Here is a 44457-nt window from a genome sequence, read left to right as displayed (position 1 = left end):
AGGCGGCGGACGACGCGACGGACGCGATCCATGCACCGGAAGTCCCGCGCATCGCGTCGGCAGAAGAAGCACTCGCCGGCGCCCATGTCCCGACGCTGGACCCTGCCACCATGAACGGTGCCGAGATCCGCGCCGTGCTCGGCGCGGGGGAGCATTGCGAGTTTCGCTATACCAGCGCGGGCAAGCCTGTTCTGGCCTTTGCGCCCGGCCGGGATGGCAGCGCTACGAAGGGCGTGGTGAAGCTGAACGGGCACCTGGTGGCGCTGCAGGCGGCATCGACCACCGACGAAGTGGTGCTTTCGGCCGAGCCGATCCGCATGACCCTGGGCCCGGCGGGGGGCCAGCCCGCCGACGGTCAACTGCATGAAGTGAACTCGGTATTTCAGGTGGGCGACGCCTTGAAAGTGGGCTATCGCGGGTATTATCGCTGCGTCGACAAGCCGTAGCTATTTGCTGGGCAGTGACTGCTTGCAGCGATTCCGCGGTATGTGACGGTCGGCTCTACAAACCTGAGGCGGTGGCCGAGGCGACTGAGTCGCTCGATTGTGTGCCGACTGCCGGCAGGCTGGACCATGGAGGCGACATCTCTTTATATGCCGTAGCGCCCTTATCGAGCAGCGGCGAGATATCACCTACCGCCTTCTTCGCCACAACAGAGCCGACAAGACTGCTCCTCAAATAGGTCGCGCTTGTGCTCGGACTGGCCGTTGAGATCGTCGCCTGTGAGAGTAGGCAGGAACTTCGCGTCAATGTGGTTCGACGCGAACGCGTCGGCGCATTGTCCGAGATCGTGATCGTCGAGCCAGGCGCGAATATCCGTGGCCTTCCTCTAATCCATGACATAGGCGCATAACCAGCAACGCCTAGTCCCTCACGGCGCGACACCGCAACCGGCCAGCCACGAGGGCATCGCCTGTGCTCAATTGGCTGCGACATCATGCTCCAATCGGGCCATTATCCAATGGGCAAAGGCGAGCCGGATGTACGCCAAATGAGATCGGCCGGAACGACCGCTATGGGTCAGGCGGCGCGTCCGCACCGGACGTCGGCCCTCATGCCACTTGCGGCGGTCGGAGTGGCCAGGTGCCCGGCAGAGTCAAGCGTAGCGGCCCGTGCTTAGAGCGCCAGGGAAGGCCCTCGGCCAGAGCGGCGGCGGCGCCTTCAGCTGCCGCGCGTCCTGCTGTGAACCTCGGCGGCCGGCCGACTCGGTCCGAGCTTCCGGCCTCGACACCGTATGCTCTGGGAACGCCGACGAAAGCATAACACCGCGGGTCGGCTGCTCAGACGGATTGGGCGCGGTCATCGGCACACCCTCCGGGGGCAAAGGCGACTAAAGCCGCCGACGGACGCAAGAGATGGCGTCAATCGGCGGCCATCAACTTGGGGGCGACTCTTGGCCGTTCAAGCGGCGACGGCGACGGAAGCTTGGCGCGGGCAATATGACCGGCTCTTTGCTGCACCGAAGACGGATAGCTTGCGGGTCCAGTGAAGGGGGCGTCGTCGCTGCCCCACGCCTCTTGAAATTCTGATCACCGCCACCAACTGAAAACGCCGCCGAGGGGCTGGGGCAGCTTGGCCCGGCTCCCGCGGCGCGGGGTGCCCGCCCCTGGGCGGCGGGCCGTCCTGACCACGTTGCTCCGAGGAGGATATGGCCGTGACACGTATTGGTGCGCTGCGATCCCTGGTTTCCCTGAGCAAGCCGCGCCCCTGGTCTTAGCCGGCGCCTGCGCAACTCGACCATCAGGCATCATGGACATGCAGGAGGTCCTCGACCTTCTGGGCCGGGCGACGCGTGCGATGCTCATCTCCGGCCTCGCGTTCTATCTGCTGATGCACGCGACAGCCACCATCAGCCACTTCGCGGCACCGCCATGAGCGAGGGCATCGCGCCGGGTGGCCGCGCAGCGGTGCGCGGCGCGGGCCCCTATTGGCTGATCGCCGCTGCGACCGCCGCAGCGCTCATCGCCTGGACGCCGGCACTTTGGGCTCCGCCCGTTTGGGTCACACTTGTTGCAGGCCCGCCGGTACCGGACCGTCCTGACCATGGCGCCGCGTCATCACGAGGACACTTGCCATGCTGACATTTGCCGAGCGATATGCGGCCGGGGAAGTTGGCGCGGTCGGACCCGCCGCGCCGCTGGTCCCGGCCAACAGCAACGTGCCGCCGCCACAGGCCTTCGGCCGGTCGGTATTTCCGGCCGATGCCGAGGCGCGCATTTCATCTTGGCACCGGCTTGCCGCCGGCGGCCGGCGTAACGCCCGCAGAGGTTGGCGCCTGACTTTCGCGCCGCGCGGCCGGCGCCATATCGAACCGCTGATGGGATGGACCGCGAGCAACGACACGCTGGATCAGGTCGAACTGACCTTCCCGACGCTCGAGGCCGCGATCGCCTATGCGGAACGCCAGGGCCTCCGCTATGCGGTCGAAGGCGAGGACGAGGCGACCGGCGCCACGACGGTTCAGCGAACCCAGAGCCTGGCCGAGCACGCCTTTGCCGACATTCTTTCAGCGCATCTTGCTGCCGCCTGGCTTGAGATGAGGTATGGCGGTGTGCCGGCGGTAGACGAGCCTCAGCCGGACCCGGAGCAGCAAGGGGAATGCAAGGCAATGATCGTCGCGCTCGGTCAGGCACCGGTCCCCCGATCCGCGGCCAGCGGCTGACACGGAAGACGATCGCCTCTGACTTGTTGCCGCGCGCCCCTTAGGCAACCCGGCCCGGCAGCGCGCACCAATGGCCTACGGGCCATGGGCGTCCGAAGCTTTCAGGCCGCTGGGGGATGTGCGGCATGGCTCCGCCGCACGATTCGCGATGCCGCCGTCCCTGACGCGGACCGATATTGTCCGGCGCTATTGACGTCATATATGTGCGTTCGAGGAATCTGCATTTCTCGCGGGGCCGTGACAGCTGATGCTCGCCGCCGAGTTTCGGATGAGGGTGGCATGAAGTTCCTCGGTAAGCCATGCGATCCCAATCAACTGCTTGGCGCTCTTGCTGAGCTCGGCCTCGCCCCCTCCTCGCGAACGCCCGAACGGTAGGCGGAGTAGCGCATGCGGTCTCTCATTGCCGAAGGGAGCAAGAGCGCTGCTAAGAGCGACAGCCGAGCCGCTTTGAGGCGCGCGTGATGGCCGCAACGACGCCCCTAGCTCCCTTCGAGGCATGTCTCGAAGCAAACGAACAGAGAGCGGGGGCGGACGCCGCTTCCGCCAAAAATAGCTGATCCCCTGGCCCGACTTGGAATAGCGCCCTGCTTACCCCGTTCCGTCCCTGATGCCTGATGTCCGCCGCGGTGCGCTTCGTCCACTCTGCGGGCCATTGCGCCCATCAGAACACCCAAGGCGAACGTAGAGGGCGCATCCGTCAACGTAGGCTAAGGACCGGTCGCTCCGTTCAGCGGGCGAGGATGACCGTCGCCGCCAGCGGAAGCGCCAGCGGGGCGAGGCGCTGCGTGGCGGTCATGCCGGTGCGCCCTTCGCCGCCTCCAGCACCAGCGATCAGAACGTCAGGCCGAGGGAAAAGAAAAAGCGCCAGCTTCGGTCGCCCTCTTCGATCACATCGCGGTTCAGCGGCTTGGCGGCTTCCAAGGTCACCTGCAGGCGCTCGAGCAGCCTGAACCGCGTGCCCAAGCCGGCGGAGGACAGCGCGTTGCGGAACGTGCCGCTGCCCGACACCCTGTCCCAGCTCACGCCATGATCGTAGAAGGCGAAGAGCTGCAGGCCGCTGACCGCCTCGGCGACCGTCAGGTCGTATTGCAGCTCCAGCGCGGCGGCGACGCCCTGCTCGCCGACCACCTCGGAGCTGTCATAGGCGCGGCCATAGATGCCGCCGCCGAGCCGGAACTCCTCGCCCGACAGCAGCGAATCGCCGCTCACCTGGCCGTAGAACCAGCCCTGCAGGTTGAGCGGCCCGTAGATCTTCTGGCGCCGGACCATCTCGAGCACCAGCTTGGTGAATTGCGGATCGCCGCCCAGGCGGGACAGACGCGCGTCGCCCTTGTCGGATGCCCCGGGAAGGCCGAGGCCCTGCGACAGCGTCGCATAGACGGCATTGCTGCCGCCCCAGCCATCGTCAAAGAAGAGCCGCGCGCCGAGCCGCAGCGCCCAGGTGCGGTCCTGGAACACGCGGTCGCCGGCGGCATCCTGGCTGGTGTCGCGGTATTCCAGCAGCGCGCCGAGATACAGCGACAGCGCGCGGCTGCGGCGCAGCGGATAGCCGAAGGCCACCGCGACGCGATTCTCCTCGCTGTCGAGATCGAGTGACTTCAGCCGGCCGCCGGTCGCGATGGCGCTGCGCCAGGCATCCATGGTCAGGGTGAAGCCGTCGTCGCCGAGCGGCAGCTGGGCCCTGACTTCGCCGAAGCGCAGCTCTGAGGGGGTCGCCGGCACGGTGATGCCGCGCAGCATGATCGCCTCGTTGGCATCGAACAGCGAGTTGAGATACAGCGTCGCCTCGCCGACATGACGGCCGATGGTGGCGGTGCCGCGGTTGTCGAAGCCGAGGAAGAGCTCGGCCGGATCGCGCTCGACCCGCAACAGCAATTCATGCGCCGCCGCCATCTCGCCGATCGGCGCGACGCCGGCGGAGACGCTCATGCCCGGCAGGTCGGCCAGCAACAGCAGGTAGCGCTCCAAGGTTGCGAGGGTGAGCGGCCGTTCCGACCGGATCCGCTCGGCATAGGCCTTGAGCAGCCCGGCGCCGCCGGGCGCGCCCTCGAACACGACCCGCTCGACATAGCCCTCCAGCACCTGGACGCGCAGGATGCCGAGCGAGACGTCCTGCACCGGGGCGACGGCGCGCGACAATACGTAGCCGGCCGCGCGGTATTTCTCGGTGATGGCATCGAGCAGCGCGGTAATGCCGTCGCGCCGAATGCTGGTGCCCAGCAGCAGCTCGTATAGCGGCACGAAGGTCTCGGGCGGAAATATCGTCGCGCCCTCGATCACCACGCCGGCGAGCACGAAGGCCGGCCCGATATCGGGCGCCACCTCCGGCGGCGGCGCCACGCTGGTCGGCGGCGGCGCGCCGGCCGGCCGCGGCAACGGTTGAATGCGCTCATCGATCCGCGCCGGCTCGCCGGCGCGGCCGGGTTGCTGCTGCGCCTGTGCCGGCGGCACCGAAAGGATCGCGATCGCCCCGAGCATGGCGGGGACAAGGGAACGCCCGGGCAGGCGGGCGCAATTGCCGGGCCGGGAGCTTGTTGCGCCTCTCATCCCGCTAACCAACTTTCCACACCGCATCTTAATCAGGTGCGAGCAGGGTCGGGAACATCGCCGGCAAATATCGGAGAATTTTATGCACGCTTCCCGCTTGGTTATCGCGGCCGCTCTGTGGTCGGCGATCGGGTTGGCTGTGCCAGGCACCGCCGCGGCGGCGGATTGGACCGCGCAGACGGCCACCGGGCCGGCGACCGTGCAGATGCCGGGCGCGCCCGCCAAACCGCTGGTGACCGGAGTAACCATCCCCGCCGGCGCCGAGATCAAGACCGGCAGCGATGCACGGGTGGTGCTCGGCCGCGACAACGACCGCGTGACGATCTCGCCCGACAGCGCACTCAAGGTTGAGCAGAGCGCGCGTCCGGGGCTGGCCGACCGGCTGCTGCAGACGCTCGGCACCGCGCTGTTCCAGGTGGAGAAGAATCCGGCCCGCCAGTTCGAGGTCCGCACGCCGTATCTCGCCGCGGTGGTCAAGGGCACGACATTCACCGTGTCGGTGAACGGCGGCGGCGCCGCCATCCATGTCACCGACGGAGCGGTGCAGCTCGGTCGCCTCGACGGCAGCGGGACCGCCGTGCTGGTCCGCCCGGGGCAGACCGGCTCGATCTCGAGCAAGCCCGGTGCGGAGGTGGAGCTACTACAGCGGAAGGGCGCCGCCGACACCGCGCCGCAGCCGGCGGCGAAGGCAGCGCAAGAGGCAGGGCAAGGCGGCGATGCCAATGCGTCCGCGGCGGCGGAGAAGCGGGCCAATGGCGGCGGCGCCGTCGGCCAGCCGATCCAGCCGACCCCGGCCGACATGCGCAAGACCACGGAGGGCTTGGTCGGCAACGCCACGGCCACCGGCGCGAACGGCGCGGTGGAGTTCCGCGCCTCGCCCGGCAACGGGAATGATGCCGGCTCCGCCAAGGGCGCCGGCGACCTCGCCGTCCAGCCGGGCCCGGCCGGACAGTTCGGCAACCGGGCTACCGGTGCGGGCGGCGGCGGCGAGGGCCGCTCCGGCCTTGCCGATCCGATCCGCGCGTCGACCATCGCTATCGGCGAACGGCGCAACAATCCCGCCGGCGGCAACAGCGGCAACGGCAATGCCGGCGGCAACGGCAATGGCGGCGGCAACGGCAATGGCGGCAACGGCAACTAGCGCGCGTGCGGCCGCGGATGGGGCATGAGTTGAGTGGCAGCCGGTGAGGCCGACAGAGCCGCCCAGAGCATAGCCCGCCGGCGGTGGGAGCATTCCCCGGTCGAGCGCCTGCCGCTCCGACGGTGGGCGCAGGGACTGCTGTTCGCGCTGCTCTCCCTTGCCTATGCGGCCGGGCTGTTCGAGCGCCTGGAATTCACGTTGATGGATCTGCGTTTCGAGATGCATCAGCGGCCCGCCAGCGACGAGCTTGTCCTGGTCGAGATCGACACCAGGAGCCTGCGCGAGCTGGCGGTGTGGCCGTGGCCGCGCGAGTGGCATGCCGAGGCGATCGACGCTCTGTTCGCCGCCGGGGCGCGGCGCGTCGCCTTCGATATCGATTTCAGCGCGCGATCCAACCGCGCCGCGGACACGCGGCTCGCCACGGCGATCCGGGCCGCCGAGGGGCGCGTCATCCTGCCGGTATTCCATCAGCGCCACTCGGCAGATTCGGATGACCTTGTACTCACGGCGCCATTGCCGGAATTCGCGCTGCCGGCGCGGCTCGCGAGCGTGACAGTCCGCCCCGAGCTCGACAGCCGGGTGCGGCGCATGGCGACCACGCTCGAAGCTGCCGGCGAGACCTTGCCGAGCTTGTCGGCGACGCTCGCCGATATCGGCGGGCAGAGGCCGGCAGGGAATTACTACATCGACTATGGAATCGCCGCCGCCGACATTCCTCGCTTGTCGTATGTCGACGTCCTGAACCGCAAGGAGGCGCTCGCCGGGCTGGTTGCCGGCAAGTCGGTTCTGATCGGTGCGACGGCGGTCGAGCTTGGCGACCAGTTGGCGGCGCCGGTGCATCTGACGCTGCCCGGCTCGGTTCTCCTGGCATTGGGCGCCGAGACTTTGGCGCAAGGCCGCGCCCTGCAGAGAACCGGCGCCGTGCCGACCCTTGCGGTGGCTGCCGCGCTGGCGCTTCTGCTGGGTCCCTGCTTCGGCCGATGGCATTGGATCCGCGGCCTGGCGACGGTGGCCGGCATCCAGATTGTCGCGATCGCGACGGGCCACGTCGCCTACGTGGCGCTGGCGGTCAGCCTCGACGTTGTGCCGTGGCTGGCCATGCCGCTGCTGTCCTATGTGCTGGCGGTCATCGCCCTGATTGAAATCCAGGCCCGCCGCATCCTGAAGCAACGCGTGATCGAGGCGCGGCACAACGTGATGATGAACGCGATTGTCGGCAGCAGCTTCGATGCCATCGTGACGGCCGACAACGCGGGCAGAATCACGCACTTCAACGCGGCCGCGGAACGGCTGTTCGGCCTGAGCGCCGCGCAGGCGATCGACCGCCATGTCGACACGCTGCTGCAGCTACCCGACGGAGGCCAGCTGCAGACGCTGCTGGCCGACGGCGCCAGCCTGTCGACACCGATCGAAGTATCCGGCCTGCGCCGCGACAAGACGGTATTCGCCGGCGAGCTTGCCTTGCGCCGGGCGACATTGCAGCGCCACCGCGACCTGTCCGTGCAAGGTCCGGACTTCGACGATGCCGCCTTCTGGCTTCTGACGGTGCGTGACATCACGACTCGGAAGGCCGCCGAGATCGCGCAAGCCGAGGCGACGACAGCCGCGGAAGCCGCCAACCGCGCCAAAACGGAATTCCTCGCGACGATGAGCCACGAGCTGCGCACGCCGCTCAACGCGATTCTGGGCTTCTCGCACATCATTCGCGAGGAGCTGATAGGGTCCGTTGGCAATCCACGCTACAAGGAATATGCGGCGGACATAAACGACAGCGGCACCCACCTGCTGGAGATCATCAACGACATCCTGGATACCGCCAGAATCGAAGCCGGAAAGCTCAAGATCCACGAGGAGCCGATCGAGCTGCCGGAATTGCTGGCCGCGGCGCTCCGCATGGCGAGCGCGCGCCCGGAAGGCAGAACCGGTACGGTTCCGGTTCGTTTGACGGTGGATGGCGCAACGCCAACTCTCTCGGCCGATCGACGCCTGCTCAAGCAGATCCTGGTCAACCTGGTGTCGAACGCACTCAAGTTCACCCAGTCCGGCGAAATCGTGGTCAGCGCAGGCTTGGCCGCAGACGGCTGGCTCGAGGTAGCCGTTCAGGATACCGGGATCGGCATTGCCGAGGCCGACATTCCCAAAGTGCTGCAGCCGTTTCAGCAGGTCGACAGCTCGCACGCCCGCAGATATCAGGGCACCGGCCTGGGCCTCAGTCTCGTGCGGTCGATGATGGAGTTGCATGACGGCGAGCTGCGCATCGATAGCAAGCCTGGCGTGGGCACGAAAGTGATGTGCCGCTTCCCGCCGGGCCGGTTGATCCCGGCCGGCGCCGCCCATTCCACCGCAGCCAAGGCTGCCGCCGCCTGAATCGCCGGTGGAACGGCGCGACAGATTGGCGTCAGGGACGGCGCCGCGCCATGGCGCTCCCCCAGCGCCCGCTTGCCGATGAGCATAGGGAGGAGGGAGTGAGCATGAACACCTATCGCCTTGTGCGCCGAGATGGCGACGGTGAATGTTATTGGCTTCAGGCTCAGAACGCAGCTGATGCCCGGCGCCTGGTGGCGCTTAACGTCCCCGGTGCCGAAAGGGCACAGAACCCGGCGCTGTTCGACTGTGCCCCGGACGAAACCAGGTTGCCGCCCCCCGGCCTTATCCAGCGCCTGCTTCGTGGGCCGGTTGCGATCAAGGGAGCGTGAATGGATGCCTAAGGGGCGGTGGCCGGAAACGCCGGCCGGCCGGGCGGCTTCTCCTCCAAATCCCGCCGTCCGGCCGTTTTTATGCAACCTTCCTTGGACATCTGCGTTTCTGCAGCGCTGATGAGGGCTGGTGAGGAGGGGGCACCATGCGCTGGACGTTGTTGCAGCGGGGACCTGACCGCAATCCCGATACCGTGCTCGTCGCGCTTTTCGTTGCCATGTGGTGCAGCGCGATTGTTGCCGTGCTCCTGCTCGACTAGACGAGATCAGCACCCGTTCGCCGCACACAGCGCCGCCGACACTACTGAAGCTAACGAGCAACGGCCGCCTGCCGATACAAGGCGCGCGGCGGCGGCTATCCCTTCGCCTTCTCTTCGCAGCCGCGGCTCGCCAGGAGGCGCATTATCGCCTCCCAGACCAGACGCCGATGCTCGGCGTCCTCGTAGAACGACAAGGCCTCCGAGATTTCGGAATCTTTCTGCCCATGTTGCGCTGTGGGCAATTCGAAGGTCGGCTCGAATGGCTTATCGTCGGGCATGGACCGACGTTGGCGCAACGGCGCAGCGCCGCGGTTGCGCTACATCAAACCTAGGCCGAACGCGCTAGCCGCAGGTTTCAGCAGGCGATGGCGGGAGACCGCTCAGCCGTCGACGCCGCCGCGGCAGCTGCGGTGCTGTTCGCCTGAATGTGAGACCAGTCTTCCCGATCCCAGGCTAAAGCCATGCCAGCAAGCTCGGTCTTGCCTTCGACAAGGAACGAGCGCACCAGCCGACCGGTAGCGGAGCCGATCCAGTTCGCGGCACGTGGGGCGACCTGGTTGGAACGACGTGCCATGCGCGACACCAGGATGGTGCACACGCGCTGCCCGACTGAGTCGCCAATCGGGAGGAGAAGCCGCGACACCTCCTGCGCCGACCCGTTCGGCTGCACGTATTCACCGCAGGTGAACATCGGTATCTTGACGGCGCATACCATCATATAGGCGGTACAGATCTCGATGCCGTAGCGCTTCGGCACCACGTGCGCACCGACGATCGTGCCGGTGAAATCGCGCCCGAAATCGGATGCCACCTGGCGGCCGATCTGGCGATACATGAACTGCCCATCGGGCAGCAGCTCGATCAAGCTGAGATGGGCTGCGATCGCATTCAGAGGTGACGCGTCGATATCAATCGCTAGGGACAAGGGGGCGTTGCCGCGGGCGGCATCCCAACCAGTATACGCTTGTAGATGAATGTCGGAGGCGCTCGCCATAAGATGCATCATTTATGTGCATTGCCAAAGATTTGTTAACGCGTGGAGAAAGTGCAACAGTAGCCCAAGCCGTCTGAGAGAATGCCGAGCCGCTGCAGGTCAGAGAGTGGAGACGGCGCCCGGCCAGTCGCCAGGTCCGGAGCGCTTCACCTAAATTGCGGCGATGAGCGCCTGCAGTGTTGCAATGTAACGTCCTTGGCTTGCGCCCGCGTTAACGGCCTGATGTGCTCTCCCTTGCGGACCGCGAGCACGCCAATGACTCGCCGAGCGGTCCCGCTTGAGACCGTGGGGCCTTTCTCGCGAAAGTTGATCCAAATCAGGAATGTCCGCCTGGCGCGGGCGCACAGTACCTACAGAAGGCATAGCGGGAATTGGACGTTTCATGCGCGATCCCGAGACCTCCGCGGCACCAGCGGGGCTTGCATGTCGGACAGGTCGGCTCGGCTATTTGATCGACTTTCAGTGCGGCATCGTGCGTCTCACCGGAACCGGCGCGTTGGCGTTGTCGGACTTTGTCCGGGTTCATGCCGAGTTGCGGCTGCGTCGTGACGCTGATCGTCTCACTGGGCATGGCGGGATAAGATCGATCGGGATACCCGGTGGACATGTGCTCGTGGGCGCGCAAGGTCTGGCCGGTCGAGTTCAGCGTATCCGCGAGCAAGAGCAGGCCTTTCAGCGGATGGTCCAGCGCGTTGCGGCCGTCCTCGCGCCGAGGTGGCAGCGTAGAGGAAGGCCGCGTCGCCTTCGAACTTGGCGAGGCGAAAGGCTGGGCGCAGGCGGCGGCCCACCGTGTCCATGAGATCGGCGATGATGTCGTGGGCGTAGTCGAACACGACACCGGCAAACGTGCTCGAAACCTTGGGCTACCAGCTACGGCTGACGAGCTTGATGGCTCGGAGAAAGCGGGAACCACTGCTCTCAAGTTCCGTCGCCGCCAGCCGGAGATTCTGCGCCAGTTGATCGAGGCGAGATCCGGACTCGGCCATCGCGGAGAGCGCGGATGGTGACGGGGGTGCCTCTGTCTGTCGCGCGGAGGCCGCGGCGATATCTGTCGTGATCTCGACCAGCCGCTCAAGCTCCGTCCTGTAGTCCTTCAGTATCGCAAGAGCGCTTCCGACACCGCTGTTGAACTGTCGAGTGAGCGCGGGATGCAGATGGACGTTTGACGCGCCACCGGTGAGGCGGTCAGGATTTTCGCTGACCGAGGATGCCGGGAAACTCGACATCGGGGCATCATGGACCACGCTTGGTCTCCTTCGATGAAGGCTGAACGATGGCCCTTCGGCCGGCAGCGCTCGAAGGCAGGACCCGGAAACCTGCCTTCCGGTCCGCCGCCTTGCTCTGGTCACGCCGCCCGCACGTCTTGGAGAAACTGCTGAATCTGCTGCCGGAGCGTGGCCGACACCTTCTCGAGGTCGGCAGCGGAGCCGCGCAGTTCGTTGGCCGCGGCGCCGGACTCGGTGGCGGCCGCGGAAACGTCACCGATACTGCGCGAGACCTCCTGGGTGCCGCTCGCGGCCTCCTGGACGTTGCGGGCAATCTCGCCGGTGGCGGCGCCCTGCTCCTCCACCGCCGAGGCGATCGAGGCCGAGATCGAGCTGATCTCCGCGATCGTCTTGACGATGCCTTGGATGGCACCGACCGAGACGGTCGTCGCCTCCTGGATGGAGGTGATCTGCTGGCTGATCTCGCCGGTGGCCTTGGCCGTCTGGTTGGCTAGCGCCTTGACCTCGGAGGCGACGACCGCGAAGCCCTTGCCGGCCTCGCCGGCGCGCGCGGCCTCGATCGTGGCGTTGAGCGCGAGGAGGTTCGTCTGGCTCGCAATGTCGGCGATCAGCTTGACCACGTCGCCGATGCGCCGTGCGGCTTCCGCAAGCTGCCCGACGGTGCGGTCGGTGTTCTGTGCGGCGGTCACCGCCTCGCTTGCGACGGTGGTCGATTGGTTGACTTGGCGGCTGATCTCCCGGATTGAGCTCGAAAGCTCCTCGGAAGCCGAAGCGACCGTCTGAACGTTCGCCGTCGCCTGCTCGGCCGCGGCAGCGACGGTAGTGGCCTGCTTCGTCGTCCGGTCGGCGTTGCCCACCATGGTGTCCGCTGTGGAGCGGAGCTGCGTGGCGGCGGCCACCATGGTGCCCGTGGCCTGTTCGGCTCCCTCCTCGAAGCTCGCGATGATCTCGCCGATGCGATTGGCGCGGGCTTCACGTGCCTTGGCTTCGGCCAACACGCGCTCTTGCTCCGCTTGCTCCATCTCGCGGCGCTTCACGTCGGCGGCGGCGGCCTCCATGGTGCGCGTTTCCATCGATTGCCGCGCGTTGTTGATGACCTCCGCACCGCGACGGAAGTCGCCGAGGATGCCGCGAACCAGGAAGGCACGATAGAACTTGCCCTCGCTCGCATATTGGAGCGAGGCGCCTGATTCGCGCACGAAGGCGTCGGTCAGGTCGAGCAGCCGGTTGATCGAGATCAGCACGGCGCCCTGCTCACCGAATTTCTCCGTTTCGACGATACGTGCCTGGAGGTCGCCCTTGGCGGCCTTGGCGCAGACGTCGCCGGCGGCGGCGATAACCTCACGATAGGCGGCGAGCTCGCTCTCGGCCCGCTCCATCCTTGAGCGCAGGTCATTTCCCGCGCCCGAAGCATTGCGCTTGAACATGTGAACCCCTCTCCGTCCTGTCGTTGTGCGACGCGGCTAGCGTTATGCCGCCTTCAGCGTCGAGAAGATGAAGCGGTCGTATTCCGTGTTCTGAACCCGCAGCATTTCGGCAAGCATCTGCTCCGCGGCGGCGAGACCATCCTTGCGGTTCGCGGACCGACCCTCCTCGATCAGGAGCTTTTGATAGATCGGCTCGATGGTCGCGAGGGCGGATCGATCGGGCACGCGCCGATTCGAGTGAAATCCGATGATGCGGCCGGCGGCGTCGAAGCTCGGTGTCACATGGGCGAGGACCCAATAATGATCGCCGTTCTTCGCCATGTTCTTCACGTAGGCGAAGATTTCCTCGCCCTTCTGGATCGTGTCCCACAGCAGCTTGAAGACGGTCCGCGGCATTTCTGGATGCCGGACGATGCTGTGCGGCTGTCCGATCAGCTCGCTCTCCGTGTACAAACCGACCTTGCAGAAAACGTCGTTCACGTAGAGCAGGCGACCGCTGGTGTCCGTCTTGCTCACGATGATCTCATCCTCGCCGAACGTGCGCTCGCGACCCGTCGGCTCCACCGCGTACTTGGTCATGTTTCCCTCCTCCGCGACGCCTTTGCGAATCCCCGCTGTCCGGCAGGTGGCCGCAACGATCCATCGCATCTCGCGAGAAGATATAATGAGGACTCCACATTAAAATTTGCTTACCATGTAAACGGACTTTCCTCTTCCCCCACTGGCCGCTGACGGAGATGTCCGCTGACGGAGATGTCCGCGGACGGAGATGTCCGCGGACGGAGTCAACGGAGCTTGTCGGGCACCCGAACGCCAGCCCGTCTGCTCAGGGCTTCGCGCAGCGGTGCCTAATCTTCCACGATCTCGACGATGGTTCCGGCTCTGTGGCTCGCGGTGACCGACTTCCAGTATTCGCGCGTGTAGGCCGAGAGCGCGAGGTCCATGTCGAGTGAGACGACTCGTGTGAAGGCGGCCAGGACGCGGGGCACGAGGCGGGATGGCACCGCATCGCACACGAGGCGGATCAGCTCACAGTGAAAGAAATTGTACCCCGCGATATAGAGGTAGGGCGGTATTGCCTGGACGTAGTGCACCTCTCCAACCTTGATGGCACCGCTGACGTAGTCGTCATCGAAGGTGGACGAGAAGAGGCGGAGCCAATGCGCCTTCTGGCGAACTTTCAGGCGCTCCACCACACCCGGATCGCCGAAAATGTGCCGACCCTCGGGGAGCGAAAACATGTGCGCGTAGAAGCGCTCGATGATGTGGTCGAGCCCCGCCACCAGGATCGGGAGGAAGCGCTGCATCTCTGCCCGGGCATCGTCGTCGATGCCCAGAAGCCTCAATCTCGCCCCGATACGCGGCACACCCCGCATTGATTGCTCCTCACTCTTGCTCTTGACGTTGCGTGGATTGATTCCCGCTCGCGGCCTGCGGGGCACGCTCGCGAAGAAGCCGCGCCAACCGCGCCGCGAGGTCGCTCACACGGAACGGCTTGGGCAGCAGCGTTTCCTCCGTGATCAGCTCCTCGCCGACTTCGGTGTGCTTGCCGACGAAACCGGAGGTGAAGAGGAGCAGCAGATCCGGGCGGATCGTCTTCGCCTCGCGGGCGAGATCGATGCCCGAGCGCCCGCCCGGAAGCATCACATCGCTGAACAGGAGGGCGATGTCCGGACGCGCACGCAGTGCCGCGGCGCCTTCGTCGGCGGTCGCGGCCTCGACGGTTTCAAAGCCGAGCTCCTGCAGGGCCGACACCGAAAAGCGCCGCAGTGCCGGATCGTCCTCCACGACGAGGATGACGCGCCCTGCACCGATCAGGCTGCGCTCGTCCGACCCGCACGCGCATTCGCCGCAGACGCATTCGGCCTGCCCTCCGGCAGCGGCGCGAGGCAGCAGCAGGTGTACCGCCGTGCCGCGCCCCGGCGCGCTCTCGATGCGCACGTCGCCGCCCGACTGACGAACGAAGCCGTAGACCATGCTCAGCCCCAGGCCAGTGCCGGCGCCCACCTCCTTCGTCGTGAAGAAGGGCTCGAAGGCGCGCCCGAGCACGGCGGGGTCCATGCCGATCCCGTCGTCGGCGACCATGATCTGTACATAGTCGCCGGGCGGAAGGTCGGATACCTGGTCGGCAGGCACGGCGTCCAACGACCGATTGAGGGTCGTGATCCCTATCGTGCCGCCGGACGGCATCGCATCGCGCGCATTCATGGCGAGGTTCATGAGCGCGCTTTCCAACTGCACTCGATCGGCCCGGCAATGCCAGGTGTCCGGCGCGAGATCCAGCGTCATGCGGATGCTCTCGCCGAGAGATCGTGCGGCAAAGGCGGCCAGCTCTTCCACCAGGTGGTTGGTGTCGATGTCGGTCGGCTGAAGTGACTGGCGGCGAGAGAAGCTCAGGAGTCTCTGGACGAGCGCCGCGGCCCGTTGCGTTCCCGCGATGGCGCGCTCGATCAGCTCCCGCGGCCGGGGCATGTTCTGCACATCGCGGATCGCCAGATCGAGATTGCCGATGATAACGCCGAGGAAGTTGTTGAAGTCGTGCGCGATCCCACCGGTGAGCTGGCCGATCGTCTCCATGCGCTGGGATTGCCGCAGCTGCTCTTCCATCTGGCTCCGCTCAGTCACGTCGGCGACCACGGTGAAAAACCCTGCAAGGCGACCGTCTTCGAGCCGGTGCGGCACGTACTGGACTTCGACATGTCGCGTGCGGCCCCCCGGATAGGTCAGCGTATCCTCGAACCGGACGAATTCGCCGGCGAGGCCGCGCCGCACGTAGTTGTGCACGCGGGCGTAGGCCTCGGGCAGCAGAACATCGCTCACCTTGCTGCCGATGATGTCGCTGACCGGCTTTCCATACCACAGGGACGCCGTGCGATTGGCGAAGCGGTACCGCTCATCGCGATCGACGTAGGTCAGAATCATCGGCAGGTTGTCGGCGACGAGGCGGAGTTCCTGCTCGCTGCGCCGCAGCGCCTCTGCCGCATCGCGCAGGCGCGCCTCCGCGTCACGGCGCCGCGAGATGTCGTAAATCCCCGTGATGACCGCTGGCACGCCATCGAGCTCGGTGAGCGCCGCGGAGAGCATCAGCCAGACAGGCGTACCGTCAATGCGTCGGCATTGCAGCTCGGTCTCGGCAACGTGCCCGTGGATCCGCAGTGTGTCGATCAATTCGAGCCAGTCGTGGGCATCGTGATAGAGGTCCGTCGTCCTGCGGCCGATCAACGCCGCGGCAGAACTGCCGTGCATGCGCGCGAGAGCCTCGTTGACGTAAAGGATCTCAGTGTTGTCGAGCCGGGAGACGCAGAGCCCAAACGGTGTGGCCGCCGCCAGCATGCGGAACCGCGTTTCGCTCGCCTCCAGGCGTTCCTGCTGGCGGCGTCGCTCGGTGATGTCGCGCATGGCGCCGACGAAGCTGCGGGTGCCGTTGTTGCGGATTTCCCCGATCGTGAGCTCGATGGGCAAGGTGGTGCCGTCCTTGCGCCGGGCGATCAGCTCCCGCGCCCGCACTCCCATGATGCGGCTCTCGCCTGTCCTAAGGTATCGCTCGATGTAGCTGGGGTGCCGCGAGCGGTCGGGATCCGCGGCGATCACCGCGATGTCCTGGCCGACGATCTCCGCCTCCCGCCAGCCCAGCGCCTGCTCGGCGGCCGCGTTGAACGATGTTACGCGGCCCCGCTCATCGATGGTGATCACCATGTCGGCGATATTGTCGAGGATGCCACGCAGATGTCGCTCACGTTGGACCAGTGCGGCAGTGCGCTCGTCCACCCGGCGCTCCAGTTCGGTATTGACCCGGGCCAGGTTCTCGGTGGCGATGACCTCCGCGGTGACGTCGATCAGAATTCCCAGGAAGTAGAGTACGCGGCCGCCCTGATCGCGGATCGGGCTGACGCGCAGGTCGTTCCAGAACAGGGCACCGTCCTTGCGGTAGTTGAGCAGGCGGACGGCACAGGGCCGTACCTCCTGGATCGCGCGCCTGACCTCGTCGAGGGCGCGGGCGTCGGTGCCGTTGCCATGGAGAAAGCGGGCGTTCCTGCCCTGGACCTCTTCGGGCGCATAGCCGGTGATCGTGGAGAACGCCCGATTGACGTAGATGATCGGAAGGTCGGGTCGCGCGGCATCAACGAGAACCACGCCGACGGATGCGGCGTTCATCGCCTGGCCGAGCAATTCGCGGACGTTTTCGGTGAAGGTTGCGACGGGGCCTTCACCTCGGAGGGCGTAGAACCACAGAGCCGCCATCAACGTACAACACACGGCGAGCAGGAGGGGGCCGGCCACCATCACGCGCGCACCGAGGATTCCCTCGGTCCCTTCCCTGGAGCCGAACCAGACGGTGCCGGCAAAAACGAGCCACCCGACGCAGGTCAGCGCCAGGGCAATGCCCGCGAAGCGCCGCTGACAGTGACGCTGGGCCGTCAGAACCCGAAACACCTCGGTCGCCAACAAAGCTCTTCCCTCCCCGCGGCCGTGCGCAGCAGCGCGCCGGACCTATCGATTTTCTTGGAACGCCCCCTCAAGCGATCAACAACCGCCGCACGCATCAGCCACCTTCCTGATGCCGCCATCACGAAACTCATGATGAGGACTCCACATTGTCGGAAGATAGTGAGGAGTCCTGATTAAAAGTTTACCAACGATCTTATCAATGAAGTGCGCGTGTATGGATTGTTCGGGATGCGGCCGTCACCGCGCCCTCAGCGCACCAGTGCCCGCTGAACGGCGTCGCGCAACTCGGCGATGCGAAATGGTTTGTGCAATACCTCCACCGCGCCCAGAGCACGCGAGGCGGAGAGCGAGATGGCCGCGGGAAACGACGCGCCACCTCCGGACATCGCGATCACAGGCACGGTCGCGCCGGCTTCCCGGATCGCCCGGATGACTTCAAGGCCGTCGGCCCCCGGCATCAGCACGTCAGTGATCACCAGGTCGAATTGATGGGCGCGATAGGCAGTCAAACCTTCAACACCATCGGCCGTCACCGTCACGTCATATCCGTCATCAATCAATGCTTCGGTCACCAGTCGTCGGTGTTCGGAACTATCGTCGATGATGAGGATCTTCGCGTTCATCGGCCGCGCAGTCCGCATTTGAAAGGTTGACGTCTTTTCCATTCTTTACTAAAAACATGTTCCTCGCAACATCGGCGCCGATTTGCGCGGCGGCGGTCAGCGCCGGGTCGTCGAGCATGGCGAACGCCTCGGCAAGTGCCTGCAGGGGATCGCGCTGGAGCATGTCGCGTCCCCTGGGCGTGAGGGCGAGGACCACGCCGCGGCCGTCGCTCTCATCGCGCTCCTTTGTGACGAGCCGCTTGCGCACCAGCGCGGCAATGGTCTGCGAGGCGGTGCTTGCCGAGACCATCTGGAACCGGGCGAACGCCTTGACGGAGCGCGAGCTGTCGGACGCCGAGTGAAGGTAGCGAAGCGCGTTCCATTGGGCCGGGTTGAGGCCCAGCGTGAAGGATGATGTATGAATCGAGCGGACAATATGCTCAAACAATTCCGCCACGGCTGCAGCAGAACTTTGCTTCTGCCGCATGGAGCGCGACGAATGAACGCTCCTAACTGAAGTCAAAACGCCCCTCCGCAGCGCGCATGACGATCATCCGAATGGCAAAATTTGAGCACGGGAAGACGCAATTCACGCTACCAGCCAGATTTCAAACCGACAACCATGTCCCGACTAAGGGTTTTGAATCTCAATTCACCGCACGACGTCTCTCCACCTCATTGTTTCACGCCCGATGGTGCGGGCCGATCCCCGCCAGACATGGCACATCGCCTTCGTCTGGGATGGTAGTCGGGTTCCGGAGTGATTCTCTTCGCAGGGAATTGTGCCGGCGAGGCCCGGGATTTGGTAGTGTCTCAGTTTGAGTGCGGCCCGCGCTGAATGTCGTTCGACAACGTGCGCCATCGTCCCCATATTTCCGACATGGCGAAGCACCCCAAACGCCCGCGCGATCCGAACCAGCTTGCGAAGCTGATTGTCGGCATTGCGAGCGGCAATGAGGCTGATGCGCCGCCCCCGAAGGCAAGCGCAGCGGCCGAGCTTGGGCGTAGGAGCGTCGCATCAAACCCGTGAATGACGGCTGGTGGCTGTTCGGCGCCGCCGGTCCCCCATTGAAAAGTAAGGGGATTTTCGAATTTCTCTCTCAGTTCGGCGCTGACGGTTTCAGCCATCAATCGCCCGCCGAGAAAGCATGGCAGTGCATTGCCACGTGGCGATAGGCCGAGCGCACGGCCCATACCGGTTTGGCTGATAACAGCCGTCTTCTCTGCGTCGTCGAGGACGTAGCACTCAACGTCGATGCCAAACTCTTCGTTGAAGCTGCCCTTGACCGCGACAACCAGAAGCGCACGGCCTACAGCCTCCGCCACACCTATATCTGCCTCCGCCTGATGGAGGGGGCCAACATCTACCAAATCGCCAAGAACTGCCGCACCAGCGTCGAGATGATCGAGAAGCACTACGCCGCCCACATCAAGAACCGGCTCGACACCACGCTCATCAACATCCGCAAACCCAAGCCCGCGCCGAAGAGGTCAGAAGCCGTCACCCCCGCAAAAGCGGCGCCGGGCACGGAGCCGCCATCCGAGGACAGAGCCGCCTGAAGCACGGCGCGACATTGGCTCAAGCAACCGAGTGAGCTGCGCCGGGCGAGCTCAACCGCCTTAGCATTCCCGCAAGGACTCTTCGCGCATACCCTCGGATATCCGACTATCGTGACCTTGCCGCAACAGCCATCAGACGCTCGATTCCCACGGGCTCCTCCGATTGAAACGGAATCAGGGCCACGCGCTTTGCGAGATCATCCTTGACCTTCCCGATCTGAGCGATCTCCGCAACCGCGCATGCACGCAGAAGCGGATCTTGCGGCTGCGCGGCGGCCAGGCTGCCGTTGATCACCCAGGCGAACGGTTCAATCTGCGCGCGGCGGAGATCTTCTTGCAGTGCAGCGGCTTCGAGGACGGGGGGTGTCTCGGCCAGGGTGACGATCAGGATCTTCGTGTACCCCGGATCCTGCAGTAGCATCAGCGGCGTGCGGATCCTGGTTCCCGGTGTCGATTGCTGTGTCAATTGGCGATGGTAGCTTCCGGCCGTGTCGAGCAGCAGCAAGGTGTGACCGGTCGGCGCCGTGTCGATCACGACGAACTCCTTCCGCGCGCCGATCACGATGCGAGAGAATGCCTGGAAGACGGCGACCTCTTCGTAGCAGGGAGACTTCAGCTCTTCCTCGAGCAGCGCGAGCTTGTCGGCCGACATGGACGGCCGGGCGCCCTCCAGCATGCGGGACCGATAGCGCTCGACCTCTTGCTTCGGATCGATGTAGCTGACCCGGAGTCCCGGCACCTCGGGGCCGAGCGTCTCCCTGATGTGCTGCGCCGGGTCCGTCGTCGTCAGATGGACCGGACGTCCCTGCCTCGCCAACGCGATGGCGATGGCCGCGGCCACGGTTGTCTTGCCGACACCGCCCTTGCCCATCACCATGACAAGCCCGTGATCGGCACGTCCAAGCTCCTCAACTAGCGCGGCGAGATCAGGCACGTCCGGCTTGGGAGGCTGCGGCCCGGTTTCCTCCTCGCCCACCGCGCCAGGGCGGCCGAGCAGCAATCGCAGTGCCTCGATCCCGACGATGTTCCGACCCAGGAGAGGAATATCGATCCGCGCCAGACCGGTAAGTTGTGCGGGCATTCGCGCGATTGCCGCTGCGCCCCGGGCCTCAACCGCTTGGGCGAGCGGATCGCTCGGGTCAGCCGCTCTGAACACGCCGTTCAGAACCAACAGCTGGTTCTTCATTCCCAGACCGTTCAGCTCGGAGCTGGTCCGCGCTGCCTCCATCAGCGCAACTCGATCGGGCCGAGCCACCAGAACGATGGCCGTGAGCGCCGGATCCGAGAGAGCGCCGACCGCGCGCGCGTATCACTCGCGCTGCGTCTTCAAGCCGGTGAGCGGCCCGAGGCAGGAGACCTCACCCGGCGCAGTCTCCAGAAGCCCGCTCCAGGCCGCCGGCAGTTCGAGAAGGCGCAGAGTGTGGCCGGTCGGCGCGGTGTCGAAGATGATGTGGTCGAAGCGCTCCGCCCCGGCGGGATCGCTCACCAGCAGGGCAAATTCGTCGAAGGCGGCAACCTCGACCGTACACGCACCCGAAAGACGCTCTTCCAGCATCCTGATCTCGTCAGCCGGGAGCTGCCCCCGGTGCGGCGCCACCGTCCGCTCCCTGTAATCCCGTGCAGCCTGTTCCGGGTTGATGTTCATCGCTTCGAGAGTGGGAACCCCGGCGACGCCGGTCGGCGCGTTGCCGAGCGGGGCTTCCAGCACGGCGTCCAGATTGGAGGCAGGATCGGTGCTGACGATCAGCACGCAGCGCCCAAGATCGGCCAGACGGACGGCGCTGGCGCAGGCAAGCGAGGTCTTGCCGACGCCGCCCCTTCCGGTGAACAAGAGATGCCGCGGCGCCGCCCGCAAGAACGCTTCGAGCGTTACGCGGGGCCAGGCATCGTTCATGCCGCCGCCGAACCGCCCGCGGCGCCGCCGCTGAACTGCTCATAGGCCCGCAACGCATCCGCGCCGTACACGGCAGCGGGCCCGCCACCCATGTAGAGGGCGAGCGCGACCGTCTCGGCCACCTCCGCGCGGCTGGCGCCGTGCTGATGCGCCATCTTGGTGTGGTAGGCGACGCAGCCGTCGCAATGCACCGCGATCCCGATGGCGAGCGCCATCAGCTCCTTCGTCTTGGTGTCGATGGCATGGCTGGCGGTCGCCGCTACAGACAAGGCCCCGAAGGCCTTGGTGGCATCCGGGGTTCCCTGCCGAATCAGGCCAACGCCGGCCGCAACGTCGTTGGCGATCTGGGCGAAGTCCTTGCTCATGGTCCGCTCCGCTTGACGGCCATCAGTTGAGAGCTTCGAGGGCCAGCGCGATGCCCTGGCCGCCGCCGATGCAGAGCGTGACGATGCCCCGCCTCACGCCATCACGCTTCATCGAATGCAGCAGGCGCGTGGTCAGCACCGCGCCGGACGCGCCGATCGGATGCCCATGCGCGATCGCACCGCCTTCGACATTCACGATGTCGGCCGCGAAGCCGAGCTCGCGATGCACGGCGATGGCGATCGCCGCGAATGCCTCGTTGATCTCGACCCGCTCGATGTCTGCGATAGTCCAGCCAGCCCGGTCGAGTGCCTGCTTCACCGCCGACACCGGCCCGATGCCGAACATGCCGGGCTCCACCGCGCCGACGCCAAAGGCGACCAGGCGCGCCATCGGCTGCAGGCTCTTGCTCTCGGCGAAGGCGCGATCAGCCACGATCATCGCCGCGGCGCCGCTGTTCAGCCCCGGCGCATTGCCCGCCGTGATGGTCCCGTCCTTGCGGAAGGCCGGCTTCAGCTTGGCGAGGGAGGCGAGCGTCGTGTCGGGACGGTTGTGCTCGTCCTTGGCGAACGGCTCCGGCCCCTTGCGTCCCTTGATCTCGACCGGAATGATCTCGGCCACGAACTTGCCGGCGGCCTGTGCGTCCGAGAAGCGCTTCTGCGACCGCTCCGCCCAGCGGTCCTGCTCCTCGCGGCTGATCTGGTAGCGCGTCGCCAGATCTTCCGTGTGCCAGCCGGAATGTTGGTCGGAGAAGGCATCGTTCAATCCGTCGCGCAGCATCGAATCGTAGATCTGTGCATCGCCCATCTGGTAACCCCAGCGCCCGCCGCCCATCAGGTAGGGCGCAGCGTCCATGTTCTCCATGCCGCCCGCGATGGCCGCCTTGGCCTGCCCAAGCCAGACCTCCTGCGCGGCCGACGCGATCGCTTGTGCGCCCGAGCCGCAGACCCGGTTGACGGTCATGGCCGGCACCTCGACCGGCACGCCACCGCGGATGGCCGCCTGCCGCGCCGGATTCATCTTGTTTCCGGCCTGGATGACATTACCCATGACGATCGTGTCTACGTCCGACGCGGTGAGTTTCGAGCGATCGAGCACCGCCTTCACGGCAGTGGCGCCGAGCTCTGTTGCCGACGTGGCCTTGAGGCTGCCGCCATAGGTGCCGATCGCGGTCCGCACGGGATGGCAAAGGACGACTTCCGGTCTGGTCATCGGTCATCTCCTGGGCTGGTCACGAAGGTCACACCCAGGATCGACATGGCGCATTGATCGAGATCAGCGAGGTCGCCTCAAGGCATTCATCGGGCGGTATCCGGCGTCAGCCGTGAGCTCGATCTCTGGGGCTGTCCGCTCGGCGTCACGCTCGACTTCAGCCGAACCGGCAAGCCGACCGACAACGCCTTCATCGAACCGCTGATCGGCAAGTTCCGCGCCGAGTGCCAGTGTCACCACCCGTTTCCGGGATTGACACTCGCATTGCGCACGCGGGAGTTGGCCGGGTCTCGGACATCGATTCCTCGCTTGCTTCGATCTTAGTATCGGCAGCGGTACTCTCGTCGGTAAACATAACCAGAGCGCCCGCGAGCAATGATCACGACAATTTTCGTAAAATCCTAGATATCGTTTAGTCCAATTCAGCTGCTTGTCAGTCCGGATGCCCCGAGCATTCCACTAGTAATCTTTTCTTAACTCGCATACTGGAAAAATTCGCATATCAGTTGACAAAAATGATGCCGATCATTTTGGAGGAGATCCCCATGCTGCCGCTCGGGCTCGCACACTTATTGCGGAACAGCTCTCTGGTATGCGGGCGACTACGTATCGCCAATCGGGCGCCGTATCGGCAGCAGATCGGCACTCGTCCTCCAATGGCGAGCGAGCCGGCGTTGGCGGCCATCGAGCAAACCATTGTCGCGGGGTTGGGTGCCCAAGACCTCCAGATGAGGCTCGCGGGGCCAACATGGTTGTTCTTCTTCCCGACGCTCGACAAGGCGTCGGCACGGGCGCGTTGCACCCAGCTTGCGGAGAAAGTGCGCCAGCGCCTTTCGATGGACGACATCCGCTGGGGCGACTCGAAGGTGGAATGTGTCGTCATCGAAGCTGACCTCAAGCTGCTGGCAGCGGCCGGCGATCCGGCGACGCTGATTCAGACGATGCTTGACGAAGCTGGCCGAGAAGCGCTTGCCGGCCAAGCATCCGGATTGGCCGAGACAGTAGCCGAAGCGCTTGCTCGCGAGGACCAATGCACGGCGCAGGCCGTACGACATGCGTCGCAACAACGGACGTCGGAACGGCCCCCTGAGGGGGTTCTTGGCGACATTGAATTCCGCTTTCTACCGGTCTGGAACGCGTCACATGGCGTCATCGCGACGCATGGCTGCGAAGCGTTCCGGGCGGAGGCGGCCGATCTCGTGCTGCGCGGCTACGACACGCTCACGCAGGGCGAGGATTCAGCGCTCGTCGGCGACCTCGATCTCGCAACGTTCGCGCGGGCCCGTGAAGCTGTAAGCGCACTTCTACGCGCCAACGATCCCGGCATCATCAGTTTCCCCGTTCATTGGCGGACGCTCGAGCGGCTCGAACCTCGCCGACACCTCACGGCGGCCCTTGAGCAAAGTTCGCCGGAGGAACGCAAGCTGCTTGCAGCGCAGCTCACCGGACTGTCGGAGGGCACACCCGTACATCGCATACAGGAGGGCGTGAATTTTCTGCAGCGACACACGCGAGCCGTCTTTGTTCGCCTTCCGCCAAGCTTCATCCGCTTCGACGAGCTGCGCGGCAGTGGCGCCTACGGTGTCGTTTGCGACATCAGGTCGAGGGGAAGCGAGCTCGCTGAGCACATGAAGGAGCTTCGCCGCTTCGGTTATCAAGCGAAACGCGCCGGCTTGAAGCTCGTGGCGGCTGGCCTCGGAGATGTTGCCGCAGTCCATGCCGCGATTGAAGCCGGCTTCCTCAACTTGCAGGGCGATGCGATCAGTCCGGCCACTGACGAACCGCACGGAGCACGCCCCTTTGCTCTACCGGACTTGATCGCAACGGGGCTGCAGTTGGGTGCCGCTTGATCGGAAGTGTAGGAGAGCGCGCGAAGCTAGGAGCTTGACCACATCATGATCGCCCTTCGCGACATTCTGTGCCGACGTGACGGAAATATCGCCGTCGAAGTGGCGCTGGCGACACCAGTGCTGCTGATAGCCCTCGCCGGCACATTCGACTATGGGCGCGCCGTGCTGACAGATATGCGCCTCAAGGCGGCCGTACGAGCGGGGCTCGAATATGCGCAGATCAATCCAGACGACGCCGCCAATATCGTGGCCGTCGTGCGGACCGCGGCCGGCGACGCCACCCTGCCGGTGACGAGCGCGCAAGTGTGTCAGTGTGCCGATGGGACGACACTTGAGTGCACGTCGACCTGCAGTAGCGGTCTCGCGCCGGGCGCCTACATTGTCGTGAGCGCGCAGCAATCGTTCACACCTGTCTTTTCCGCGATGACGCGGCTCGTTGGCGATAGCGTGAGGGCACAAGGGAGCATCCGCGCCAAATGATCCAACGACTTCTCGGAAGATTGGCCGCTGATACGCGAGGACAAGCTCTTGTCGAGTTCGCCCTCGCCGGACCCTTTCTTATGCTCTTCCTGATTGGTCTGGTCGAAGTTGGCCGCATGCTGTGGCTCAGTCACACGCTGCAATACGCGGTCGACGAAACCGGGCGCTACGCGATGATCAATCGCACTGGCAACGCCAGCACGCTGACCGCCTATCTCACCGACAAGCTCGGCTCCAGCGAGAACGTGCACATCGAAGTAGCACAGAGCACTGCTTCAGGCGTCACCTACGTCAGCATCTCGGCCCACCAGCCATTTAGGTTCGCGGCAGGCCTGTTCGGCACCTCGGACAGCACGGTTGCCGGCAGCACCAGCGTGCCGCTGCTCCCCACGAACTGACACCTGCCGTTTTCGCATACCTTCGACCAGCAGCGACCGGCCATGTCCAATGAGGAGACGGCTGGCTAAGCACGACATTCGCTTGAATATAGCAATGACAAAATCGTTTTGGTTTCAGGTAAACGACGCGATACATTCCTATGTTTACTAAACATTTATTGAAATGATATGTATTTCAGAATAATTATCCACGATTTATCTTTCAATTATCTGCTCATTTTGTCACAATGCTCACACTGGAAGCGCACCCTTACGAAGAGGATCTTCGATGGCGACCCAGCCCTCCGCCTTCTCTAGAGGTCGTAACTATCTGCGGCAGTTGATTTGGCGGCTGCGTTACGACCAGCGCGGCACTGGTGTGATCGGTTTTGGGCTTGCCCTGCCGGCAATTGTGGGCGCGGCGGGGATCGGGGTCGAAGTCGGCTTCTGGTACATGCAGAAGCGCGATCTTCAGGTTGCCGCCGATGCCAGCGCCGTCGCCGGTGCCTTCGAACTGGCGCGCAGCAACGAATCAGAGGTCGGTACCGCGGCCACCGCGCAGGCGGCCAAGAACGGCGTCACCGCCGGCAGCGGAACGACCATTTCTGTCGTGCCGAGCACGTCAGGCCTGACTGGCTCCGTCACGGTCCAGGTCACCAAGCAACTGCCCCGAATGTTCTCCGCCATCTTCGCAGAGGGCCTGGTGAGCATCGCCGCGCGGGCAACGGCGAGCGTCGAGATCACGGGGGACGCCTGTGCCCTGGCGCTCGACGAGACGGCGTCGCAGGCACTGCTCATCCAGGGCTCCAGCACTGTCGAGATGCCGACCTGCACCTTGGCGGCGAATTCACGCCACGCCACCGCGGTGAGCATTTCCGGCAGCGCATCGCTTGCCGCCGACTCGCTCTGGTCTGCCGGCGGCATCGAGACCGGTGGTTCCGCCAATCTCACGCTGCCCGGCGGCAAGCTTGATCATATGTGGACCGTCGCAGATCCGTACGCGGCCCTGACGATCCCTGCCTTCGGCGCCTGCGATTTCCACAACAAGAACTACAGCAACACTACGACGACGATTGGACCTGCTGTGTATTGCGGGGGGGTGGCCTTCGGCGCCAACTCGAACGTCACGCTCGAGCCCGGCACCTACTATGTGGTCAATGGCGATCTGACGATGAACGCCCAGTCGGTGGTGCGCTGCAATTGCAGTGGCGAGCAGGGCATAACGTTCGTACTGACCACCAATGCTGCCGCGAGCCAGATCGGCCGGGTCGTCATCAACGGCGGCGCGGACGTGCAGCTCACCGCCCCATCCGACCCGAACGATCCCTTTGTCGGCGTGCTGATCTACCAGGATCGGCGGGCGACCAGCACGGCGGTAAACAAGCTGAATGGCGGCTCGACGATGACGCTGACCGGCGCCATCTACACCCCGGCCCAGGCCTCCGAATGGTCTGGCAACAATGGTTCGGCGTCATCCAATTGCACCCGGATCATCGCCAAGACGGTCAGCTTCATCGGCAATTCGGAACTCAACAACTCCGGATGCGAGGCGATGGGCGTGAAGCCGATCGAGGTGACGCGCGTGCGGGTTACCGCTTAGGCTGCTGCAGAGTTCCGCGACCCCACTGCAGCCAGCTTTGAAAGCTAAGCAGTTGGCAACTCGCCGCGTGCCGTGGGGCTCGTCCAGAAACGGCAGTCGCCTGGACGTCAAGCTCGCAAGTTCGTGTGCACCGAGTATCGGCAGAAACACCGGGAGCTTCTGCCTCGTCGGAACTTCCCTCGCGGCCAGCTCACACTTTGCGCGCGAGGAAGGGGTAGCCGTAGACCTCGAAGCGCTTGGCGTTGCGTTCGCCCGACGCGCCGGCGAAGGTGTCGACCGGCGGGCCGATGACGATCTCGGCAAAACCCGCTTCCTCCAGCATCTGTCGCCAGCCTGCGCACGGCAGGCCACCGGCAATTCAGGCCGTCCAGAGATCGATGTTGCGGATTGCCGCCTCGGGCACCGGCTGGCCGTTGGCAATGTCGGAGAACTGCAGATGACCTCCGGGGCGCAGGACACGCCGGATCTCGGCGAACACCTGGCGCTTGTCGGCGCACAGATTGATCACGCCGTTGCTGATGACCACGTCGGCCCATCCGTCCTCGACCGGCAACCGCTCGGCCAGTCCCGCGCGGAACTCCACGTTGGCCATGTCCATTGCAGCCGCGGTGCGTCGCGACTTCTCGAGCATCTCCGCCGTCATGTCGACACCGACGACGCGGCCCGAAGGGCCCACCTGGCCCGCGGCGATGAAGCAGTCGAAGCCGGCACCCGAGCCGATATCAACCACCTTCTCGCCCGCGGCGAGCCAGCGCAGGGAGAAGGGATTGGCGACGCCGGCGAAGGACTCGACCGCTTCATCCGGCAGCGCTGCGACAACTGAAGTGTCATAGCCCAGCCGGTCGGCGAGAAACCGGCCGGTGTGGAAATGGTAGCTGTCGTTCGGCCGCAGCGCGACGTCGCGGTACTTGCTGCTCACTTCGGCACGAAGTCGTTCCGCGTTGACCTGGGTGTCGGTTTCCATGCTGGTCCTCCATTCCGGGAGTGGTCGTGGGTCGCCATGATCAGGGCAGGCCGGCTTTCCTCAACCCCTCGAGATAGGCCTCCAACTGCTCCGGCCGCTTCAGGTAGAACAGGTGCTCCCTGGCGAAGTCGACCGAAAATCCAGGCTTGATTCGCAGCAGATCGGCGACGGTGCGATCGAGCTGCGCCCGATCACCGAGATGGCCGAGCGCGGCGACTAGATGCGCCGTCGCCCAGTACTGGGCATTCGGCACCTGCACCGCTCGGCGCGCCCAGCCCACTGCCTCTTCGTACTCGCCACGGAAGATATGGGCGAGGGAGCGGTAGGAATAGAAGGCCCAGCGGAAGGGATCGTGCGGGCTCAGCCGGATTGCAATATCGAACTGGGCGAGTGCCTCGTCGAGGCGCCCCTCGTAGGTGAGCGAGTCGCCCAGTCCGCAATAAGTCACTGCGAGGCAAGGGTTGAGCTTGACGGCGTGCTCGAGTGACGCGAGCGCCATGTCATATTCCTGGCGCGCCAGATGGACACGGCCCAGGGTGAAGAAGCCACCAGCGTCCTGATCGTCGAGTTCGACGGCCAGCCTTGCCGCGGTCAGTGCTTCATTCATCGCCGCCGCATTCGACGGCGCGTCGAAGTAGACCATGCTGAGGATGATGGCATAGGCGAGCCGCGCATGCGCCCCGGCGAATGTGGGGTCGAGCCGGACGGATTCCCGCAGCAGCTCCTGGCTCCTCCGGTTGCCCTCCGGCGTGAACCTGTAGAACTCGGCGCAGCCAAGTTGGTAGAGGTCCCAGGCGCCGAGATTCTTCCGCGGCTTCCGTTCGGCCTTGCGCTGCTCGCTCAGGCCCAGCTCCGCCTCGAGCTGCCCCGCCACCAGCTCGGAGATCTCATCCTGCAGGTCGAAGATGTCGGCCGTGCCACTGTCGAAACGCTCCGACCAGACGCTATGTTCGGTCTCCGCGTCGACCATCTGGATGGTGACGCGGAACCGGTCACCCGCCTTGCGCACGCTGCCGGTCACCAGATAGTCCGCATCGAGCTTGCTGCCGATCGAGCGGATACTCTCGGCGGAATTGCGGAAGGCAAAGGCCGGATTGCGGGCGATGACCGTCAACCAGCGGTTCTTCGAGAGCGCCGTGATGATGTCCTCGGTAATCCCGTCGGCGAGATAGTCTTCGGAAGCGTCGCGGTTGAGATTCGCGAAGGGCAGCACGGCGACAGAGGGTCGCCGGCGGACTTCACCCAAAGCCTCCTCGACGCGATCCTTCGTCTGTGCCGCGGGCTGGGCCGCCAATGGTGCGCTCCGTACATCCGGGATGAAGCGGAAGCCGCGGCCATGCACGGTGGCGATCATGCGCTGCGAAGCGCCGTCGTCACCGAGCGCCCGACGCGCGGCCTTGATCTGGCCGCTGAGCGCCGCGTCGGAGACGATGCGGTCGCCCCAGATTGCCGCGAACACTTCGTCCCTGGTCACCGTCCGGTCGCGATTGTGCGCAAGGAACACCAGCAGATCGAAGACCTGGGGCTCGACCGGAACCGGAGTCCCCGACTTGCGCAGCTGATGGCGCGCCAGGTCGAGTTCGAAGGCATCGAAGCACAGGATGCTGGCACCGCCCGCGTCGAGATCGAAGTCCACGCGATAGGCGTCGATCGGCCGGCTGATGTTCTTGACCGCCTGCGCGCCAATCGACACCAGCCGCACGGCGACGTTGGTGCCGATATGATCATGAACCTGCCGCGACAGCACGATGCCGCCGGCCGGGGCGATACGCTCGAGGCGGGCCGCGACATTGACGCCGTCGCCGTAGATGTCGTCGCCCTCCATGATCACGTCCCCGAGGTGCAACCCCATGCGCAGCAGCAAACGGTGGCCCTCGGGCGACCGGGCGTTGAGCTCGGCCAGTTCCTTCTGAATATCGACCGCGCATTGCAGGCCGCCGACCACACTGGCGAAAGTGGCGAGCGTGCCGTCGCCCATCAGCTTGATGATGCGCCCGGCATGCCGGGCGATGGCAGGGTCGATGTGGCGGGCGCGGATCTCCTTCAGCCGGTCGAGCGTGCCGGTCTCGTCGCGCTCCATCAGGCGGCTGTAGCCGACGACATCCATGGCGAGAATCGTCGTGAGCTTCCGGTCCATGGCCTCCTCCGCAGCTTGACGCAAGCCGCCACCTCTGCCTGCCCGGGCTGCAGGCATAATGTTAGAAGAACATCGATCCATACGTCACCAAACGCAGGTTGCAGAGCGCTCGGAGAGGCGCCCGCGTGACCGCGCTCACCCGTCCTCGAGGTGGGCGAACAGCGCGGTGGAGATGTAGCGCTCGGCACTGTCGGGTAGCAGCGTGACAACCGTTCGGCCCTTCATCTCGGGACGCTTGGCGACTCGCAGGGCGCAGGCAAGCGCGGCTCCGGAGGATATGCCGGCGGGGATACCCTCGAGCAGTGCGAGGCGGCGGGCGGTTTCGATCGCCTCCTCGTTGCTGACCAGCAGGACCTCGTCAATCACCCTGGTGTTCAGCACCTCCGGCACGAAGCCGGCGCCGATGCCCTGGATCATGTGCGGCGAATGCGTGCCGCCGGAAAGCACGGGACTCTTCTCCGGTTCAACCGCGACGATCCGCAGTTCCGGATTGCGCGCCTTCAGTGTCTCGCCGACGCCGGTCAAGGTGCCGCCGGTGCCCACGCCGAGCACGATCGCGTCGACAACGCCGTTGGTGTCGACCCAGATCTCCTCGGCGGTGGTTCGGCGATGGATGTCGGGATTGGCAGGGTGGCCGAACTGCCAGGGCATCACCGCCTTCTCCGTCCGGGCGATGATCTCCTTCGCCTTCTCGATCGCGCCGCCGATGCCCTTCTCGCGCGGCGTCAATATCAGCTCGGCCCCAAGGAAGCGCATCAGCTTGCGCCGTTCGATCGAAAAGCTGTCCGGCATGGTCAGGATGCAGCGATAGCCCTTCGCGGCGCAGGCGAAGGCGAGACCGATTCCGGTATTGCCGGAAGTCGGCTCGACGATGACGCTGCCTTGGCCGATGACGCCCTTGGCCTCCATCGCATCCAGCATCGAGATGGCAATGCGGTCCTTCACGCTGGCGAGCGGGTTGAAGAATTCCAGCTTGGCCAGAATCTCGGCCTGGCAACCAGCCTCCAAAGCCAGCCCGCCGATGCGGACCATCGGCGTGTTGCCGATCGTCTCCAGGATGCTGCCATAGACACGGCGTCGGCCAGGCTTGTCGAAAGTCAGCCGCATGGATTGCTGAACGCTCACGAGTGCCTCCTTGGCGGACGCCTGAAGCCGGAGGTGACGATCCGCTGACCCGGACAATGCGCCGGGCCGCAGTCACTCGCTTGGCGGCTACCTGGAGAATTCTTGGGGAATTGCTGAGGACGGGACAGAAGGTGAACAATGTCGCTATCGAAAACCTGATCCGGGGTGATGTAGTCGCCATGCATCGGTAGGCTCCGCGCGATGTTGAGCCTTGCCACCTGATCCGCGACAACGGTGGCGTTTATCCGATCGTGCCGAGGATCGGGAAGCGGTCGAGCAACCAATACGAGAACACCGAGAGCTGCCCGGTGATCATGGCTATGCCCATCAGGACCATGACGGCGCCGGCAAGCATCTGCAGGGCGCGTCCGACCCGGCCGATGGCCTTCAGGCGCGCGACAAGGGCGTCAGTGAACAGTGCCGCAAGCAGGAACGGAAGGCCGAGACCGAGCGAATAGACGGCCAGCAGCGCGACTCCGCTGGTGACAGTCGCCGAGGCGGCGCCAACAGTGAGGATGCTGCCGAGGATCGGCCCGATACACGGGGTCCAGCCGAAGGCGAAGGCGAGCCCGAGAATGTAGGCCGATGCTGGACGGCCGCCGGGCACCGCGGCATCGAAGCGAAAGTCGCGCATCATCCAGACCGGGCGGAAAAGGCCGATGAGAAACAGGCCGAACAGAATGACGATGACGCCGCTCGCGATATTGAGCTCGTAGCGGTAGGCAAGAAGAAGCTGGCCGAGCGCGGTCGCGCTGGCGCCAAGAACTACGAAGACAGTGGAGAAGCCCAGCACGAAGCACAGGCTGAGGCCCACCGCTGGAAGGCGGACAGCGATCGCGACGCCATCCGCCGTTACGACCGATACGCGACCAGCGACATAGGACACGTAGCCCGGAACCAGCGGCAGCACGCAAGGCGACAGGAACGAGATCACGCCGGCCGCGAAGGCCGTCAGCACGCCGATATTCGAGATCTCCAGCATTGCCGTCAGTGGATCCTTGTCACAGTGCGCTGCCGCATCACCGTGCCTCCCTGGCCTTGCGAATCAGCGCCTGCAGTGTCTTCAGATCAGCCGCGCCGCGCAGCGTCTCGCTGCCGATTACGAAACCGGGCGTGCCGTTGATCCGCAGTGCCGCGGCAAGCGCCAGGTTGCGGTCAATCGCTGCCTGCAGGTCCGCATGCTGCATGTCCGCCTTCAGGCGCTCGGTGTCGAGCCCGACCTTGCTCGCGGCCGCGAACACCGCTTCCTCGTTCACCGTCCCGCGAGCCTGCATCAGGGCCTGATGAAACGTGGCATAGCGCTCCTGGCGATGGGCGGCCAGCGCCGCCTTGGCCGCGAACATCGAATTCGGTCCGAGGATTGGAAATTCCTTGTAGACGATCCGGAGCTGCCCGTCAGCGGCCGCTGCTTCCGCGACGACCGCGGCGACCTGCCGGCAGTACGGGCAGTTGTAGTCGAAGAACTCGACGAGGGTGACGTCACCTTGCGGATTGCCGCCGACAGGGCTTGCTGCGTCGCGGAACAGCTCATCGGCGCGCGCGGCAATAACGCCTCCGACCTCGTCCTGCGCCGCGGCACGCCGGCGCGCATCGAGGCGCTGCATCGCTGCAACGATGACCTCGGGGTTGTCGAGGAGATAGGCTCGGATCCGGCGCTCGAAATCATCCGCTGGAACTTCGGCAGCAGGCGGCTCCTGAGGAGCGCGGAAGCCAGGGTCCAGCGCAAACCAGATTCCCACGGCGCCGAGCAGGACGACCGTGACCCCGGTCCAGCCGACGATCAGTCTCCGGTTCATAGGACACCTTCGTTCATCTTCGACCCTCGGAGCGTTTGGCGCCGCGCCCACCACAAGGCGGCGCAGGGAATGAAAATCCACTGAGCGAGAGGCGAGATGCCGGTGCCGACCAGAGGCAGCGTGGGCATCAGCTCGGCATAGTTCCAGCCGCCGCGGACTTCGGTGTTAAGCCACTCGCTGAATACCGTGTAGAGGACGCCGCCGAGAACGGTCGCCGCGCCGACCACATAAAACCGTGAGGCCGGCCAACAACTGTTTCCGAAAAGCATCGTGGCGCCGAGGAGCGCCGTGCTCGCGATCAGAAGATCTCCAGCCGTGCAATGAGCGACGGCAAAGCCGATCTCCCCGGCGCTGCCTTGGTACCAGATTGTGTAGAGCGGCAGCTGTGCAAGCTCCCAGGCGAGATGGCCGAGTGCGCTCGCGACTGCATACCTGCGGAGCGCCCCAAGCCAGAGGCCCTCCGGTGCACGTTTGCTGCCGGCGGGAGCGCCTGAGCGCCATATCGTCCCGAGGGGCTCCTGCCGCATCAAAAGAGGTTCCGGAGCCTATCCCACCAGCTCTTCGCCTCGTGCCCGTGCGGACGCTGGGCATCATTGACCAGAGCGTTCGTGAACACGACGAAGTTGACCGGCGCGAATTTCAAACCGTGGAAGTTCGCGCGCCAGTGGCCTTCCCTGTCGATCACATGGGTGACGATCCCGTGCAGCTGCAGGCCGTCGTCGGTCACTTTGAACTTGTGGCCAAAGGCCTCGGCAAGACGCCGCGTCGTGTCCTCCGGTTGATCGGGTGTCGTCGTCAGGAACATCCAGTTGGCGGGATCCAATCCATGCGCAGGGCCGTAGTCCCGCATGACGTCTGCGGCGTCGTTTTTGGGGTCGGTGGTGACCGTGATGAAGCTGACCTGGTCCTTCATGGGCGTCTGGTTCACCAGAGTCTGCAGCTCGGCAATGCGCTCGGCGTGCAGTGGGCAGACATCCGGGCAGCGGGTATATATGAAGTGCAAGACAACCACCTGACCGCGGAGGTCCATCAGCCCGACGCCACGGCCGTCGGCCGTCTGCAGCGTGAAATCGGGCGCCGGCTTATCGATTGGCTGGAAGTACTTCTCTTTGTCTCCCAGCATGGTCTCGACGTCGTTCAGCGAATGGGCCGAGGCCGCCGGAACAGTCGCTGTCGACAGGGCGAGCGCCAGCACCCAGCCGATGGCGGATCGTAAGTTGGTTTCCACAGCGTGAGCTCCGTTAGGCGAAGCGGGCGCGGACCGGGACCGATCCACGCCGGCTCCCAATCTCAGCCCTTTTTGTCCGGGGCGGTCGGCGCGCTGTCGCGCCATTGGTCATTCGGCTTGTTGGTGCCGCTCCCCGCCCCCTGCATCATCTCGACGCAATGATCCATCATCGCCTGGCTCATCTTGCCGCTGCCCATCATCTTCCCGCCCATCATGCCCCCGCCCATCATTCCTTCGCCCATCGTTGGGCGATCGTGCTGCTGTTTGCCATCGGCTTCGCCGGCATGGAGGGCAGGAATGAGAGCTGCGACGGCAGCCAGGAAGCCGGCCGTCAGAAGGGCTATCATCGAACTACGCATGGGTCGTACTCCTTTCATCGCTATGCTGAGGTTGTGCCCCGGGCATGGTCATCGCAGCGTCGTCGGGGCCCCACTCAGGGCGCTCCGATCCAATGGATAGAGGCTCCGGTGCCGCCGGCGCGGGCTCGTCCGGCTCCGGATTGGACCTGTTGCCGGATGCGCTTTCTGGTGCCCCTGAGCAGGATCGGTTCCCCATCCTGGTCATGCAGAGCCCCAGGGCGCACATCGCGACACAGGGCAGGGCGGTGAGGAGCAGGGGTGCGATGCCGGCTGCCACGAGCCAGCTCCAATTGAACGCGAGCACGGCAGCGAGCGCCGTTCCTGCCAGCAAGAGCAAGCCGCGCCGGCCGCCAAGATAATAGCGGCCGGCGTTGAGCAGATCTTGGCTCAGGGAGCTTTCTCTGATCGGAGCGCCTTCTGACGCATTCATGGGGTGGTCTCCGGTTCTGTATAACTGCGCTGGGCCGACGCCTCTCCGTCACGCGCGAGGTTGCGGCACGACGCGCAGATAGGGTTTCAATGTCTTCCAGCCGCCAGGGAACTTCTGCTTGGCCTGGTCGTCGGAGAGCGAGGGCACGATGATCACGTCGTCGCCCTGCTTCCAGTTCACCGGTGTCGCGACCTGGTGCTTGGCGGTCAGCTGGCAGGAATCGAGCAACCGCAGGACTTCGTCGAAGTTCCGCCCCGTGCTCATGGGATAGACGATCATCGCCTTGACCTTCTTGTCCGGTCCGACGACGAACACGGCGCGCACGGTCGCATTGTCGGCGGCCGTCCGGCCCTGCGACGTCGCGCCGGCGTCACTGGGGAGCATGTTGTAGAGCTTCGCGACCTTCAGCTCCGGATCGCCGATCAAGGGGTATTTGACCGCGTGACCCTGGGTTTCCTCGATGTCCTTGGCCCAGCGCGTGTGGTCGCTGACCGGATCGACGCTGAGGCCGACGATCTTGCAGTTCCGCTTCTCGAACTCGGCCTTCAGGCCGGCCATGTAGCCGAGCTCGGTCGTGCAGACCGGCGTGAAGTCCTTCGGATGCGAGAACAGGATCGCCCATCCGTCGCCGATCCAGTCATGGAAGCGGATCGGGCCGGCGGTGCTCTCGGCGGTTAAAGTCGGGCGCAATGTCGCCAAGCTTCATTGTCATCTTCCTTCCTCCTTGTCTATGCCTTGGTCCGTCGAGACGAGCGGACCTTCCGTCTGGCCAGGCATCCGGGCCAGCCGTTCGTGATCGCCAGAGGAGCGCGCGCCGGTCTTGCCGTCGATGCGCTCTCGAATGAATACGACCATCTCGGGTGCGTCCCACTCGGCAGGGCCGACGAGGCGCCCGATCTCGCGGCCTTCGCGATCGATCAGCAGCGTCGTCGGCAGGCCGAGGCTGCCGAGGTCGCGCGCCGCCTTGCCGCTGCTGTCGATGTACATCGCAAGGCGTTTCACGCCGACCTCGGCGTAGAACTTGACGACGACCTTGGGCCCCGCCCGATCGATCGAAAGGGCCACGACCTCAAAGCCCGGTCCGCCGAGCTTGGCCTGCAGCCTGTCGAGAGTCGGCATCTCGTGGCGGCAAGGGCCGCACCAGGTGGCCCAGATGTTCAGTACAACAACCTTGCCGTGGAAGTCGGCGAGGCGCCATTGCCGGCCGTCGCCGTCCTGGAACTCGATCGCGGGGACCGCTTTCGGCGCGTCATGAATGGCAAAGTTTCCCGGAGGATCGGCAGCTGAGGCCGGTCCTATGTGCAGCAGGACTGCGCTGAACGCGATGCAGGCGAGGGCTCTCATCGGCGTGTCCCCTGACTCTCGCGCCGCAGACGCTCGACCAGCGGCAGGATCGTCTCGTCGAGATCGCGCCGCGTTAGCGGTCCGATGTGCTTGTAGGCGATGTGCCCGTCGGCGCTCACCACGTAGGTCTCCGGCACCCCGTACACGCCCCAGTCGATGGCGACGCGCCCGCTGCGGTCGGCGCCGGTCCGCACATAAGGATCGCCGAGCTTGTCGAGCCATGCCGCGGCATCGGCCGGCGCGTCCTTGTAATTCAATCCGTGGATCGGCACGCGACGCTCGCCCGTCAGCGCCATGAGCAGCGGATGCTCTGCCTGGCAGGCGACGCACCACGAGGCGAAGACGTTGACGAGCGACACCTCGCCGACCAGGTCGGTGCTCGCCAACCCAAGCGTCCGCCCCTGGACCGGTGGCAGATCGAAGGCCGGAACCGCTCTGCCGATGAGCGCCGAGGGGATCTCTCTCGGATCTCGCGTCAGGCCCCAGGCCAGCACCAGGCCGAGCAGGACGAACAGAGCCGCCGGTATCAGCAGCAACGGCCGGAAGCGCTGCCGGGGCGCGGCGGGTGCCCCAAATGTGCCCTCGGTGCTCATTGGGACCTCACCTGCGGCGGCAGCCGTCGTGACAGCATCCGGCTGCTGAGATAGATGATCCCGGTCAGCGCCAGCATGATCACCATGGCGGCGGCGCCGGACCAGAGGATCGCGGCGGCCCAACTCGCGACATTGCACGCCGGTTCGCGTTCCAGCATGGCGGCCTCGCTTGCTCAGTCGGTGGCGAACACCTTGTGGGAGCCATCACCGAAGGAATAGATGGTGAAGGGTGCGGTCTTCCGGCCCGTCATGCCGGGTGATCCCTGCGGCATGCCGGGTAGCGAGATGCCGCGCACCTGCGGATGCTTCTCAAGCAGAAGGTTGATCGCCGAGACCGGCACATGCCCTTCAATCACACGGTCTCCGAGCAGCATGGTGTGACAGCCCTCGACCGCCGTGGGCACGCCGTTGTCGCGCCGGATCAGCGCAAGGTCGTGGGTTGCCACCACTTTGACCTCGAAGCCGTTCCCGCGAAGGTATTTCGCGTATTCCTCGCAGCAGCTGCATTGCGGGCTTTTGTAGAGCGTCGCCTTCCTCGCGGGCTCCGCGGCATTGGCGCCGGCGATCGCCATCAGGAGCAGGCCAAGGGCAGAGATCAGACGAAGCATTTGGGTATCCTTTCTCGCGTCATGGGTGGCAGAGAGCAGACCTTGCATCAGCAGGCCTCCGAGATGAACTGCGTCAGTTCCTGGATGTTGGCGAACACGATCGACACGCGGTCGCCGGCCATGCCGGCTCTCAGAACAACAGGATGGCCGGGCTCAGGGCCGGTGTCGCGGGTGTCGACCTTGAAGCGGACGTTCATTTCCCAATACGGCGTCTCTGTGCCGTCGGCGGTCGCGATGAAGTAGCTGTCGCGGCAATGCCGGATCCGGGTCACCACCGTATCGGTCGGCGCCAGCCGAACCGGGTCGGGCTTCTGGCCGCGGACATAGTCGCGAGGCACCAGCCCTTGGCTGACGACCGCGTCGCCGCCGCCAGGCGCCATGGCCAGGGCCAGGAACGCGATGAGATCGGATCGGGCCTGATCGTCCTTGATGCCGCGGAACACCATGAAGGTGCCGGGGATCAGAGCCTCCGGATCGGCGAGCCAGGCGTTGAGCGTGTTCTCGTCCCAGACGAGCTCCGCCGCGCGGAGGCCTTTCGAATAGCGGATGAAGCCGTCGGCCTGGGCTGCCTTCCGGCCCCAAAGGCCCGCCAGGCTGGGCCCCGAGAGATGCGAGCCGGGCTCCAGCGAATGACAGGCGACGCAGGCACGATATTGCTTCGCACCGCGCGCCGCGTCGCCGTCCGCCCGAGCGTGTCCGGCCATCGCGGCAACGCCGAGGAGTGTGCCGACGGCGAGGGCCATACCGCGCTTCATGTGCGCGTTCCCGGTGGCTCGACGCGGATCACTCCCATCATTCCGGCGGCCTGGTGCTCCAGGATGTGGCAGTGGAGCATCCAGTCGCCGGGATTGTCGGCAACGAAGGCGATCTCGGCCCGCTCGCGGGGGGCCATCAGAACCGTGTCCTGCCACTCGCGGTGGCGGGTCGGCTCGCCGTTCCGGCTGATGACCCGGCACGAGTGGCCGTGCAGGTGGATCGGGTGGTGCCAAGCCGTGTTGTTGTGCAGCGCGAGGATGCAGGACTGGCCCTGCGGCAAGGCGAACATCGGGTCCATGACATGGCCGCTGGCGCTGACGCCGTTCACCGCCCAGACATGGCCGCGGCCCATGCCCTGCATCATGCCGCCCATCATCCCGCTCATCATGCCGCCGTCGAAGGTGACCTCATGGCGGGCCGCGGCACCGACATCGGGCTCGGGAAGTGGGTTGCCGGGCAAGGCGAGCGGGGCCTCGAGCGGGCGCTCGCGCAGCGGCGCGTCGGCATAGGCGAGATCGAGCAAGCGGTATTCGAGGTCCTGGTAGAAGGTGTCCATCACGCGAAAGCGCGCGCCCGGCGCACCGGTCATGTCGATGACGAGATCGGCCCGCATCGCCGGTCCGAGGACGATCCGGCCGCCTTCCGGCGCATGCGGCTCGACCGGCTGACCATCGAGGGCAACGATCTGCACACGGTGGCCTTCGAACTCGAGCCCGAAGATGCGTGCGTTCGCCGCGTTGACGAGCCGCAGGCGGATGCGCTCGCCGGCACGCACGCCGAAGGTCTCCCGCACGCGGCCATTCACGGTGACCGTGTTGCCGATGCGGCCGGACATGCCGGCGTCCATCCTGTTGCCGAAGTCGCCGCTGATCGAGGCGTCCTTCAGCAGCCGCCAGTCATCGAGCACCCAGGTGACATCGCGGTCGACCTGAAGTGGTTCCGGCTCCTCGACAACCAGGGCGCCGCAAAGCCCGCGCTCGACCTGCTCCAGACTGCGCTGATGGGGGTGGTACCAGTAGGTGCCGGCATCCGGCACGGTGAATTCGTAAGTGAAGCTTTCGCCCGGTGCGATCGGCTTCTGGGTCAGGTGCGGCACGCCGTCCATGGCATTGGGCACACGCACACCATGCCAATGGATGGTGGTTTCCTCCTGCAGCCGGTTCTCGACCGCGACCCTGAGCCTCTCGCCCTGGCGGACTCTGATCTCGGGACCGGGCGCGGTTCCGTTGTAGGCCCAGATTGCGGTCTCTGGGTGAGGCGACGGCACGACGCGCGCCCGCCCCGGCCCGGCAACCAGCCGCACCTCCTTGGTGGGGCCGGCTGATTGAGCGATCGACGACAAGCCGCCCGCAAGTACGGCAACACCGCCCATCAACAGAAAATGTCGACGCGGTAGGGCAAGAGCAGGGTAACGGGTCATCGACTTCACCATCCGAAGCGGGCGCCCGGGCGCCGCACTGCACAAAGGCATTGCGAACCGGCGGAGGCGCATGGGCGGACCACGCATGCGTCCGCCCGCGCGACGACGCGGCCTCACGCATTCAGTGTGCGCGGGCGCGTCCTAGCTCAGGATGATGCGTCTGGGAGGGTAGGGATCGGGGCTGCTGTCGCGCCCGCTGCCGAGGCGAACGCCGGCGATCGGCAGCTGCTTGGCGGCCGTCGCTTTCGGGGTGGTTACACTCGGCAGGACGGCGACCGCACCGGTGCACAGGGCGAAACACCCGGCGGCCGGCATGGCATCATCGCCGTCGCCACATCCATCGCAGCCCAGGACCATTGGAGCCCCTGCGTCTGATGTGACGGCGAGCGGCATATTCGGATCCATGCTGGACGCAGCGAACCCCTGCGCCGCCTCTCCCAAGGTCAAGGCCGCGACGAGGCATATGGCAAGCCAACGCCGGAGGATCCGAAATTGCATCGCGTCAAACCATAGTGCGTCCGTGTCATTCCGGCAATCACGGCAGGATCATATTGGCGCGACCAATGGCCGACCCGGCCTGTCGCCCGTTCGGCGGTGGATCCTGCGGTTCGAGCGAGCGGCGCACCCGCGGCCCCGGCTCGCCGCGTCCCAAGCACCGCCGGGAACGAGCGAAGCCGGGCAGATGGGTGCGGCTTGCTTTCTACTGCTATGCTGTTGCCCATGATCGCACATATCGGCGATCGCCTTTGTCTTCTGCTCTTCGCTGGGGCATTGGTGCTCAGGCCAGGGACCATCGCGAGCTCACGGATCCTCGACCATGGCGGTGCGCAGGCGCGGCCGACGATGGTCCAGATGGTGCTCTCGGTGACCACGAAGCGCGGCGCCGCGGCCTGCCAGGTTCTCGCATCGGGCTCTTGCGCGCTCTCTGGGGCTGCGTGCGTTGCGAAGTGCTCGGCACCATCGGCAGTGCTTCCGTCGCCGCCTCTCCTGGCGGCGTTCGTCGTCACCACGGTCACGGCGGACGTGCCTGTCACGCCCAAGAGCGCCGAAAGGCAGCCTGCCTTCTACCCTCCCTAGTCCCGCCGACCTGTCTGACGCGAGCGAGCCGAACGAGCGCTGTAGCTCAGGTGTGAGCTGGTGCCCGCGGCGCGTCCCCGGAAACGGGGTGGGAGGACGACATGCAATCAATACGGGACCTTATCGTGGTGGCTGGCGGATGGGCTGCCTTGACCGCTGCTCTCGTTCCGCCTGCGGCGGCGGAGCCTCCGGCGGATACCGATGTGCAGTCAGGCGACCAGGTTCACCGCGCGGCCGAGCTTGTCGGTCATGATGATCGACGGCGCGCCGCCGATGCCGCCGAGCCGCTCTATTCTGCCTTGGGGCGCCTTAGCGGGAGCATGGTGTGCACCGCGGCGGTCGTTCTGCATCCAAGGATCATCGTGACCGCAGGCCACTGCGTGGCGGCGGAGAGCGGGATCTCGACGCGGCCCGGGGCCTTGGTCGTCGTGGTAGAGCTCTTCCGAAAGGCGTCGCTTTTCGATCCGAAAAGTGAACTGCGAGATGATCTGTTCAACGATGGCGGTGACGCCCTCGAAATCGAGCTTGGACGGCTTCTTGATCGTGAACGGATCACGCTCGGCGATCTCGCGCATCGCCACCATGGAACGATTCAGCCTTCCATGTGGGCCGATGGCTGTGCGGCCACCCTGGTCAACAGCCGCCGCCATCCATCCAGAAAGATCCATCCCAGCACGATCATTGCCGAAGCCTCTTTGGCTGTGGTGGTGAGCACAGCCTCTCACCGCCCGCAAGGCCCCGTCCTCCCTTGTTCGCCTATTATTTGCGGGCGGTCGAATTCCGCTGAATGAAGCTCGTCTGAGCGCTCATCAACGTGGTGCTCCCTCCAACAAGGGAGTTAACCATGCTAAATGATCTCAATATCGAGTACCTGTCGCCCGCTGGTCTGAAGCCCCGCCCGAACAACCCGCGGACCTACAGCCAGAAGCAGATTCGCCAGGTCGTCCGCAGCATCGAGAAGCTCGGCTTCAACAGCCCGGTGCTGATCGACGACGAGAACGGCATTGTCGCCGGCCATGCGCGCGTCGAGGTGGCGACCAGTCAATCCTGCCTCCGTCCACTGGGAGATAAAACTTTCGCGACCTGCTTGTCGCCGCGTGGAAACTGCATCATATTCCGGCATCGATGTTGTGGCTTTCCTTTCTCCGCCGCGTTCTCGCGCTGATGGTGACCGTCAGCGTGGCCATAGGCGGATCGGCACTTGCGACCCCTGATCTGCGGATCGGGGCGGACCCGGCATCGGCCGGGGTGCTTCACGATACGGTTGACTTGTCCGCATCGCACGATGCAGACGACAATCACGATCACGACGTTAAGAAGAATTGCCATTGCGCACTGATCAGCTGCAGCGGCTGGAACCTTGCCCCTACCGCGCTTGACCTAGTTGATCTCGATTTCACCGCCACTAGGCACGACTCCTATGAGAATGTGGCGCTTCTGCTACATTCGCCCAGCCTGCCGCTCAAGCCTCCCCGTAGCTGAGTTGTAAACACGCATCTGAACGCTGGCGCCTCGCGCGTCGGCGCGTTGCTTCAACTTTGTCCGGAGAGTCACTGTGCCGCCCAACTATGCCGTAGCCGCTTTTGCGGCAGTGCTTGCCATGCGTCCGATCGCGCATGCCACGCCCATCGCCGACCCCGCCCATGCGGCAGCACCGACGATGCCGCTCGACCACCGCTCCAGTTTCGAGGGCTACCGGCGCTACGAGCCGCAGAAGCCGGCACCCTGGCGCGCTTCCAACCGCGCCGTCGGCGCGCCGTCACCCGATCGCGCGGTCGACACGGCGCCGGCCACGCCGCCGCCTGATCGCGCGGTCGAGACCGCCCCGGCCGGCGGCCATGCCGGCCACAAGCATTGAGGCCGCCGATGCGATCCGGACCCAAAGCCGCCGCCGCGCTCCTCGCCTTGCTGCTGCTCTCCGCCTGCGCCGGCGAGATCACCGAGCGCGGACTCGCCGATGTCTCCGCGGTCACCGAGGCGAAGGTCGGCCGCAAGGTCGACTGGCAGCGCGACGATGCGGCGCGCGAGATGGCGCAGGCGCGGGTGCGCGCACTGCTGGCGCAGCCGGTCGATGTCGACGCGGCGGTCGAGCTCGCCTTCCTCAACAACCGCGGCCTGCAGGCCGATCTCGCCGAGATCGGCATCGCAGCCGCCGATCTCGCGGCGGCGAGCCGGCCGCCCAATCCGGGCTTCAGCTTCGCGCGCACCACGACCGGCGGCGTGCGCGAGATCGAGCGCAGCATCACCGGCGACGTGCTCGGGCTGTTCACCTGGCCGATCGCCGCCAAGATCGAGGAGCGGCGCTTCGAGCAGGCCACTTGGCGCGCGGCCGGCGATGTGCTGCGCAAGGCTGCGGATACGCGGCGCGCCTGGTTCCGCGCTGTTGCCGCATCTCAGGTCGCCGATTACGTGGCGCAGGCGAAGGAAGCGGCCGAGGCCCAGGCCGAGCTCGCGCGCCGCATGGCGCGGGCCGGCAATTTCTCCGCCCTCGACCAGGCGCGCGAGCAGGTCTTCTACGCCGAGACGACGGCCGCGCTCGCGCGGGCGCGGCTGATGGCGGATGGTGAGAAGCTGCGCCTCGCCCGCCTGCTCGGCCTGTGGGGCGAGGATCTCGGCTTCAAGTTGCCGCCGCGCCTGCCGGACCTGCCGGAGCAGCCGATGCCGGGCGGCGAGTTGGAGCAGAAGGCGATCGCCGAGCGCCTCGACATCCGCCGGGCGCAGAAGGAGGTGGCGGGCCTCGCGGATTCGCTCGGCCTCACCCACATCACCCGCTTCGTCAACGTCCTGGAGGCGAGCTATCTCCGCAACAAGGAGGAGGGGAGCCCGCGCGAGACCGGCTACGAGATCCACATCGAAGTGCCGATCTTCGATTTCGGCTCGGCGCGCGTCGCCAAGGCCGAGGCGGTCTACCAGCAAGGCGTCGATCGCCTGGCGGAGATCGCCATCGGCGCCCGCACGGAGGTGCGCGAGACCTATGCCGGCTATCGCACCGCCTTGGACCTCGCCCGCCACTGGCGCCAGGAGATCGTGCCGGTGCGCCAGCGTATCAGCGAGGAGATGCTGCTGCGCTACAACGGCATGCTGGTCAGCGTCTTCGAGCTGCTGTCGGACAGCCGCGACCAGATCGCCGCCGTGATCTCGGCGATCGAAGCGCAACGCGAATTCTGGCTCGCCGAGACCGATCTCCGCTTCGCCCTGATCACCGACACCGCCACCATCGGCGCCCCGGCGAGCCCGCGTCTTGCCGCGCGCGCCGGCGGCGGCCATTGAGGAGCGTTCC

The 44457-nt window shown here is 65.5% G+C and carries 41 protein-coding genes and 4 pseudogenes; 16 read left to right on the top strand and 29 right to left on the bottom strand.

Going from position 1 to position 44457, the window contains the following annotated elements:
- The coding region (locus DT074_RS21205) for a DUF6692 family protein (RefSeq protein WP_368744823.1) at positions 1–446 on the top strand (446 nt) is incomplete at its 5' end.
- A gap of 182 nt (positions 447–628) precedes the next feature.
- On the opposite strand, the gene DT074_RS21200 is transcribed toward DT074_RS21205, so the two are convergent.
- Positions 629–814 carry an SAM domain-containing protein gene (locus DT074_RS21200; RefSeq protein WP_119421866.1) on the bottom strand — a complete coding sequence of 62 codons (186 nt, stop codon included), beginning with the start codon at positions 812–814 and terminating at the stop codon, positions 629–631.
- Positions 815–1749: 935 nt separating this feature from the next.
- On the opposite strand from DT074_RS21200, the gene DT074_RS28570 reads away from it, so the two are divergent.
- Positions 1750–1875 (top strand): hypothetical protein, encoded by a 126-nt coding sequence (locus tag DT074_RS28570; protein ID WP_368744822.1) that lies wholly within the window; start codon positions 1750–1752, stop codon positions 1873–1875.
- A gap of 199 nt (positions 1876–2074) precedes the next feature.
- A complete protein-coding gene (locus tag DT074_RS21195; protein ID WP_119421863.1) occupies positions 2075–2662 on the top strand; it encodes an NADH dehydrogenase ubiquinone Fe-S protein 4 in 588 nt (195 codons plus the stop codon).
- An 831-nt stretch (positions 2663–3493) separates the two neighbouring features.
- Here the strand turns inward: DT074_RS21195 and DT074_RS28185 are convergent.
- Entirely contained in the window at positions 3494–5140 is a 1647-nt protein-coding gene (locus tag DT074_RS28185) for a ShlB/FhaC/HecB family hemolysin secretion/activation protein (protein WP_162915074.1), read from the bottom strand.
- A 208-nt stretch (positions 5141–5348) separates the two neighbouring features.
- On the opposite strand from DT074_RS28185, the gene DT074_RS28180 reads away from it, so the two are divergent.
- From DT074_RS28180 to DT074_RS21180, 3 genes are all read left to right on the top strand, one after another.
- The gene (locus DT074_RS28180; protein WP_368744824.1) at positions 5349–6350 is read left to right on the top strand and encodes a FecR domain-containing protein; all 1002 of its coding nucleotides are present in this window, start codon (positions 5349–5351) and stop codon (positions 6348–6350) included.
- 33 nt (positions 6351–6383) lie between these two features.
- Positions 6384–8717 (top strand): CHASE2 domain-containing protein, encoded by a 2334-nt coding sequence (locus DT074_RS21185; protein ID WP_119421861.1) that lies wholly within the window; start codon positions 6384–6386, stop codon positions 8715–8717.
- A gap of 104 nt (positions 8718–8821) precedes the next feature.
- Positions 8822–9046: a hypothetical protein gene (locus DT074_RS21180; RefSeq protein WP_162915072.1), complete on the top strand. Its 225-nt coding sequence runs from the start codon at positions 8822–8824 to the stop codon at positions 9044–9046.
- 615 nt (positions 9047–9661) lie between these two features.
- Here DT074_RS21180 and DT074_RS21170 read toward each other — a convergent pair.
- The 8 genes from DT074_RS21170 to DT074_RS21130 form a co-directional block, all read right to left on the bottom strand.
- Positions 9662–10300, bottom strand: a complete 639-nt coding sequence (locus DT074_RS21170) for a PAS domain-containing protein (RefSeq protein WP_162915071.1) — start codon at positions 10298–10300, stop codon at positions 9662–9664.
- Positions 10301–11163: 863 nt separating this feature from the next.
- Entirely contained in the window at positions 11164–11544 is a 381-nt protein-coding gene (locus tag DT074_RS21160; protein ID WP_162915070.1) for a hypothetical protein, read from the bottom strand.
- A 101-nt stretch (positions 11545–11645) separates the two neighbouring features.
- Entirely contained in the window at positions 11646–12953 is a 1308-nt protein-coding gene (locus DT074_RS21155) for a methyl-accepting chemotaxis protein (protein WP_119421855.1), read from the bottom strand.
- A 42-nt stretch (positions 12954–12995) separates the two neighbouring features.
- Positions 12996–13532: a PAS domain-containing protein gene (locus DT074_RS21150; protein WP_119421854.1), complete on the bottom strand. Its 537-nt coding sequence runs from the start codon at positions 13530–13532 to the stop codon at positions 12996–12998.
- Between the two features lie 269 nt (positions 13533–13801).
- Positions 13802–14329: a protoglobin domain-containing protein gene (locus tag DT074_RS21145; protein ID WP_119421853.1), complete on the bottom strand. Its 528-nt coding sequence runs from the start codon at positions 14327–14329 to the stop codon at positions 13802–13804.
- Positions 14330–14339: 10 nt separating this feature from the next.
- Entirely contained in the window at positions 14340–17399 is a 3060-nt protein-coding gene (locus tag DT074_RS21140) for a PAS domain S-box protein (protein ID WP_162915069.1), read from the bottom strand.
- A gap of 251 nt (positions 17400–17650) precedes the next feature.
- The gene (locus tag DT074_RS21135; RefSeq protein WP_162915068.1) at positions 17651–18025 is read right to left on the bottom strand and encodes a response regulator; all 375 of its coding nucleotides are present in this window, start codon (positions 18023–18025) and stop codon (positions 17651–17653) included.
- A complete protein-coding gene (locus DT074_RS21130; protein ID WP_119421850.1) occupies positions 17994–18491 on the bottom strand; it encodes a MarR family winged helix-turn-helix transcriptional regulator in 498 nt (165 codons plus the stop codon). The genes DT074_RS21135 and DT074_RS21130 overlap by 32 nt, the downstream gene beginning before the upstream one ends.
- A gap of 351 nt (positions 18492–18842) precedes the next feature.
- Here DT074_RS21130 and DT074_RS28175 point away from each other — a divergent pair, with 351 nt between their 5' ends.
- Together DT074_RS28175 and DT074_RS28565 are read left to right on the top strand one after the other, a co-directional pair.
- On the top strand, positions 18843–19034 hold the full coding sequence (locus DT074_RS28175) for a hypothetical protein (protein WP_162915067.1): 192 nt from the start codon (positions 18843–18845) through the stop codon (positions 19032–19034).
- A gap of 254 nt (positions 19035–19288) precedes the next feature.
- Positions 19289–19564, top strand: a pseudogene (locus tag DT074_RS28565) (site-specific integrase); the annotation flags it as partial.
- 106 nt (positions 19565–19670) lie between these two features.
- Here DT074_RS28565 and arsA read toward each other — a convergent pair.
- The 3 genes and pseudogenes from arsA to DT074_RS21110 form a co-directional block, all read right to left on the bottom strand.
- Positions 19671–21458: pseudogene (arsA, locus tag DT074_RS21120) on the bottom strand (arsenical pump-driving ATPase).
- Positions 21455–21823, bottom strand: a complete 369-nt coding sequence (locus DT074_RS21115; RefSeq protein WP_119421849.1) for a carboxymuconolactone decarboxylase family protein — start codon at positions 21821–21823, stop codon at positions 21455–21457. The pseudogene arsA and the gene DT074_RS21115 overlap by 4 nt, the downstream one beginning before the upstream one ends.
- A gap of 22 nt (positions 21824–21845) precedes the next feature.
- On the bottom strand, positions 21846–23033 hold the full coding sequence (locus DT074_RS21110; protein WP_119421848.1) for an acetyl-CoA C-acetyltransferase: 1188 nt from the start codon (positions 23031–23033) through the stop codon (positions 21846–21848).
- 105 nt (positions 23034–23138) lie between these two features.
- On the opposite strand from DT074_RS21110, the pseudogene DT074_RS21105 reads away from it, so the two are divergent.
- The 5 genes and pseudogenes from DT074_RS21105 to DT074_RS21085 all read left to right on the top strand — a co-directional run.
- Positions 23139–23279: pseudogene (locus tag DT074_RS21105) on the top strand (integrase core domain-containing protein); the annotation flags it as partial.
- 269 nt (positions 23280–23548) lie between these two features.
- Positions 23549–24883 (top strand): EAL domain-containing protein, encoded by a 1335-nt coding sequence (locus tag DT074_RS21100; protein ID WP_119421847.1) that lies wholly within the window; start codon positions 23549–23551, stop codon positions 24881–24883.
- 45 nt (positions 24884–24928) lie between these two features.
- On the top strand, positions 24929–25363 hold the full coding sequence (locus tag DT074_RS21095; RefSeq protein WP_119421846.1) for a TadE/TadG family type IV pilus assembly protein: 435 nt from the start codon (positions 24929–24931) through the stop codon (positions 25361–25363).
- On the top strand, positions 25360–25761 hold the full coding sequence (locus tag DT074_RS21090; protein ID WP_119421845.1) for a TadE/TadG family type IV pilus assembly protein: 402 nt from the start codon (positions 25360–25362) through the stop codon (positions 25759–25761). The genes DT074_RS21095 and DT074_RS21090 overlap by 4 nt, the downstream gene beginning before the upstream one ends.
- A 268-nt stretch (positions 25762–26029) precedes the next feature.
- A complete protein-coding gene (locus DT074_RS21085; RefSeq protein WP_119421844.1) occupies positions 26030–27340 on the top strand; it encodes a pilus assembly protein TadG-related protein in 1311 nt (436 codons plus the stop codon).
- A 190-nt stretch (positions 27341–27530) separates the two neighbouring features.
- Here DT074_RS21085 and DT074_RS21080 read toward each other — a convergent pair whose 3' ends face one another.
- The 16 genes and pseudogenes from DT074_RS21080 to DT074_RS20995 form a co-directional block, all read right to left on the bottom strand.
- The gene (locus tag DT074_RS21080; RefSeq protein ID WP_438503701.1) at positions 27531–28304 is read right to left on the bottom strand and encodes a methyltransferase domain-containing protein; all 774 of its coding nucleotides are present in this window, start codon (positions 28302–28304) and stop codon (positions 27531–27533) included.
- 40 nt (positions 28305–28344) lie between these two features.
- Entirely contained in the window at positions 28345–30441 is a 2097-nt protein-coding gene (locus tag DT074_RS21075; protein ID WP_162915066.1) for a winged helix-turn-helix domain-containing protein, read from the bottom strand.
- Between the two features lie 135 nt (positions 30442–30576).
- On the bottom strand, positions 30577–31548 hold the full coding sequence (gene cysK / locus DT074_RS21070) for a cysteine synthase A (RefSeq protein WP_119421841.1): 972 nt from the start codon (positions 31546–31548) through the stop codon (positions 30577–30579).
- 259 nt (positions 31549–31807) lie between these two features.
- Positions 31808–32548, bottom strand: coding sequence for a cytochrome c biogenesis CcdA family protein (locus DT074_RS21065; RefSeq protein ID WP_119421840.1), 741 nt, complete (start codon positions 32546–32548; stop codon positions 31808–31810).
- A 37-nt stretch (positions 32549–32585) separates the two neighbouring features.
- The gene (locus DT074_RS21060) at positions 32586–33362 is read right to left on the bottom strand and encodes a DsbA family protein (protein ID WP_119421839.1); all 777 of its coding nucleotides are present in this window, start codon (positions 33360–33362) and stop codon (positions 32586–32588) included.
- Positions 33359–33889, bottom strand: a complete 531-nt coding sequence (locus DT074_RS21055; protein WP_368744819.1) for a hypothetical protein — start codon at positions 33887–33889, stop codon at positions 33359–33361. Before DT074_RS21055 ends, DT074_RS21060 begins: the two co-directional genes overlap by 4 nt.
- Positions 33889–34590 (bottom strand): SCO family protein, encoded by a 702-nt coding sequence (locus tag DT074_RS21050; RefSeq protein ID WP_368744818.1) that lies wholly within the window; start codon positions 34588–34590, stop codon positions 33889–33891. The genes DT074_RS21055 and DT074_RS21050 overlap by 1 nt, the downstream gene beginning before the upstream one ends.
- 62 nt (positions 34591–34652) lie before the next feature.
- On the bottom strand, positions 34653–34949 hold the full coding sequence (locus DT074_RS21045; protein ID WP_162915065.1) for a hypothetical protein: 297 nt from the start codon (positions 34947–34949) through the stop codon (positions 34653–34655).
- A 478-nt stretch (positions 34950–35427) separates the two neighbouring features.
- A pseudogene (locus DT074_RS21035) lies at positions 35428–36091 on the bottom strand (peroxiredoxin).
- Positions 36088–36723: a TlpA family protein disulfide reductase gene (locus DT074_RS21030; RefSeq protein ID WP_119421836.1), complete on the bottom strand. Its 636-nt coding sequence runs from the start codon at positions 36721–36723 to the stop codon at positions 36088–36090. The pseudogene DT074_RS21035 and the gene DT074_RS21030 overlap by 4 nt, the downstream one beginning before the upstream one ends.
- On the bottom strand, positions 36720–37316 hold the full coding sequence (locus DT074_RS21025) for a DsbE family thiol:disulfide interchange protein (RefSeq protein WP_119421835.1): 597 nt from the start codon (positions 37314–37316) through the stop codon (positions 36720–36722). Before DT074_RS21025 ends, DT074_RS21030 begins: the two co-directional genes overlap by 4 nt.
- Entirely contained in the window at positions 37313–37474 is a 162-nt protein-coding gene (locus DT074_RS28170; protein ID WP_162915064.1) for a hypothetical protein, read from the bottom strand. The genes DT074_RS21025 and DT074_RS28170 overlap by 4 nt, the downstream gene beginning before the upstream one ends.
- 15 nt (positions 37475–37489) lie before the next feature.
- Entirely contained in the window at positions 37490–37972 is a 483-nt protein-coding gene (locus tag DT074_RS21020) for a DUF411 domain-containing protein (RefSeq protein WP_368744817.1), read from the bottom strand.
- Positions 37972–38679: a c-type cytochrome gene (locus DT074_RS21015; protein ID WP_119421833.1), complete on the bottom strand. Its 708-nt coding sequence runs from the start codon at positions 38677–38679 to the stop codon at positions 37972–37974. The genes DT074_RS21020 and DT074_RS21015 overlap by 1 nt, the downstream gene beginning before the upstream one ends.
- Positions 38676–40100 carry a multicopper oxidase family protein gene (locus DT074_RS21010; protein WP_119421864.1) on the bottom strand — a complete coding sequence of 475 codons (1425 nt, stop codon included), beginning with the start codon at positions 40098–40100 and terminating at the stop codon, positions 38676–38678. Before DT074_RS21010 ends, DT074_RS21015 begins: the two co-directional genes overlap by 4 nt.
- Positions 40101–41386: 1286 nt before the next feature.
- Positions 41387–41845: a hypothetical protein gene (locus DT074_RS20995; protein WP_162915063.1), complete on the bottom strand. Its 459-nt coding sequence runs from the start codon at positions 41843–41845 to the stop codon at positions 41387–41389.
- Positions 41846–42021: 176 nt separating this feature from the next.
- Between DT074_RS20995 and DT074_RS20990 the strand changes: the two genes are divergently transcribed.
- The 3 genes from DT074_RS20990 to DT074_RS20980 all read left to right on the top strand — a co-directional run bounded on the left by DT074_RS20990 (position 42022) and on the right by DT074_RS20980 (position 44447).
- Positions 42022–42342 (top strand): ParB N-terminal domain-containing protein, encoded by a 321-nt coding sequence (locus DT074_RS20990; RefSeq protein WP_119421829.1) that lies wholly within the window; start codon positions 42022–42024, stop codon positions 42340–42342.
- A 435-nt stretch (positions 42343–42777) separates the two neighbouring features.
- On the top strand, positions 42778–43035 hold the full coding sequence (locus DT074_RS20985) for a hypothetical protein (protein ID WP_119421828.1): 258 nt from the start codon (positions 42778–42780) through the stop codon (positions 43033–43035).
- Positions 43036–43043: 8 nt separating this feature from the next.
- Positions 43044–44447, top strand: a complete 1404-nt coding sequence (locus tag DT074_RS20980) for a TolC family protein (protein WP_119421827.1) — start codon at positions 43044–43046, stop codon at positions 44445–44447.
- Positions 44448–44457: the final 10 nt, after the last annotated feature.

This window comes from Desertibaculum subflavum (genome assembly GCA_003576705.1).
Taxonomy (GTDB): Bacteria; Pseudomonadota; Alphaproteobacteria; order Ferrovibrionales; family Ferrovibrionaceae; genus Desertibaculum; species Desertibaculum subflavum.
The sequence above is the reverse complement of the archived record's forward strand: the minus strand, read 5'-3'. Positions and strand labels throughout refer to the sequence as shown.

Excerpts from the sequence above, each read along its gene's own strand:
- DT074_RS28570 (WP_368744822.1), top strand. The coding sequence starts at position 1,750 with ATGGACATGCAGGAGGTCCTCGACCTTCTGGGCCGGGCGACGCGTGCG.
- DT074_RS21195 (WP_119421863.1), top strand. The coding sequence starts at position 2,075 with ATGCTGACATTTGCCGAGCGATATGCGGCCGGGGAAGTTGGCGCGGTC.
- DT074_RS28185 (WP_162915074.1), bottom strand. The coding sequence starts at position 5,140 with ATGCTCGGGGCGATCGCGATCCTTTCGGTGCCGCCGGCACAGGCGCAG.
- DT074_RS21180 (WP_162915072.1), top strand. The coding sequence starts at position 8,822 with ATGAACACCTATCGCCTTGTGCGCCGAGATGGCGACGGTGAATGTTAT.
- DT074_RS21170 (WP_162915071.1), bottom strand. The coding sequence starts at position 10,300 with ATGGCGAGCGCCTCCGACATTCATCTACAAGCGTATACTGGTTGGGAT.
- DT074_RS21155 (WP_119421855.1), bottom strand. The coding sequence starts at position 12,953 with ATGTTCAAGCGCAATGCTTCGGGCGCGGGAAATGACCTGCGCTCAAGG.
- DT074_RS21150 (WP_119421854.1), bottom strand. The coding sequence starts at position 13,532 with ATGACCAAGTACGCGGTGGAGCCGACGGGTCGCGAGCGCACGTTCGGC.
- DT074_RS21145 (WP_119421853.1), bottom strand. The coding sequence starts at position 14,329 with ATGCGGGGTGTGCCGCGTATCGGGGCGAGATTGAGGCTTCTGGGCATC.
- DT074_RS21135 (WP_162915068.1), bottom strand. The coding sequence starts at position 18,025 with ATGAACGCGAAGATCCTCATCATCGACGATAGTTCCGAACACCGACGA.
- DT074_RS21130 (WP_119421850.1), bottom strand. The coding sequence starts at position 18,491 with ATGCGGCAGAAGCAAAGTTCTGCTGCAGCCGTGGCGGAATTGTTTGAG.
- DT074_RS28175 (WP_162915067.1), top strand. The coding sequence starts at position 18,843 with ATGTCGTTCGACAACGTGCGCCATCGTCCCCATATTTCCGACATGGCG.
- DT074_RS21115 (WP_119421849.1), bottom strand. The coding sequence starts at position 21,823 with ATGAGCAAGGACTTCGCCCAGATCGCCAACGACGTTGCGGCCGGCGTT.
- DT074_RS21110 (WP_119421848.1), bottom strand. The coding sequence starts at position 23,033 with ATGACCAGACCGGAAGTCGTCCTTTGCCATCCCGTGCGGACCGCGATC.
- DT074_RS21100 (WP_119421847.1), top strand. The coding sequence starts at position 23,549 with ATGATGCCGATCATTTTGGAGGAGATCCCCATGCTGCCGCTCGGGCTC.
- DT074_RS21095 (WP_119421846.1), top strand. The coding sequence starts at position 24,929 with ATGATCGCCCTTCGCGACATTCTGTGCCGACGTGACGGAAATATCGCC.
- DT074_RS21090 (WP_119421845.1), top strand. The coding sequence starts at position 25,360 with ATGATCCAACGACTTCTCGGAAGATTGGCCGCTGATACGCGAGGACAA.
- DT074_RS21085 (WP_119421844.1), top strand. The coding sequence starts at position 26,030 with ATGGCGACCCAGCCCTCCGCCTTCTCTAGAGGTCGTAACTATCTGCGG.
- DT074_RS21075 (WP_162915066.1), bottom strand. The coding sequence starts at position 30,441 with ATGGACCGGAAGCTCACGACGATTCTCGCCATGGATGTCGTCGGCTAC.
- cysK (WP_119421841.1), bottom strand. The coding sequence starts at position 31,548 with ATGCGGCTGACTTTCGACAAGCCTGGCCGACGCCGTGTCTATGGCAGC.
- DT074_RS21065 (WP_119421840.1), bottom strand. The coding sequence starts at position 32,548 with ATGCTGGAGATCTCGAATATCGGCGTGCTGACGGCCTTCGCGGCCGGC.
- DT074_RS21060 (WP_119421839.1), bottom strand. The coding sequence starts at position 33,362 with ATGAACCGGAGACTGATCGTCGGCTGGACCGGGGTCACGGTCGTCCTG.
- DT074_RS21055 (WP_368744819.1), bottom strand. The coding sequence starts at position 33,889 with ATGCGGCAGGAGCCCCTCGGGACGATATGGCGCTCAGGCGCTCCCGCC.
- DT074_RS21045 (WP_162915065.1), bottom strand. The coding sequence starts at position 34,949 with ATGCGTAGTTCGATGATAGCCCTTCTGACGGCCGGCTTCCTGGCTGCC.
- DT074_RS21030 (WP_119421836.1), bottom strand. The coding sequence starts at position 36,723 with ATGAGAGCCCTCGCCTGCATCGCGTTCAGCGCAGTCCTGCTGCACATA.
- DT074_RS21025 (WP_119421835.1), bottom strand. The coding sequence starts at position 37,316 with ATGAGCACCGAGGGCACATTTGGGGCACCCGCCGCGCCCCGGCAGCGC.
- DT074_RS28170 (WP_162915064.1), bottom strand. The coding sequence starts at position 37,474 with ATGCTGGAACGCGAACCGGCGTGCAATGTCGCGAGTTGGGCCGCCGCG.
- DT074_RS21020 (WP_368744817.1), bottom strand. The coding sequence starts at position 37,972 with ATGCAAGGTCTGCTCTCTGCCACCCATGACGCGAGAAAGGATACCCAA.
- DT074_RS21015 (WP_119421833.1), bottom strand. The coding sequence starts at position 38,679 with ATGAAGCGCGGTATGGCCCTCGCCGTCGGCACACTCCTCGGCGTTGCC.
- DT074_RS21010 (WP_119421864.1), bottom strand. The coding sequence starts at position 40,100 with ATGACCCGTTACCCTGCTCTTGCCCTACCGCGTCGACATTTTCTGTTG.
- DT074_RS20995 (WP_162915063.1), bottom strand. The coding sequence starts at position 41,845 with ATGGATCTTTCTGGATGGATGGCGGCGGCTGTTGACCAGGGTGGCCGC.
- DT074_RS20990 (WP_119421829.1), top strand. The coding sequence starts at position 42,022 with ATGCTAAATGATCTCAATATCGAGTACCTGTCGCCCGCTGGTCTGAAG.
- DT074_RS20985 (WP_119421828.1), top strand. The coding sequence starts at position 42,778 with ATGCGTCCGATCGCGCATGCCACGCCCATCGCCGACCCCGCCCATGCG.
- DT074_RS20980 (WP_119421827.1), top strand. The coding sequence starts at position 43,044 with ATGCGATCCGGACCCAAAGCCGCCGCCGCGCTCCTCGCCTTGCTGCTG.